Origin of the sequence: Pseudomonas sp. PARCl1, from assembly GCF_947311875.1 — a bacterium.
GTDB classification, from domain to species: domain Bacteria; phylum Pseudomonadota; class Gammaproteobacteria; order Pseudomonadales; family Pseudomonadaceae; genus Aquipseudomonas; species Aquipseudomonas juntendi.
On record NZ_CAMZMX010000025.1, the window covers coordinates 1 to 56,187 of the forward strand.

At 62.7% G+C, this 56,187-nt stretch carries 52 protein-coding genes and 1 tRNA gene (1 of these 53 only partly in view); 27 read left to right on the forward strand and 26 right to left on the reverse strand.

The features are described from left to right. Nucleotides 1-192 precede the first annotated feature (192 nt). The 3 genes from QME24_RS14635 to hslO form a co-directional block, all read right to left on the reverse strand. The gene (locus tag QME24_RS14635; protein ID WP_281690874.1) at nt 193-633 is read right to left on the reverse strand and encodes a thioesterase family protein; all 441 of its coding nucleotides are present in this window, start codon (nt 631-633) and stop codon (nt 193-195) included. Nucleotides 634-895: 262 nt separating this feature from the next. Next, the gene (locus QME24_RS14640) at nt 896-2,437 is read right to left on the reverse strand and encodes a phosphoenolpyruvate carboxykinase (protein WP_161893125.1); all 1,542 of its coding nucleotides are present in this window, start codon (nt 2,435-2,437) and stop codon (nt 896-898) included. Nucleotides 2,438-2,616: 179 nt separating this feature from the next. Then, a complete protein-coding gene (gene hslO, locus QME24_RS14645) occupies nt 2,617-3,516 on the reverse strand; it encodes an Hsp33 family molecular chaperone HslO (RefSeq protein WP_054905720.1) in 900 nt (299 codons plus the stop codon). A gap of 109 nt (nt 3,517-3,625) precedes the next feature. On the opposite strand from hslO, the gene QME24_RS14650 reads away from it, so the two are divergent. Beyond that, nucleotides 3,626-4,420 carry a phosphatase PAP2 family protein gene (locus tag QME24_RS14650; RefSeq protein WP_009681237.1) on the forward strand — a complete coding sequence of 265 codons (795 nt, stop codon included), beginning with the start codon at nt 3,626-3,628 and terminating at the stop codon, nt 4,418-4,420. An 83-nt stretch (nt 4,421-4,503) separates the two neighbouring features. Here the strand turns inward: QME24_RS14650 and QME24_RS14655 are convergent, their stop codons facing one another. Beyond that, the gene (locus tag QME24_RS14655; protein WP_054905722.1) at nt 4,504-4,905 is read right to left on the reverse strand and encodes a S4 domain-containing protein; all 402 of its coding nucleotides are present in this window, start codon (nt 4,903-4,905) and stop codon (nt 4,504-4,506) included. Nucleotides 4,906-5,014: 109 nt separating this feature from the next. Between QME24_RS14655 and QME24_RS14660 the strand changes: the two genes are divergently transcribed. Next, the gene (locus QME24_RS14660) at nt 5,015-5,497 is read left to right on the forward strand and encodes an ATP-dependent zinc protease (protein WP_009681235.1); all 483 of its coding nucleotides are present in this window, start codon (nt 5,015-5,017) and stop codon (nt 5,495-5,497) included. After that, nucleotides 5,494-6,399: a 30S ribosomal protein S6--L-glutamate ligase gene (rimK, locus tag QME24_RS14665; protein WP_009681234.1), complete on the forward strand. Its 906-nt coding sequence runs from the start codon at nt 5,494-5,496 to the stop codon at nt 6,397-6,399. The genes QME24_RS14660 and rimK overlap by 4 nt, the downstream gene beginning before the upstream one ends. 112 nt (nt 6,400-6,511) lie before the next feature. Here rimK and QME24_RS14670 read toward each other — a convergent pair whose 3' ends face one another. Next, nucleotides 6,512-7,825 (reverse strand): ATP-binding protein, encoded by a 1,314-nt coding sequence (locus QME24_RS14670; RefSeq protein ID WP_029887604.1) that lies wholly within the window; start codon nt 7,823-7,825, stop codon nt 6,512-6,514. Nucleotides 7,826-7,838: 13 nt separating this feature from the next. Further along, a complete protein-coding gene (gene ompR / locus QME24_RS14675; protein ID WP_009682249.1) occupies nt 7,839-8,579 on the reverse strand; it encodes a two-component system response regulator OmpR in 741 nt (246 codons plus the stop codon). Between the two features lie 216 nt (nt 8,580-8,795). Between ompR and QME24_RS14680 the strand changes: the two genes are divergently transcribed. From QME24_RS14680 to QME24_RS14695, 4 genes are all read left to right on the forward strand, one after another. After that, complete coding sequence (locus tag QME24_RS14680; RefSeq protein WP_280091844.1) at nt 8,796-11,120, forward strand: Tex family protein; 2,325 nt, start codon at nt 8,796-8,798, stop codon at nt 11,118-11,120. Next, on the forward strand, nt 11,120-11,503 hold the full coding sequence (locus QME24_RS14685) for a PaaI family thioesterase (RefSeq protein ID WP_009682247.1): 384 nt from the start codon (nt 11,120-11,122) through the stop codon (nt 11,501-11,503). Before QME24_RS14680 ends, QME24_RS14685 begins: the two co-directional genes overlap by 1 nt. Nucleotides 11,504-11,656: 153 nt before the next feature. Then, nucleotides 11,657-13,234, forward strand: coding sequence for a glutamate--cysteine ligase (gene gshA / locus QME24_RS14690; protein WP_280091845.1), 1,578 nt, complete (start codon nt 11,657-11,659; stop codon nt 13,232-13,234). Then, nucleotides 13,234-13,860, forward strand: a complete 627-nt coding sequence (locus tag QME24_RS14695) for a TetR/AcrR family transcriptional regulator (protein ID WP_009682245.1) — start codon at nt 13,234-13,236, stop codon at nt 13,858-13,860. Before gshA ends, QME24_RS14695 begins: the two co-directional genes overlap by 1 nt. Before the next feature lie 250 nt (nt 13,861-14,110). On the opposite strand, the gene QME24_RS14700 is transcribed toward QME24_RS14695, so the two are convergent. The 8 genes from QME24_RS14700 to QME24_RS14735 form a co-directional block, all read right to left on the reverse strand. Then, nucleotides 14,111-14,326, reverse strand: a complete 216-nt coding sequence (locus QME24_RS14700; protein ID WP_003255829.1) for a molybdopterin-binding protein — start codon at nt 14,324-14,326, stop codon at nt 14,111-14,113. Between the two features lie 27 nt (nt 14,327-14,353). Beyond that, the gene (gene ssuB / locus QME24_RS14705; RefSeq protein ID WP_029884763.1) at nt 14,354-15,166 is read right to left on the reverse strand and encodes an aliphatic sulfonates ABC transporter ATP-binding protein; all 813 of its coding nucleotides are present in this window, start codon (nt 15,164-15,166) and stop codon (nt 14,354-14,356) included. Beyond that, nucleotides 15,163-15,960: an aliphatic sulfonate ABC transporter permease SsuC gene (gene ssuC / locus QME24_RS14710; protein WP_232892292.1), complete on the reverse strand. Its 798-nt coding sequence runs from the start codon at nt 15,958-15,960 to the stop codon at nt 15,163-15,165. Before ssuC ends, ssuB begins: the two co-directional genes overlap by 4 nt. Nucleotides 15,961-15,970: 10 nt before the next feature. After that, nucleotides 15,971-17,119: an FMNH2-dependent alkanesulfonate monooxygenase gene (gene ssuD, locus QME24_RS14715; RefSeq protein ID WP_029884765.1), complete on the reverse strand. Its 1,149-nt coding sequence runs from the start codon at nt 17,117-17,119 to the stop codon at nt 15,971-15,973. A gap of 60 nt (nt 17,120-17,179) precedes the next feature. Further along, nucleotides 17,180-18,145: a sulfonate ABC transporter substrate-binding protein gene (locus tag QME24_RS14720; RefSeq protein ID WP_232892293.1), complete on the reverse strand. Its 966-nt coding sequence runs from the start codon at nt 18,143-18,145 to the stop codon at nt 17,180-17,182. A gap of 84 nt (nt 18,146-18,229) precedes the next feature. After that, entirely contained in the window at nt 18,230-18,823 is a 594-nt protein-coding gene (ssuE, locus tag QME24_RS14725; protein ID WP_029884767.1) for an NADPH-dependent FMN reductase, read from the reverse strand. 262 nt (nt 18,824-19,085) lie between these two features. Beyond that, nucleotides 19,086-19,724: a peroxiredoxin gene (locus QME24_RS14730; protein WP_009682239.1), complete on the reverse strand. Its 639-nt coding sequence runs from the start codon at nt 19,722-19,724 to the stop codon at nt 19,086-19,088. Between the two features lie 168 nt (nt 19,725-19,892). Beyond that, entirely contained in the window at nt 19,893-21,224 is a 1,332-nt protein-coding gene (locus QME24_RS14735; RefSeq protein ID WP_009682238.1) for an OprD family porin, read from the reverse strand. A gap of 604 nt (nt 21,225-21,828) precedes the next feature. On the opposite strand from QME24_RS14735, the gene tauA reads away from it, so the two are divergent. From tauA to tauD, 4 genes are read left to right on the forward strand one after another with little or no spacing between them, the layout of a single operon-like run. Then, nucleotides 21,829-22,800 (forward strand): taurine ABC transporter substrate-binding protein, encoded by a 972-nt coding sequence (gene tauA, locus QME24_RS14740; protein WP_280091860.1) that lies wholly within the window; start codon nt 21,829-21,831, stop codon nt 22,798-22,800. Between the two features lie 13 nt (nt 22,801-22,813). Continuing rightward, nucleotides 22,814-23,602, forward strand: coding sequence for a taurine ABC transporter ATP-binding subunit (gene tauB / locus QME24_RS14745; RefSeq protein WP_054905728.1), 789 nt, complete (start codon nt 22,814-22,816; stop codon nt 23,600-23,602). Then, nucleotides 23,599-24,438 (forward strand): taurine ABC transporter permease TauC, encoded by an 840-nt coding sequence (tauC, locus tag QME24_RS14750; protein WP_047150042.1) that lies wholly within the window; start codon nt 23,599-23,601, stop codon nt 24,436-24,438. The genes tauB and tauC overlap by 4 nt, the downstream gene beginning before the upstream one ends. A gap of 48 nt (nt 24,439-24,486) precedes the next feature. After that, nucleotides 24,487-25,320 (forward strand): taurine dioxygenase, encoded by an 834-nt coding sequence (gene tauD, locus QME24_RS14755; RefSeq protein WP_009682233.1) that lies wholly within the window; start codon nt 24,487-24,489, stop codon nt 25,318-25,320. Between the two features lie 125 nt (nt 25,321-25,445). On the opposite strand, the gene betT is transcribed toward tauD, so the two are convergent. Together betT and epsC are read right to left on the reverse strand one after the other, a co-directional pair. Continuing rightward, nucleotides 25,446-27,449, reverse strand: coding sequence for a choline transporter BetT (betT, locus tag QME24_RS14760; protein WP_054905731.1), 2,004 nt, complete (start codon nt 27,447-27,449; stop codon nt 25,446-25,448). Nucleotides 27,450-27,736: 287 nt separating this feature from the next. Next, the gene (epsC, locus tag QME24_RS14765) at nt 27,737-28,669 is read right to left on the reverse strand and encodes a serine O-acetyltransferase EpsC (RefSeq protein WP_235768319.1); all 933 of its coding nucleotides are present in this window, start codon (nt 28,667-28,669) and stop codon (nt 27,737-27,739) included. Nucleotides 28,670-28,976: 307 nt separating this feature from the next. Here epsC and tcyJ point away from each other — a divergent pair, with 307 nt between their 5' ends. From tcyJ to QME24_RS14810, 9 genes are all read left to right on the forward strand, one after another. Next, nucleotides 28,977-29,771: a cystine ABC transporter substrate-binding protein gene (gene tcyJ / locus QME24_RS14770; protein ID WP_029884773.1), complete on the forward strand. Its 795-nt coding sequence runs from the start codon at nt 28,977-28,979 to the stop codon at nt 29,769-29,771. Then, nucleotides 29,768-30,436: a cystine ABC transporter permease gene (gene tcyL / locus QME24_RS14775; RefSeq protein ID WP_009682229.1), complete on the forward strand. Its 669-nt coding sequence runs from the start codon at nt 29,768-29,770 to the stop codon at nt 30,434-30,436. The genes tcyJ and tcyL overlap by 4 nt, the downstream gene beginning before the upstream one ends. A gap of 2 nt (nt 30,437-30,438) precedes the next feature. Beyond that, a complete protein-coding gene (gene tcyN / locus QME24_RS14780) occupies nt 30,439-31,197 on the forward strand; it encodes an L-cystine ABC transporter ATP-binding protein TcyN (protein WP_029884774.1) in 759 nt (252 codons plus the stop codon). Between the two features lie 300 nt (nt 31,198-31,497). Then, the gene (locus QME24_RS14785; protein WP_054905732.1) at nt 31,498-32,739 is read left to right on the forward strand and encodes an SfnB family sulfur acquisition oxidoreductase; all 1,242 of its coding nucleotides are present in this window, start codon (nt 31,498-31,500) and stop codon (nt 32,737-32,739) included. Nucleotides 32,740-32,889: 150 nt separating this feature from the next. Continuing rightward, nucleotides 32,890-34,071 (forward strand): SfnB family sulfur acquisition oxidoreductase, encoded by a 1,182-nt coding sequence (locus QME24_RS14790; protein ID WP_054905583.1) that lies wholly within the window; start codon nt 32,890-32,892, stop codon nt 34,069-34,071. Then, nucleotides 34,071-35,468, forward strand: a complete 1,398-nt coding sequence (locus QME24_RS14795) for an LLM class flavin-dependent oxidoreductase (RefSeq protein ID WP_280091557.1) — start codon at nt 34,071-34,073, stop codon at nt 35,466-35,468. Before QME24_RS14790 ends, QME24_RS14795 begins: the two co-directional genes overlap by 1 nt. Continuing rightward, nucleotides 35,461-36,261 carry a MetQ/NlpA family ABC transporter substrate-binding protein gene (locus QME24_RS14800; RefSeq protein ID WP_029884778.1) on the forward strand — a complete coding sequence of 267 codons (801 nt, stop codon included), beginning with the start codon at nt 35,461-35,463 and terminating at the stop codon, nt 36,259-36,261. Before QME24_RS14795 ends, QME24_RS14800 begins: the two co-directional genes overlap by 8 nt. A 1-nt stretch (nt 36,262) precedes the next feature. Next, a complete protein-coding gene (locus tag QME24_RS14805; protein ID WP_232892833.1) occupies nt 36,263-37,372 on the forward strand; it encodes an ATP-binding cassette domain-containing protein in 1,110 nt (369 codons plus the stop codon). Further along, nucleotides 37,362-38,006: a methionine ABC transporter permease gene (locus QME24_RS14810; RefSeq protein ID WP_009682222.1), complete on the forward strand. Its 645-nt coding sequence runs from the start codon at nt 37,362-37,364 to the stop codon at nt 38,004-38,006. Before QME24_RS14805 ends, QME24_RS14810 begins: the two co-directional genes overlap by 11 nt. 31 nt (nt 38,007-38,037) lie before the next feature. Here the strand turns inward: QME24_RS14810 and dibA are convergent, their stop codons facing one another. Beyond that, the gene (dibA, locus tag QME24_RS14815; protein ID WP_280091558.1) at nt 38,038-39,933 is read right to left on the reverse strand and encodes a phosphodiesterase DibA; all 1,896 of its coding nucleotides are present in this window, start codon (nt 39,931-39,933) and stop codon (nt 38,038-38,040) included. A 146-nt stretch (nt 39,934-40,079) separates the two neighbouring features. Here dibA and desA point away from each other — a divergent pair, with 146 nt between their 5' ends. Both desA and QME24_RS14825 read left to right on the forward strand, forming a co-directional pair. Then, the gene (gene desA, locus QME24_RS14820; protein ID WP_054905587.1) at nt 40,080-41,264 is read left to right on the forward strand and encodes a delta-9 fatty acid desaturase DesA; all 1,185 of its coding nucleotides are present in this window, start codon (nt 40,080-40,082) and stop codon (nt 41,262-41,264) included. A 99-nt stretch (nt 41,265-41,363) separates the two neighbouring features. Next, nucleotides 41,364-42,392, forward strand: a complete 1,029-nt coding sequence (locus tag QME24_RS14825; protein ID WP_192441753.1) for a sensor domain-containing diguanylate cyclase — start codon at nt 41,364-41,366, stop codon at nt 42,390-42,392. A gap of 21 nt (nt 42,393-42,413) precedes the next feature. On the opposite strand, the gene QME24_RS14830 is transcribed toward QME24_RS14825, so the two are convergent. From QME24_RS14830 to gabD, 3 genes are all read right to left on the reverse strand, one after another. Beyond that, the gene (locus tag QME24_RS14830) at nt 42,414-43,676 is read right to left on the reverse strand and encodes a response regulator (protein WP_054905589.1); all 1,263 of its coding nucleotides are present in this window, start codon (nt 43,674-43,676) and stop codon (nt 42,414-42,416) included. Nucleotides 43,677-43,811: 135 nt separating this feature from the next. Continuing rightward, the gene (gene gabT / locus QME24_RS14835) at nt 43,812-45,089 is read right to left on the reverse strand and encodes a 4-aminobutyrate--2-oxoglutarate transaminase (RefSeq protein WP_029884784.1); all 1,278 of its coding nucleotides are present in this window, start codon (nt 45,087-45,089) and stop codon (nt 43,812-43,814) included. A gap of 182 nt (nt 45,090-45,271) precedes the next feature. After that, on the reverse strand, nt 45,272-46,714 hold the full coding sequence (gene gabD, locus QME24_RS14840; RefSeq protein WP_009682215.1) for an NADP-dependent succinate-semialdehyde dehydrogenase: 1,443 nt from the start codon (nt 46,712-46,714) through the stop codon (nt 45,272-45,274). Nucleotides 46,715-47,029: 315 nt separating this feature from the next. Here gabD and QME24_RS14845 point away from each other — a divergent pair. The 3 genes from QME24_RS14845 to QME24_RS14855 all read left to right on the forward strand — a co-directional run bounded on the left by QME24_RS14845 (nt 47,030) and on the right by QME24_RS14855 (nt 49,656). After that, nucleotides 47,030-47,106, forward strand: a tRNA-Arg gene (locus tag QME24_RS14845). A gap of 161 nt (nt 47,107-47,267) precedes the next feature. After that, entirely contained in the window at nt 47,268-48,998 is a 1,731-nt protein-coding gene (locus tag QME24_RS14850) for a dipeptidase (RefSeq protein WP_235768317.1), read from the forward strand. Between the two features lie 220 nt (nt 48,999-49,218). After that, nucleotides 49,219-49,656 carry a CBS domain-containing protein gene (locus QME24_RS14855; protein WP_009682213.1) on the forward strand — a complete coding sequence of 146 codons (438 nt, stop codon included), beginning with the start codon at nt 49,219-49,221 and terminating at the stop codon, nt 49,654-49,656. Between the two features lie 6 nt (nt 49,657-49,662). Here the strand turns inward: QME24_RS14855 and QME24_RS14860 are convergent, their stop codons facing one another. The 5 genes from QME24_RS14860 to QME24_RS14880 form a co-directional block, all read right to left on the reverse strand. Continuing rightward, a complete protein-coding gene (locus QME24_RS14860; RefSeq protein WP_235768316.1) occupies nt 49,663-50,301 on the reverse strand; it encodes an NADH:ubiquinone oxidoreductase subunit N in 639 nt (212 codons plus the stop codon). Between the two features lie 69 nt (nt 50,302-50,370). Next, nucleotides 50,371-50,613 carry a DUF2789 domain-containing protein gene (locus QME24_RS14865; protein WP_280091559.1) on the reverse strand — a complete coding sequence of 81 codons (243 nt, stop codon included), beginning with the start codon at nt 50,611-50,613 and terminating at the stop codon, nt 50,371-50,373. Nucleotides 50,614-50,793: 180 nt separating this feature from the next. Continuing rightward, on the reverse strand, nt 50,794-51,426 hold the full coding sequence (locus tag QME24_RS14870) for a LysE family transporter (RefSeq protein ID WP_192441406.1): 633 nt from the start codon (nt 51,424-51,426) through the stop codon (nt 50,794-50,796). 103 nt (nt 51,427-51,529) lie between these two features. Then, entirely contained in the window at nt 51,530-52,117 is a 588-nt protein-coding gene (locus tag QME24_RS14875) for a mechanosensitive ion channel family protein (RefSeq protein WP_009682209.1), read from the reverse strand. After that, nucleotides 52,117-54,027: an ATP-binding cassette domain-containing protein gene (locus tag QME24_RS14880; RefSeq protein ID WP_009682208.1), complete on the reverse strand. Its 1,911-nt coding sequence runs from the start codon at nt 54,025-54,027 to the stop codon at nt 52,117-52,119. The genes QME24_RS14875 and QME24_RS14880 overlap by 1 nt, the downstream gene beginning before the upstream one ends. A gap of 50 nt (nt 54,028-54,077) precedes the next feature. Between QME24_RS14880 and QME24_RS14885 the strand changes: the two genes are divergently transcribed. Beyond that, nucleotides 54,078-54,560, forward strand: coding sequence for a TIGR02444 family protein (locus QME24_RS14885; protein WP_009682207.1), 483 nt, complete (start codon nt 54,078-54,080; stop codon nt 54,558-54,560). Here the strand turns inward: QME24_RS14885 and QME24_RS14890 are convergent. Then, the gene (locus tag QME24_RS14890; RefSeq protein ID WP_281690875.1) at nt 54,536-55,453 is read right to left on the reverse strand and encodes an AlgP family protein; all 918 of its coding nucleotides are present in this window, start codon (nt 55,451-55,453) and stop codon (nt 54,536-54,538) included. The genes QME24_RS14885 and QME24_RS14890 overlap by 25 nt on opposite strands. Nucleotides 55,454-55,723: 270 nt before the next feature. Here QME24_RS14890 and QME24_RS14895 point away from each other — a divergent pair, with 270 nt between their 5' ends. Further along, nucleotides 55,724-56,187: the 5' portion of an FKBP-type peptidyl-prolyl cis-trans isomerase gene (locus QME24_RS14895; RefSeq protein ID WP_232892837.1), read on the forward strand. 175 nt of this gene lie beyond the right edge of the window; only the first 464 of its 639 coding nucleotides appear in the window; the start codon lies at nt 55,724-55,726; its stop codon lies off the right edge, out of view.

Here is a 56,187-nt window from a genome sequence, read left to right on the forward strand (position 1 = left end):
TTAAACTGTCTGGTGTACTTGCTCATATGAAACGCCCCTGAGGTTGGATTTTTGTCCAACGTCAGGGGCGCAGTTCAGGCGCTGAACTCAAGAAATGCGCGATCCCTGTGGGAGCGGGCGTGCCCGCGAAGGGTCGCAAAGCGGCCCCAAATTACTTAATTGACTGGCATTAGCCCCTCCCGGCGGGTTTTTTTATACGTGTTGTTCCAGCACCAAGCCGGAAAGAATCACCTGCAGCGCCTCTGGTAACGCCACAGGCCGGCCATTGACACGCTCGATGAAGACTTGCACCACCGTGCCGGCCGCGCAGGCCTCGGGCTCACCTGGGCGATACAACGCCAGGCGGTACTCCACCGTACTGCCCGCCAGGCGCGTTACGCCCAGCCCAACTTCCAGCACGTCCGGGAAGCCCGGCAATGCATAGAAATCTGCTGCCGAACTGACCACGAAAGCCGCCAGCTCGCCGTCACGCAGGTCCAGCTCGGCCTGCTCGACGAGAAACGCCTGGATCGCCGTTTCGAAGAAGCCGTGCACCGTGGCCCCGGCGATATGGCCATTGAGGTCGTTGTCCTGCGGGCGGGTGAGAATCGGGTGAAAGTGGGAGAAGGCAGTGCGCTGAGGGGATTCGGTCATCTGGCTGACTCTTGTCTTCGCAATGGATGCTGACAGTGAAACAGAAAAACCAGGTTCCCGCTGCCTGCACCTCACCCTGTAGGAGCGGCCTTGTGTCGCGATGGGCCGCAAAGCGGCCCCGACAATTTATGCAGTGACGCTAAAACCCCGGGGCCGCTATGCGGCCCATCGCGACACAAGGCCGCTCCTACAAGGCATTGCATCAGCCGGATAACAAAAAGCCGCCAATGCTGGCGGCTTTCTCATTGCGGCTGGTTGCAGCTTACAGCTGCGGACCAGCGGCCTTGATGGCGTCGGAAACTTCAAACTTCTTGAAGTTCTCGATGAACAGCTTGGCCAGGCCTTTGGCGGCCTCGTCGTAGGCAGCTTTGTCAGCCCAGTTGGTACGCGGGTTGAGCAGTTCGGTATCAACGCCTGGGACGGCCTTCGGTACGTCCAGGTTGATGATGTCCAGGTGCTCGGTTTCGGCACCGACCAGCGCGCCGCTCTGGATGGCAGCGATCACCGCGCGGGTGGTCGGAATGCTGAAGCGCTTGCCAACGCCGTAGCCACCACCGGTCCAGCCGGTGTTGACCAGGTAGACCTTGGAGTTGAAGCCGTTGATACGCTTGATCAGCAGCTCGGCGTACTCGCCAGCCGGGCGTGGGAAGAACGGTGCACCGAAGCAGGTCGAGAAGGTCGACTTGATGCCGCCGCCCGAGCCCATTTCGGTGGAACCGACCAGCGCGGTGTAACCGGACAGGAAGTGGTAGGCAGCCTGTTCGTTGTTCAGGATCGACACCGGAGGCAGAACACCGGTCAGGTCGCAGGTCAGGAAGATCACTGCGTTTGGCTCACCGCCCAGGTTCTTTTCCGAACGCTTGGCAACGTGCTCCAGCGGGTAGGCCGCGCGGCTGTTCTGGGTCAAGCTGACATCGGTGTAGTCAGCGTGCTTGTTGGCGTCGAGAACGACGTTTTCCAGCACAGCGCCGTGCTTGATGGCTTTCCAGATGACCGGCTCGTTCTTCTCGGACAGGTCGATGCACTTGGCATAGCAGCCGCCTTCGATGTTGAAGACAACGCCTTCGCCCCAACCGTGCTCGTCGTCACCGATCAGGTAACGGCTTTCGTCGGCCGACAGGGTGGTTTTGCCGGTGCCGGACAGGCCGAAGAACAGGGTTACATCGCCTGCTTCGCCGATGTTGGCGGCGCAGTGCATTGGCAGCACGTCGGCAGCCGGCAGCAGGAAGTTCTGCACCGAGAACATGGCTTTCTTCATTTCACCGGCGTAGCGCATGCCGGCGATCAGCACTTTCTTCTGCGCGAAGTTGATGATCACGCAACCGTCGGAGTTGGTGCCATCACGCTCAGGTACGCACTCGAAGTTGGCCACGTTGAGCACCTGCCACTCGTCGCGACCCGCCGGGTTGTACTGCTCAGGGTTGATGAACAGGCAACGGCCGAACAGGTTCTGCCAGGCAGTCTGGGTGGTCATTTTCACCGGCAGGTAGTGCTCGGCGGCAGCCCCTACGTGAACGTAGGAAACGAAGTGATCCTGGGCGTTGTTGAACGCCTCGACGCGGTCCCACAGGGCATCGAACTTGTCGGCCGGGAACTTGCGGTTGATCGGGCCCCAGGCGATGGCGTCCTGGGTGGAAGGCTCTTCGACGATGAAACGGTCAGCCGGCGAACGGCCAGTACGGTGACCGGTCTCCACGACCAGCGCGCCGGTATCGGCTAGTACACCTTCACCGCGTTGCAGCGCTTCTTTTACCAGCTCATCGACGCTCAGGTCGGTGTACACGGTGTTATTGGCTTGCGTCATGAGATACCCCATCCGGCCCGAGGCCGAGTGCTCCAAACGTTTTGTAGTTGTTCCGAAAAAACTACTACAGCGAAAAAAGTGGCCGGATTATGCCAGAAAAGCCCAAAAAAAGTAGGCCCCTCCTGTCAGAACTGCGTTTTTGCGCAATTCGACAGGAGATTTTCCTGAGCTTAAACGTTTCAGTGGCGAGTTTCTGAGGCTACGTCCGTGCCGCCGCCGGCAAACAGTTGCGCCACATCGCTGGCGTCGAAGAAATAGCGCTGGTTGCAGAACTGGCAATCGATCTCTACCTGCCCACCGCACTCTTGCACCAGTGCCTTGGCGTCATGCTCACCCAGGCTGACCAGGGCATTGCCGGAACGCTCGCGTGAGCAGCTGCATTTGAAGCGCAGCGGCTGTTCATCGAACAGGCGCACGGCATCTTCGTGGTACAGGCGGTGCAGCAGGGTTTCATTGGCTTCTGCCCACTCTTGCGGCTTGAGGGTCTGGGCCAGGGCAACCACGTGCTGCCAGCTGTCTTCGCGCTCTTCATCGTCCGGCTGGCGATCGCGTGGCAGTTGCTGAAGCAGCAGGCCGCGCGCCTTGCCAGCTTCGGCATTCAGCCAGAACCGCGTGTTCAACTGCTGGGACTGAACGAAGTAGTTGGTGAAGCACTCCGAGAGGTTGGCACCATCGAGGTCGACGGTCCCCTGATAACGCTGGCCCTTGACCGGGTCGATGGTCAGGGTCAGGTGGCCGTCGGGCATCAGCTGCGCCAGGCTGGCGTCGGCCGGGATCTGATCCGCCTCGTATCGGGCCATGCCGCGGATATCACGGTCACCGGAGCACTCGACCATCAGCAGCGGGATCGGCCCGGCGGAGCGCGCCTGGAGTATGAGCAGGCCGTCGAACTTCAAGGCACCGACCAGCAAAGCGGTGGCGGCCATCAGCTCGCCAAGCAGGGTTTGCACCGGCTGTGGGTATTCATGACGCGCCAGCACTGCAGCGTAGCTGTCATCGAGAGACACCCACTCGCCGCGCACATCGCGCTCGTCGAAGATGAAACGTTGGGTGAAATCTTTTTCTGGCAAGTCGCTCATGGTTGTCTGGCTATCTGAAAATGATGACAAAATAATGAAAGGGAATCAGTAATCCCATCGCAGAGCGCCTTCAGGCGCTCGTTTCCCTTATAGGAGATAGAGGTATCTTATGGATAATCGACCACTGTTCCAAGCAAGGTGGTCCTGGGGACCGCTGGCAGCCTGCACGCTGCTGCCGATCGCTCTACTGTGTTTCTGGTTATGGCCTTTTGGCCAGATCCTGTGCCTGACTTTCGACGAGTGGCTGTTCCACAGCCTCAATGCACCGTTGGCTGACAACACCACCTGGCGCTATATCTGGACCGTGGGCAGCATGCGCCCGTTCGACATCGTGGTCGGCCTGATCCTGCTGGCACTGCTGATCCGCGGTGATTGGGTATTCAAGGCAGCGCAGGTTCGACAGGCGTTTTTCGGCTTTCTGGTCACGCTGCTTCTCTTAGTGGTGATTCGCGCGCTGTTTTCCAAGTGGGTGGATGCCGCGGGCTGGCAACACAAGAGCCCCTCGATGATGTTCGACGACGTGGTGCACCTGAGCGACTACTACCCCCACCTGGAAGCCAAGTGGGAGCTGAAGGACCGCTCCAGCAAGAGTTTCCCCGGCGACCACGCCTCGGTGTTGTTGATCTGGGCATTGTTCATGAGCGTGTTCAGCCGCCGCCTGATGCAGTTCGTGGTGATCTGGGCGCTGGCGGTGCTGTTCATGCTGCCGCGCCTGGTGGCCGGCGCGCACTGGGGGCAAGATGACTACATCGGCGGGTTGCTGATGGCAGTGCTGGCGTTGGGCTGGAGCTATTACACGCCGTTAGCGGCCAAGGGTAGCGCGGCACTGATGCGCTGGACGGCGCCGTTGTTCTCGATTGCTGCGAAATTGCCGTTGGTCGGGCGGTTGGCGGTAGTCCGCTAGACCCCTGGGGGCTGCTGCGCAGCCCATCGCGACACGAGGCCGCTCCTACAGCACTGCCTGCACCCTTGTAGAAGCGGCCTCGGCTATTCGAAGTTCCCATGCAGCTGGTGAATCTGCCGCCGCTGCTTCTTGTTCGGCCGGCCATCGGTAGTTACCCCCGTCGCCCCTGCCTTGCGCATTTCGGCTGCCTGCTCCCTGCGCCGCACACTCTCTTCGGTTTCTTCGTACAGCGTCTGCGCCTCGGGCGCCCCACGCCGCACCACCGACAACGCCTTCACCACCACGGTGCGCTCATCGAAGCCGGTACGCAGCACGAATTCGTCGCCCACGCGCGGCTCCTTGCCCGGCTTGCAACGCTCGCCCCGGCAATGCACCTTGCCGCTCTCGATCGCGGCCTTGGCCAACGCCCGCGTCTTGTAGAAACGAGCCGCCCACAGCCATTTGTCCAGGCGCACCTTATCGTCGTCTTCGGCTTTTTGTGCCATTGCGTTACCTCGGATTCTGTCTTTCATCGAACTGTACTACCTTCACTTACGGATGCAAAAAGTCCCCGCCGTGCTTACAGTTCACCACCTCATTCGCAGGGTGTGCTTAGTGAAGACATTTGACCATTTGACTGTGATCGGCCTGCGTGAGTGGGTCGCCTTGCCCGACCTCGGTGTGGCCGGGCTGCGCGCCAAGATCGACACCGGCGCCAGTACCTCCAGCCTGCACGCCACCGATATCGAACCCTTCGAGCGTAATGGCCAACCCTGGGTGCGCTTCACCGCCCACCTGGGCACGGTAGTGCAGTTGCGCCATCGCCGCTGCGAAGCACCTTTGGTGAACAGAAAGATCATCCGCAGCTCTAACGGGCATGCCCAGACCCGTTATGTCATTCGCACGCCACTGGCGTTGGGTGACCGTGTGTGGGAGGTCGAATTCACCCTGGCCTGCCGCAAGAGCATGCGCTACCGCCTGCTGCTCGGCTCGAAGGCCCTGGTGCAGGGCCAGCTGGTGGTCAACCCAGGCGTAAAGTACGTGCAAGACAAACCGGCCTTCCCGGCCACCCTTTCCCCTGTCACAGGTGCTGCATGAAGATCGCTGTGCTGTCGCGCAATCCGCGTCTGTATTCCACCCGCCGCCTGGTCGAAGCCGGTACTCAGCGTGGCCACGAAATGGTGGTGATCGATACCTTGCGGGCCTACATGAACATTGCCAGCCACAAGCCGCAGATCCACTACCGCGGCAAGCCGCTGGAAGGTTTCGATGCCGTGATCCCGCGTATTGGCGCCTCGGTAACCTTCTACGGCTGTGCGGTGCTGCGCCAGTTCGAAATGATGGGCGTGTACCCGCTCAACGAGTCGGTGGCTATCGCCCGCTCGCGCGACAAGTTGCGCTCGCTGCAGCTGTTGTCACGGCGCGGTATTGGCCTGCCGATCACCGGTTTCGCCCACTCGCCCGACGATATTCCCGACCTGATCCGCATGGTCAACGGTGCCCCCCTGGTGATCAAGGTGCTGGAAGGCACGCAGGGTATCGGCGTGGTGCTGTGCGAAACCCCGCAGGCAGCCGAGTCGGTGATCGAGGCGTTCATGGGCCTGAAGCAGAACATCATGGTGCAGGAGTACATCAAGGAGGCCGGCGGTGCGGACATCCGCTGCTTCGTGGTGGGGGACAAGGTGATTGCCTCGATGAAGCGCCAGGCCAAGCCCGGTGAGTTTCGCTCCAATCTGCACCGTGGCGGGGTCGCCAGCCTGATCAAGATCACCCCCGAAGAGCGCATCACCGCGATTCGCGCAGCCAAGGTGATGGGTTTGAGTGTCGCGGGCGTGGATATCCTGCGCTCCAACCATGGGCCGTTGGTGATGGAGGTGAACTCATCGCCAGGCCTGGAAGGCATTGAAGTGACCACTGGCAAGAACGTGGCCGGGATGATCATCGAGCACCTGGAGAAGAATGGCGGGCCGAATCAGACCCGGACCAAAGGGAAAGGCTGATTCACCCGGCCCTAGCGCCGACAAGCCCACAGGTACTGCACAGTTTTCAGACCTTGTGCATGACCTGTAGGGGCTGGCTTGCCGGCGACAGGGCCGGCACAGCCAACCAAACTCAAACGGCGTTACGCGGCAACAACAGCCCCAACGGCAACCGCACCCGCGCCTCGATACCGCCCCCGGACCGGTTGCGTAGCTCGACATTGCCGCCATGCTGCGCCGCAATACGCTTGACGATGGCCAACCCCAACCCGGTCCCCTTGCCACCCCGCGCCCGGTCACCCCGGATGAACGGGTTGAAGATGGTTTCCAGCTCCGACTCGTCAATACCGGTACCGCGGTCCAGCACGCTCAGCACCACGTACGGCGCACTTTCGTCACCCGAGACATAGGCTGCCACCTCGACCCCTTTGCCTGCGTGGTGCAAGGCGTTGCCGATCAGGTTGCCCAACATGCGCTTGAGCGACACGCGGCGCAGCGGGAACGGCGGGATCGGCTCCAGGCACAGGCGCACACGTTCTTCCGGCTGGTTGTAGGGGGCGACCACCTCACGCACCAGGTCCGCCAGGTCGACCTCTTCGACCGGCTCGTCCCGGCCATCACGGATAAACGCCAGGAACTGGTCGAGAATCGCGTCCATGTCTTCGATATCACGGACCATATCGTCGCTCAGGTCGTTGTCGCTGTTGAGCAACGACAACGACAAACGCAGGCGCGTGAGCGGTGTACGCAAGTCATGCGAAACCCCGGCCAGCATCAGCTCGCGTTCACGCCCAGCCTGCTCGACGTCTTCGGCCATCTGGTTGAAGGCCCTGTACACCTCGGTCATCTCGCTGGGGGTGTCGCTGATCGGCAACCGCACGCTGCGCCCCTGGCCCAACTGGCGGGCGGCGAACACCAGACGCTTGAGCGGCTGGTTCAGCTGCCGCACGAAGATCCACGCCGAAGCGGTGGACAACAGGCCAATGGCCAGGAACCAGCCCAGCACGTTCCAGATTTTCTGCCCGCGTAGCGGGTGCGGGTACAACGGCACCTTCAACCAGCCCGGGCCCAGGCTCGGCGCATTTACCCACAGCGCCGGCGGCGCATGGATGCGCAGGCGTACTTCGGTGTCCTCGCCCAGCTCGGCCTGCATCTGGCGTTGGTAGATTTCGCTGTAGGGCCAATGCTGCTCGCCTTCGGGCACGCCCGAGCCGGTCACACGAATGAGGCCTGCCGCCTCGGCGATCTTGTCGCGGTTTTCTTCGTCGGCAGCCCAATACGCGCGCAAAGTCAGCGCCACACCGTGGCTGTACTGCCGGTCGACCAGTACGTCCTCGTTCATCAGCAGGTAGACCAGGGTCAGGGCCTTGGAGAACAGGACAACGATCAACACCAGCCACAGGGTGCGGGCGAAGAAGCTTTGCGGAAACCAGAGCGGTGTTTTCATCGACGGTCAGGCATCACTTTCCGGCGTTTCCGTCCGGCACGAACACGTAGCCCACGCCCCACACGGTCTGGATGTAGCGGGGCTTGGACGGGTCGGGCTCGATCATGCGCCGCAGGCGCGAAATCTGAACGTCGATGGAGCGCTCCAGGGCATCCCATTCACGGCCACGGGCCAGGTTCATCAGCTTGTCGCGGGTCAGCGGCTCGCGGGCATGCATGACCAGCGCCTTGAGCACGGCGAACTCACCGGTGGTGAGCATGTGCACTTCGTCGCCACGCTTGAGTTCGCGGGTGGCCAGCGACAACTCGTAGTCGCCGAAGGTGACCGACTCGTCTTCGCTACCCGGTGCCCCTGGCACGGTGGGTGCCTGGCGGCGCAGCACGGCCTTGACCCGGGCCATCAGCTCGTCCGGGTTGAACGGCTTGCCCAGGTAGTCATCGGCACCCAGCTCCAGGCCCTTGATGCGGCTGAGCTCGTCACCCTTGGCAGTGAGCATGATGATCGGGATCTGGTTGTTGTGCTGGCGCAGGCGCTTGCACGCCGACAGGCCGTCTTCGCCCGGCAGCATCAGGTCCAGCACCACCAGGTTGAACACCTCGCGGGACAGCAGGCGGTCCATCTGTTCGGTGTTGGGCACCGCGCGGGCTCGGTAGCCTTTGCTGGTGAAGAAACGTTCCAGCAGGCTGCTCAGCCCTGGATCGTCGTCGACGATGAGAATCTTTTCACCTTCTGCGGTGTTCGGCGTGCCGGTCATGAATAACTCCTCTGAGATCGCCGCGCATTATGGCGTAGCCATTGCAACGCGTGCCGTGAGCATTGTTAGCAGATTTTTCCCCGGGCGCCAGTTCCGACTGGCCGGGCGCCATCACCGCAAGCGGTTTGCGATGGGTATAATGCGCCGCTTTCATCCTGCGCCGCCGGGCGAAAGCCCATAGGCGACCCCCGTATTCACAAATGTCAGGTGGTTTACATGGACAGCATCAACAGCCGTATCGCCGAGGAACTGGGCGTACGCCCCCAGCAGGTCGAGGCGGCCGTGGGCCTGTTGGACGAAGGCTCGACCGTGCCTTTCATCGCCCGTTACCGCAAGGAAGTGACCGGTAGCCTGGACGACACCCAGCTGCGCCATCTGGAAGAGCGCCTGCGCTACCTGCGCGAACTCGACGAACGCCGCGCCAGCATCCTCTCCAGCATCGAGGAACAAGGCAAGCTGACCCCGGAACTGGCCCGCGAAATCAAGCTGGCCGACACCAAGACCCGCCTCGAAGACCTGTACCTGCCGTACAAGCAAAAGCGCCGCACCAAGGGCCAGATCGCCCTCGAAGCCGGCCTCGGCGAGCTGGCCGACGGCCTGTTCAACGACCCGTCACTGACCCCGGAAAGCGAAGCGGCACGCTTCGTCGATGCCGACAAGGGCGTGGCCGACGTGAAGGCCGCCCTGGAAGGCGCCAAATACATCCTCATGGAGCGCTTTGCCGAAGACGCCGCATTGCTCGACAAACTGCGCAGCTTCCTCAAGCAGGAAGCCGTGCTCAGTGCCCGCGTGGTGGCCGGCAAGGACGAGGAAGGCGCCAAGTTCCGGGACTACTTCGCCCATGACGAGCTGTTGCGCACCGCCCCTTCGCACCGCGCCCTGGCAATTTTCCGCGGGCGCAACGAGGGCGTGCTGAGCGCTTCGCTGAAAGTCGGCGAAGAACTGCCGGGTACCCTGCACCCGTGCGAACTGATGATCAGCAACCACGTCGGCATCGAGAACCGCAGCCGCCCGGCCGACAAATGGCTGGCTGAAGTGGTGCGCTGGACCTGGAAGGTCAAGCTCTACACCCACCTGGAAACCGACCTGTTCGGCGAACTGCGCGACAACGCCGAAGGCGAGGCGATCAACGTGTTCGCCCACAACCTGCACGACCTGCTGTTGGCGGCCCCGGCCGGCCCGCGCGCCACCCTGGGCTTCGACCCTGGCCTGCGCACTGGCTGCAAGATCGCCGTGGTCGACGCCACCGGCAAGCTGCTGGACCACACCACGGTCTACCCGCACGCCCCGAAAAACGACTGGGACCGGACCCTCGCCATCATGGCCGCGCTGTGCGCCAAGCACTCGGTGGAGCTGATTGCCATCGGCAACGGTACCGCCAGCCGCGAAAGCGACAAGCTGGTCGCCGAACTGGTCAAGAAATATCCAGCCCTGAAAATCACCAAGGTCATGGTTTCCGAAGCCGGCGCGTCGGTGTACTCGGCCTCGGAACTGGCCGCCCGCGAATTCCCGGACCTGGACGTATCGATCCGTGGCGCCGTATCGATTGCCCGCCGCCTGCAGGACCCGTTGGCCGAACTGGTGAAGATCGACCCGAAATCCATCGGCGTTGGCCAGTACCAGCACGACGTCTCGCAGTTGAAACTGGCCCGTGGCCTGGACGCCGTGGTCGAGGACTGCGTGAACGCCGTGGGCGTGGATGTGAATACCGCCTCGGTGGCGTTGCTGACGCGCATCTCCGGGCTTAACGCCACGCTGGCACAGAACATCGTCGCGCACCGCGACGCCAACGGCCCGTTCGCCACCCGCGCGGCGCTGAAAAAGGTCAGCCGCCTGGGCGAAAAAACCTTCGAGCAGGCTGCCGGCTTCCTGCGGGTGATGAACGGCGACAACCCGCTGGACGCCTCGGCGGTTCACCCCGAAGCCTACCCCCTGGTACAGCGCATCGCCGCCTATACCGACCGCGACATTCGCTCGCTGATCGGCGACAGCAGCTTCCTCAAGCGCCTGGACCCCAAGCGTTTCACCGACGAAACCTTCGGCCTGCCGACCGTGACCGACATCCTGCAGGAGCTGGACAAACCCGGCCGCGACCCCCGCCCGGAATTCAAGACCGCCACCTTCCAGGATGGCGTCGAAGACCTCAAGGACCTGGAGCCGGGTATGATCCTCGAAGGCGTGGTGACCAACGTCACCAACTTCGGTGCCTTCGTCGATATCGGCGTACACCAGGATGGCCTGGTGCATATCTCGGCGCTGTCGGAGAAGTTCGTCAAGGACCCGCGCGAGGCGGTCAAGGCCGGCGACGTGGTCAAGGTCAAGGTCATGGAAGTGGACATCCCGCGCAAGCGCGTGGGCTTGTCGATGCGCATGAGCGACACCCCGGGCGAAAAGGTCGAAGGCAACCGCGGCGGTAACCGTGGCCCGGCAGGCAACCGCCAGCCACAGGCGCCGCGCCAACGTGAAACCGCTACCGCGGCCCCGGCCAACAACGCCATGGCCGCGCTGTTCGCCAACGCCAAGCAGCTGAAGAAGAAGTGATGGACATACCACGCGAATATGTCGAAAGCGCCTTCAGCCAGCTCCTTGGCTGCCGCCTGCAACGCCTGGAGCCCGGCGTTGCCGAGGTCGCCCTGGCGCTGCAGCCGCAGTTGCGCAACCGTGGCCAGAAGCTGCACGGCGGGGCTATTTTCAGCCTGGTGGATATCGCCATGGGCCTGGCCTGTTCGGCCAACCATGGCTTTGACCAGCAAAGCGTCACCATCGAATGCAAGATCAACTACATGCGCGCCGTCAGTGACGGCGAGGTCCTGTGCACCGCCCGCGTGCTGCATGCCGGGCGGCGTACCCTGGTGGTCGACGCCGACGTAGTCCAGGGCGACAAACTGGTGGCCAAGGCGCAAGGAACCTTTGCGGTTCTCTAGCTCACCAAGCAGTATCTGCGGTATTTTCAGCAGTGCGCTGGCACTGCTGGATCCGCGTAAACCAGGCGACAACGCCAGTTCCTTTCTCCCTACCCTTGTAGACCGTTATCTCTACCCCCATATTGGGGCGACTGACGCGTGAAGGAATACATCTTGAGCGAACTCCTCAACCGCCGCCTGAGCCTGCTCGGCGCCAATCTTCCCCTGCTCAAGCAGTGCCTGCACGGTATTGAGCGCGAATGCCTGCGCGTGACCGACGAAGGTCGCCTGGCCCAGACCCCGCACCCGGATGCACTGGGGTCGGCGCTGACCAACGAGCAGATCACCACTGACTATTCCGAGTCGCTGCTGGAGTTCATCACCCCCGCGCTGGCCGACCCGGCTAAAGTGCTCGAAAGCCTCGAACAGACCCACTGTTTCGTCTACAGCAAGCTGGGCGACGAGTACCTGTGGAGCCCATCGATGCCATGCACGTTGCCGGCCGAAGAGGACATCCCGATCGCCGAGTACGGCAGCTCGAACATCGGCAAGCTCAAGCACGTCTACCGCAAAGGCCTGGCCTTGCGCTATGGCCGCACCATGCAGTGCATCGCCGGCATTCATTACAACTTCTCGCTGCCAGAGGCTCTGTGGCCTTTGCTGCGTGCTGCCGAAGGCAGCAGCGAGCCCGACCGCGACTATCAGTCTTCGGCCTACATTGCGCTGATCCGCAACTTCCGCCGCTACAGCTGGTTGTTGATGTACCTGTTTGGCGCCTCGCCGGCCCTGGACAAAGGCTTCATGCGTGGCCGCCCGCACCAGCTCGAAGAGCTGGACGCCGAAACCCTGTACCTGCCCTACGCCACCAGCCTGCGCATGAGCGACCTGGGCTACCAGAGCAACGCCCAGGCGGGTCTCACGCCTTGCTACAACAACCTGGCCAGCTACACCGACAGCCTGCGCAAGGCGGTGGGCACGCCCTACCCGCCCTATGTCGAGGTCGGCACGCACGTCGACGGTGAGTGGGTACAACTGAATACCAACATCCTGCAGATCGAAAACGAGTACTACTCGAACATACGCCCCAAGCGCGTCACCTATACCGGCGAGCGGCCGATCCAGGCCCTGACTTCGCGCGGCGTGCAGTATGTGGAAGTGCGCTGCCTGGACATCAACCCGTTCCTGCCAGTGGGCATCGACCTGACCGAGGCGCGCTTCCTCGATGCATTCCTGCTGTTCTGTGCCCTGGAAGAAAGCCCGCAACTGGGCAATGCCGAGTGTGGCCAGTGCACCAGCAACTTCCTGGCCGTGGTCAAGGAAGGTCGCCGCCCGGGCCTGGAATTGCAGCGCAACGGCCAGCCGGTCAGCCTGAAGGTGTGGGCCAGCGAGCTGATCGAGCGTATTCGGCAGTTGGCCGAGCTACTGGACCAGGCCGAAGATACCGACGCCCACAGCAAGGCGCTGGATGCGCAACAGGCCAAGGTCGATGACGCCTCGCTGACGCCTTCGGCCCAGGTGCTGGCGCGCATGACCGAGCATGACGAAAGCTTCGTGCAGTTTTCGCTGCGCCAGAGCCGTATTCACGCCGAGACCTTCCGTGAACAGCCGCTGAGCCAGGAGCAGCAACAAACCTACGAGACGCTGGCCCGCGAGTCGCTGGCCAGGCAGGCCGAGCTGGAGCAGGAAGAAGTCGGTGATTTCGACCTGTTCGTGGGTGCCTATCAAGCCAGCATCCTGGCGATCAGCAACTGATGACGCGTACCGCTACCCCGCGCAAACCGCGCGCCAGCAGCCAGGCCAGGATCGAAGCGATCCTGGCGGCTGCCCGCGAACTACTGGCCGAGGTGGGGGTGGCGGCAATGTCGATCTACAGCGTGGCCGAGCGTGCGCAGATTCCGCCGTCGTCGGTCTATCACTTCTTCGCCAGCGTGCCGGCGTTGCTCGAAGCGTTGACCGCCGACGTGCACCGGGCTTTCCGTGAGGCTCTGAGGGCACCGATCGACAGCCAGGCGTTCAGTACCTGGCATGAGCTGTCACGGCTGATCGAGCAGCGCATGCTGGATATCTACAACCAGGATGCAGCAGCGCGGCAGCTGATTCTTGCCCAGCACGGGCTGAGTGAAGTGGTGCAAGCCGATCGGCAGCACGACATGGAACTGGGCGACCTGATGTACAAGTTGTTCGACCAGCATTTCCACCTGCCGGTGATGCCGCTGGATGTGGATGTGTTTGCCCTGGCCATGGAGCTCAGCGACCGGGTGTATGCGCGCTCGGTGCAGCTGCATGAGGCGATCACCCCGCGTATGGCCGAGGAAGGCAAGCGGGTGTTCGAGGCGTATCTGGGGTTGTATCTGCCGCCGTTTCTAATCAAGCGTTGAATTTGGTGGCCTCACCGCCGGCAAGCCGGCGCCCACAGGGTGAGGCACAAGGCCGAAAACCTGTGCAGTACCTGTAGGAGCGGCCTTGTGTCGCGATCGGGCTGCAAAGCAGCCCCGCGAGTTAAGCGTTATTGGGGCTGCTTTGCAGCCCTTCGCGGGCACGCCCGCTCCCACACTCAAGAAATGCGCGATCCCTGCGGGAGCGGGCGTGCCCGCGAAGGGTCGCAAAGCGGCCCGCGGGCCACTTTCATCACAGCTTGGCAATAGACACTTCCGTCGACTTCACAAAGGCAATCACTTCACTGCCCACCTGCAGCTCCAGCTCACGCACGGAGCGGGTAGTGATCACCGAAGTGACGATGCCCGAAGCCGTCTGCACGTCGATTTCCGACAGTACCGGCCCTTCGAGGATTTCTTTCACAGTGCCTTTGAACTGGTTGCGCACGTTGATGGCTTTGATAGTCATGATTGGCTTCCTTTTGGCTTCTGGGGTTCAGTGCGCCCAACGCAGTTGCGTGGGCAGAGGGGCTACAGGATCCGGCTCGGGCGCAGCGCCCGGGGCCGACAGCACACGGTTGAGCACTTCGCTTTCCAGCGCAGCCAGGCGGTGCGAACCACGCGCCCGAGGCCGTGCCAGGTCGACAGTGAGGTCGAGCCCGACCTCGCCGTCTTCGATCAGGATCACCCGGTCAGCCACGGCAACCGCCTCGCTGACATCGTGGGTAACCAGCAGCACGGTAAAGCCGTGCTGACGCCACAGGCGTTCGATCAGTTGCTGCATCTCGATACGGGTCAGGGCATCCAGCGCGCCCAACGGCTCGTCCAGCAACAGCAGGCGCGGCTGGTGGATCAGTGCCCGGGCCAGCGCCACACGCTGCTTCTGGCCACCCGAAAGCGCTGCCGGCCACTCATTGGCACGGTCGGCCAGGCCAACCGCCTCCAGGGCATCCAGCGCTCGCGAGCGCCAGTCGCCAGACAGGCCCAGGCCCACGTTGTCGATCACCTTCTTCCAAGGCAGCAGGCGTGCGTCCTGGAACATCAGGCGGGTTTCTTCGCGCGCTTCGTCCAGCGGCGCGGCACCGGCCAGCAACTGCCCGGCAGTGGGCTGGTCGAGCCCGGCCAGCAAACGCAGCAAGGTGCTCTTGCCGCAGCCGCTGCGGCCGACAATGGCCACGAACTGGCCCGCCGGAATGTGCAGGTCGATACCCTTCAATACTTCGCGCTGGCCAAAGGCCTTGCGCAAGCCGTTGGCGGCCAGCGGTATGCCACGCAGCAGGCGTGGCGGCTGTTCCTTGAGCACGGTCATGCGCCCTCCTTCTTCGCCACTTGATAGGCTGGGTGCCAGCGCAACCACACACGCTCCAGGCCACGGGCGGCCAGGTCGGCGAGCTTGCCGAGCACGGCGTACAAAACGATGGCCAGCACCACCACGTCGGTCTGCAGGAATTCACGGGCGTTCATGGCCAGGTAGCCGATGCCCGCGTTGGCCGAGATGGTTTCGGCAACGATCAGGGTCAGCCACATGAAGCCCAGGGCAAAGCGCACGCCCACCAGGATCGACGGCAGCGCCCCCGGCAGGATCACCTGGCGGAACAGGCTGAAGCCGGACAACCCATAACTGCGGGCCATTTCCACCAGCGCCGGGTCCACATTGCGAATGCCGTGGTAGGTGTTCAGGTAGATCGGGAACAACGTGCCCAGCGCGACCAGGAAGATCTTCGCCGACTCATCGATGCCAAACCACATGATCACCAGCGGGATCAGCGCCAGGTGCGGCACGTTGCGTATCATCTGCACCGAGCTGTCGAGCAGGCGCTCGCCCCAGTTCGAAAGGCCCGTGATGAAGCCCAGCACCAGGCCGATGCTGCCGCCGATGACGAAGCCCAGCCCGGCACGCCAGCCACTGATGGCCAGGTGGGTCCAGATATCACCGCTACGCACCAGCTCGACGCCAGCACTGACCACGGCGCCAGGCGCCGGCAAGATGCGCGTCGACAGCCAGCCAGCACTGACCGCCAGCTGCCAGGCGGCCAGCAGCAGCACCGGCAGCGCCCATGGCGCCAGCCGCTGGGCAAGGTTGTTGGAAGTTGCACGACTCATGGCCTGGCCCTCAGCTCTGAGCGACGGACTTGGGCAGGATGTCGTTGGCTACCATCTCGCCGAACGGGCTCACGTAGCCACCCGCCTTGGGTTGTTCCGGGCGGTTCACGTCAATGTGCGGGAACAGCAGCTCGGCCACTCGGTACGACTCTTCCAGGTGCGGGTAGCCGGAGAAGATGAAGGTATCGATGCCCAGCTCGGCGTACTCTTTGACCCGCGCGGCCACGGTCGGGCCATCACCGACCAGCGCGGTACCCGCACCGCCACGCACCAGGCCAACACCCGCCCACAGGTTGGGGCTGACTTCCAGGTTGTCGCGGTTACCGCCGTGCAGGGCGGCCATGCGCTGCTGGCCCACCGAGTCGAAGCGCGCCAGCGAGGCCTGCGCACGGGCAATGGTGTCATCGTCCAAGTGCGAAATCAGGCGGTCGGCGGCGGCCCAGGCTTCTTCGTTGGTTTCGCGCACGATCACGTGCAGGCGGATACCGAAACGTACTTCGCGGCCTTGAGCAGCGGCCTTTTTGCGCACTTGGGCGATCTTCTCGGCCACGGCTGCCGGTGGCTCACCCCACGTCAGGTACAACTCGACCTGTTCAGCCGCCAGGTCTTGGGCAGCTTCTGAAGAACCGCCGAAATACAGCGGCGGGCGAGGCTGCTGAATCGGCGGATAGAGCAGCTTGGCGCCCTTCACCTGAATGTGCTTGCCGTCATAATCGACGTTTTCGCCTTCCAGCACCTTGCGCCAGATACGGGTGAACTCGACCGACGCCTCGTAGCGCTGCTGGTGGTTCAGGTGCAGGCCGTCACCGGCCAGCTCGTCCGGGTCGCCACCGGTGACCAGGTTGAACAGCGCCCGGCCGTTGGACAGGCGATCGAGGGTGGCTGCCTGCCGAGCAGCCACGGTTGGCGAGATGATGCCGGGGCGCAGGGCCACCAGAAACTTCAGGCGCTGGGTCACGGGGATCAGCGAGGCCGCGACCAGCCAGGAGTCCTCGCAGGAGCGCCCGGTCGGGATCAATACCCCACCAAAACCAAGCCGGTCGGCAGCTTGCGCGATCTGTTGCAGGTAGCCGTGGTCGACCGCGCGGGCGCCATCGGCAGTGCCCAGGTACTTGCCGTCACCGTGGGTGGGCAGGAACCAGAAAATGTTCAGACTCATTGGAGTTGTCTCCTCAAGGGGGGCACGAGCCGGGGCGGTGCCCCGGCATGGGCGCATCATTCAAGGCGCGCTAGCGACCTTGGCCGGGGGTGTCCAGATCACATCCTTGATGCTCAACGGCTTGGGTATCAGCTTGAGCGCCTGGAAGGTGTCGGCGATCTTCTGCTGCGCCGCCACTACCTGCGGGGTGAGGGGCGCAGCGCCGTAGCCTTGGCGTTTGACCGAGGTAAGTGTGATGTCGGCAGGCAAGCCCAGCAGCGGCGCCACCTGTTCGGTGACTTCCTGCGGGTTGGCCTGCGACCACTCGCCCACGGCGCGCACTTGCTCGATAACGGTGTTGATCACCGCTGGGTGCTCGGTCGCGTAGTTGCGGGTAGCGAGATAGAACTGATGGTTGTCGACCAGGCCCTTGCCGTCACGCAGGGTGCGCGCCTGCAGCTGTTGCTCGGCGGCGGCCTGGTACGGGTCCCAGATCACCCAGGCGTCGACACTGCCGCGCTCGAAGGCTGCTCGGGCGTCGGCCGGCGGCAGGTAAACCGGCTGGATGTCGCTGTACTGCAGGCCCGCGTCTTGGAGTGCACGCACCAGCAGGTAGTGCACATTGGAGCCTTTGTTGAGGGCGACTTTCTTGCCTTTGAGGTCCTTCACCGACTGTACCGGCGAACCCTTGGGCACGAGAATCGCTTCGCTGTGCGGCGCGGGCGGTTCGTAGGCCACATAGAGCAGGTCGGCGCCGGCGGCCTGGGCGAATACCGGTGGTGTTTCACCGGTGACGCCAAAATCGATCGAGCCGACGTTCAGCCCTTCAAGCAGCTGCGGGCCGCCGGGAAACTCGGTCCACTGCACCTGTACGCCCTGCTCGGCCAGGCGCTTCTCCAGCGTGCCCTTGGCCTTGAGCAGCACCAGGGTGCCGTATTTCTGATAACCGATCCGCAGGCTCTCGGCCTGGGCTTGGGTGATAGCGCCGAAGGACACAGCCGCCGCGAACAGGGCGACCAGACCGCGACGCAAGAAGACTGTGCGCATGGCGCTCTCCTGTGCGATAGGGTTCGGGTTGCACCTGCTTGCCTCGTTGGCGGGCGAGTAAGGTGGTGAAGCGGATAAAACCGGTCAGATGCTCCAGCGAGCACTGAGCAGGCGTTCGTTCAGTACACCGGGGGCCACGGGGCGCGGCCGACGGGCCAGGGCAACGTGGAAGGTTTCCAGCGAGTCCTGCAGGCGTTCTTCCAGCGCGGGTAGCAGTTGCGCGGGCTTGCTGCCCTCTGCGTAAGCGACTTGGCTGTCGTCAGCGAAGATCCCTTGCAGGGTCTCTTGCGCCTTGAGTGCAGATAGCACGGGCTTGAGTGCGTAATCCACCGCCAGCATGTGGGCGATGCTGCCGCCGGTGGCGATCGGCAACACGATCTTGTGTGCCAAAGCGCGCTCGGGCAGCAGGTCGAGCAAGGTTTTAAGAGCACCGGCAAACGATGCCTTGTACACCGGTGTGGCGACGATCAGGCCATCGGCCTGGGCCACCAGTTGCTGGAAGTGCTGTACCTGCGGGCTGTCGAAACGGGCATGCAGCAGGTCTTCGGCGGGGAAGTCACGTACCTGGAACGTCACCACTTCGACGCCGCGATGCTGCAGCCACTGGCGCGAACGCTCCAGCAGCACGCCGGAGCGTGAACGAGGACTTGGGCTACCACCGATTGAGACGACCAACATTGCAGCGCTTCCTTGTGTTCTGTTGGGGGTGACATTAGCAGTCGGTTTATATATCTAGAAATCATATTTTTTCATTTGTTTATTCCATATTGGTTTAAAGCTTCAAGCTTCAAGCTACAAGCCGCAAGCTGACCTGCTCTTGCTCTTGCTTTTGCTTTTGCTTTTGCTTCTGCTTGCAGCTTGCAGCTCGCAGCTAAAAAAAGGGCCGTCGAAACGGCCCGAAAATCCCTGTGAGGCTAAGAGCGATGCAACGAGGAATGCGTTAACGATTGGGCTGGGGGGTCAGGCGCAGATAGGGTTTGACGGCCCGGTACCCTTTGGGGAAGCGCTGCTTGATCTCTTCTTCGTCCTTGAGCGAAGGCACGATCACCACGTCGTCGCCGTCTTGCCAGTTACCTGGCGTGGCCACCTTGTGGTTGTCAGTGAGCTGCAGCGAGTCGATCACCCGCAGGATTTCATTGAAATTGCGCCCGGTACTGGCGGGGTAGGTGATGGTCAGCCGCACCTTCTTGTTCGGGTCGATCACGAACAGCGAGCGCACGGTCAGGGTGTCGCTGGCGTTCGGATGGATCAGGTCGTAAAGGTCTGAAACCTTACGGTCGGCGTCGGCGATGATCGGGAAATTGACCACGGTGTTCTGGGTTTCGTTGATGTCGGCGATCCATTTGTGGTGCGAATCGACCGGGTCGACCGACAAGGCAATGGCCTTGACTCCGCGTTTGGCGAATTCGTCCTTGAGCTTGGCAGTCAGGCCCAGCTCAGTGGTGCATACCGGGGTGAAGTCAGCCGGGTGGGAGAACAGCACCCCCCAGCTGTTACCCAGCCACTCGTGGAAACGGATCTTGCCTTCGCTGGAATCCTGTTCGAAATCGGGGGCGATATCGCCGAGTTTTAGGCTCATGGGCTGCGGCTCCTGGGCTGGGTTCTGGTCAGCGTGTGAATGAACTTTGCCTGCAATGATTTAAAAACAAAAAGAATAAATAACAATTTATTTATAACCATAAAGCATACAAAGTTTCTGACGTAAAAAAGCCTCGCACTAGGCGAGGCTCTTTGGTGTCGCTACGGCTTACAGGAAGCTGTAAGTGTAGTTCACGATGAAGCGAGTCTGGTCCTGGTCCGCGCTGGCTTCGTTGCTGCCACCGCGGTACACACCCTGGCGCAGGCTGAAGCCCAGGCCTTTGAGGGTACCTTGCTGAATGGTGTAGTCGACGCGGGCGTCACGTTCCCATTCGTTGTAGGTGCCGTGGCCGCTCTTGTAGCGAATGTCGTCACCGCGCAGGTAGGAAACCGAAGCCTTCAGGCCCGGAACGCCAAGCGAGGCGAAATCATACGAGTACTGGCCGAAGTTGGTGTTCTCACCGGCACGGGCGAACTGGTTGATCATGCTGTCGGTGAACAGGTAGAAGCTGGAACCGGCAGCGCCTTCAGGGCGACCGTTACCGTCAACCACGTTGCCCTGGTTCAGCCAGACGAAACCGCCGTCGTCGCTGACTTGCTGACGACCGAGCATCAGCGCGTGGCCACCCAGGGTGTAAGTGAACATGGCGGTCCAGGTCTTGTTGTCGACCTTGCCAGTGTTCTTGGCGTAGCCACCGTTGTTGCTGAAGTTGTAGCCACCGCCGTGACCGTTGTTGCCGTCACTGCTGCTGTCGAAGTAGCGCAGGTCGGTCTTGAACGACTGGTCGTCGGCGATCTTGAAGACGTGGGTGGCACCCAGGAAGTGCTGCTTGTAGAAGTCTTCCAGGTTCGAGTAGTAGTACTGCAGGGTCAGGTCTGGAGTGAGCTTGTAGTCCAGGCCGCCGTAGCGGAACTTGTTGCTGTCGGCAGTGGCGCCAGCGACCGACAGGCCGGTACGGTTGCTCGACGCACGACCCATGGCGTGGGTCAGCTGACCGGCGTTGATGGTCAGGTTGTCGATTTCCTTCGACTGGATGGTGCCACCCTCGAAGGTTTGCGGCAGCAGACGCCCGTCGTTGGAGACCAGGATCGGCAGGTTTGGCGCCAGGGCGCTACCGAAGTGCACTTCGGTCTTGGAGAAGCGAGCCTTGGCGTTGGCGCCAAAACGTGCCCACTGGCTAGCGGCCGAGCCGTCCGAGTCGCTTGGGAAGAAGCTGCTGTTGTCAGGGTGTTTGCCACGGCCACCGTCCAGGTGGATACCCCACAAGGCCTGGGCATCGACACCAAAACCAACGGTGCCTTCAGTGAAACCAGAGATGTAATCGAGCTTGAAGCCCTGACCCGACTCGCGGTTGTCAGCACCGCCATCGCGGTTGTCGTTGTTGAAATACATGGTGCGCGAGCTGAGGGACAGTTTGCTGTCTTCCACGAAACCGGCAGCGCCTGCTGTTTGGGCGAAAACCCCCAGTGCCACGGCCACGGCCAGGCTGGACTTGTACATGTTGTGCTCCTCTACGTTCTAATTTTTGTGTATCTCTGGCGGCAGGGTCTTGTGCCCCGCTCACCGTGGATTGGCGATTTAGTCCCAAAGTGTGACTAGTAAGTCAAACGTTTCTAAACGTTTCTCGACTTTGGTCTAAGGCGCCACCTGCGCTACAGGATAATGACAATCCTATAAATCCAAAATGACCGTTTTGTGAATTTCTAAGATTTTTAGGGAATATGTAACGAACCTTTGCAACCAATCGTTGTAGCTATACGGGTTCTAATAGCATTTAGCTATTTGCAAACGTTTGCTAATAACCTAATTCCTTAATGTTCTATAGGGACGGAGAAGCCTAGCAGGCTGATCTGATTTCGCTATTGACCCAGGTTATGACCCTTCGCAGGCTTTGTAGGAGCGGCCTTGTGTCGCGCTGGGGCGCGAAGCTGCCCTGAACGCTCAGCGTCGCAGCAGCCATCGTCAGGGCCGCTTCGCGCCCCATCGCGACACAAGGCCGCTCCTACAGCTTTACCTCCTAAGCTAATGCAAAAAAGTTATTTATTTTAAATTTTTTAGATCATTTAGCCTTCTCGCATACCCCAGTTTGCCTGAGAGGTTCACCATGATCCCGCATGCCCCGCTGCGCCTGTTCGGCGCCCTGACCCTCGCCAGCGCCAGCTGGCTGGCCCAGGCGGCCGACCTGACCGTCGCCTACCAGACCACCGTCGACCCCGCCAAGGTGGCGCAGGTAGATGGCGACTACGAAAAAGCCAGCAAGGCCAGCATTGACTGGCGCAAGTTCGATAACGGCGCCGATGTGATCACCGCAGTAGCCAGCGGTGACGTGCAGATCGGCTACCTGGGCTCCAGCCCACTGGCCGCCGCCGCCACCCGCAAGCTGCCGGTCGAGACGTTTCTGATCGCAACGCAGATTGGCGCAGGCGAGGCTCTGGTCGCCCGCGACAGCATCAAGACGCCACAAGACCTGGTCGGCAAGAAAGTCGCCGTGCCCTTCGTTTCAACTGGCCACTACAGCTTGCTGGCAGCCCTGAAGACCTGGAACATCGACCCCTCCAAGGTGCAGATACTCAACCTCGCGCCCCCTGCGATCATTGCCGCCTGGAAACGCGGCGACATCGACGCCACCTACGTCTGGGACCCGGCCCTGGGCGTGGCCAAGGAAAACGGCAAGGTGCTGATCACCTCGGGCGAGCTGGCCGCAAAAGGCGCCCCCACCTTCGATGCCTGGATCGTGCGCAAGGACTTCGCCGAGAAGCACCCCGACGTGGTCAAGGCTTTCGCCAAGGTCACCCTCGATGCCTACGCCGAATACCGCAAAGACCCGCAAGCCTGGCTGGCTGACACGGGCAACGTAGACAAACTGGTGAAGCTGTCCGGCGCCAAGGCCAGCGACATTCCCGTGCTGCTGCAGGGCAACGTCTACCCACTGGCCGCCGACCAGGCCAGCGCACTGGGCGCACCCACCACCCAGGCACTGACCGACACGGCCAACTTCCTCAAGCAGCAAGGCAAGGTTGACGCCGTACTGCCGGACTACTCGCCGTACGTCAGCGCCAAGTTCCTTCCAAACTGAACCGGAGCCCGCCATGGCCTTGCTCGAACTGGAGCGCATCAGCGCACAGTACCCCGGTGCCGCCACCCCGGTGCTGGCCGACATCAACCTGAGCCTGGGGCCGCGCCAACTGCTGGTGGCCCTGGGGCCATCCGGCAGCGGCAAAACCTCGCTGCTCAACCTGATCGCCGGCTTCGTTACCCCCAGTGGCGGCCGCATCACCCTCGACGGTGTACCGGTGCAAGGGCCTGGAGCCGAGCGCGGTGTGGTGTTCCAGGACGACGCGCTGCTGCCATGGCAGAACGTGCTGGGCAACATCGCATTCGGCCTGGAGCTGGCCGGCGTACCACGCGCCGAGCGTGAAGCCAAAGCCCGCGAGATGCTGGCCCTGGTCGACCTCGCCGGCTTCGGCGAGCGGCGCATCTGGCAGTTGTCCGGCGGCCAGAAGCAACGCGTGGGCCTGGCCCGGGCGCTGGCAGCCGACCCACGGGTGCTATTGATGGACGAACCGTTCGGCGCCCTCGATGCCTTCACCCGCGAGCAGATGCAGGCGTTGCTGCTGCAGGTATGGCAGCGCACCGCCAAGCCGGTGTTCCTGATTACCCACGACATCGAAGAAGCGGTATTCCTGGCCAGCGAACTGGTACTGCTGGCGCCCAACCCGGGGCGCGTGGTGGAACGCCTGCAACTGGACTTCGGCCAGCGTTATGCCGCTGGCGAATCGGCCCGGGCGATCAAGTGCGACCCGGCCTTCATCGAAACCCGCGAGCACGTACTGGCGCGGGTGTTTTCCCAACGCCAAAGCCTGCAGGAGCGCGCATGAGCAGCCTGGACCTGCCGGTTACCGGCAAACACGACGCCCAACCCCGGCCAGCCATCAAGCTGCGCCGCCCACGTTCCACCCGCTGGATCAGCACCCTGACCCTCGCCAGCCTGTTGCTGGCGTGGTGGCTGGTGACTGCCGCCGGCTGGGTCGAGCCGCTGTTCCTGCCCTCGCCCGGCGACATCCTGGCCAAGGGCTGGACCTTGCTGACCCAGGGTTACATGGATGCCAGCCTGTGGCAGCACCTGGGCGCCAGCCTGGGGCGTATCGGCGTGGCCCTGCTGGCCGCCACGCTGACCGCCATCCCGGTGGGCATCGCCATCGGCTACAACCGCGTGGCACGCGGCATCCTCGACCCGCTGATCGAGTTCTACCGGCCGATCCCGCCGCTGGCCTACCTGCCCCTGATTGTCATTTGGTGCGGCATCGGCGAGCTGTCGAAGGTGTTGCTGATCTTCCTGGCGATCTTTGCGCCGATCGCCATTGCCACCGCCACCGGCGTACGTACCGTCGACCCGGCCAAGTTGCGTGCAGCGCAGTCGCTGGGCGCAAGCAAGGCTCAGCTGATCCGGCACGTGATCCTGCCGAGCGCGCTACCCGACATCCTCACCGGGATCCGCATCGGCCTGGGGGTTGGCTGGTCGACGCTGGTCGCCGCCGAGCTGATTGCCGCCACCAGTGGCCTGGGCTTCATGGTGCAGTCGGCGGCGCAGTTTCTGGTTACCGACGTCGTAGTGCTGGGCATCCTGCTGATCGCCTTGATCGCCTTCGCACTGGAAATGAGCCTGCGCGCCCTGCAACGCAAGCTGGTGCCCTGGCACGGGCAAAGCCACTGAACCCCATTGTCCACGCCAGCACACTGGCGCCTGATTGAAGAGACTGACATGAGCCTGACCATCACTCCCCTCAGCCCGGCGCTCGGCGCCCAGATCAGCGGCGTGGACATCAGCCGCGACATCACCGCAGCACAACGCGACGCCATTGAACAGGCGCTGCTGCAGCACCAGGTGCTGTTTTTCCGCGACCAGCCGATCAACCCGGAACAACAGGCGCGCTTTGCCGCCCGCTTCGGCGACCTTCACATTCACCCGATCTACCCCAATGTGCCGGACACCCCGCAGGTGCTGGTGCTCGACACGGCGGTCACTGATGTGCGCGACAACGCCGTGTGGCACACCGACGTGACCTTCCTGCCAACCCCGGCACTGGGTGCGGTGCTCAGTGCCAAGCAGTTGCCGGCCTACGGTGGCGATACCTTGTGGGCCAGCGGCATCGCTGCCTTTGAAGCCTTGTCGGCGCCGCTGCGGGGCATGCTCGACGGGCTGACCGCCACTCACGACTTCACCAAGTCGTTCCCGCTGGAACGCTTTGGCACCACCGCTGAAGACCTGGCGCGCTGGGAAGCCACGCGGCGCAACAACCCGCCCCTGTCGCACCCAGTGGTGCGTACGCATCCGGTGAGCGGGCGCAAGGCGTTGTTCGTCAATGAGGGGTTTACCACGCGCATCAATGAGCTGAGCGAGCTGGAGAGCGAGGCGTTGCTGAAGCTGCTGTTCGCCCATGCCACACGGCCAGAGTTCAGCATTCGCTGGCGCTGGCAGGAGCATGACGTGGCGTTCTGGGACAACCGCGTGACCCAGCATTTTGCCGTGGATGACTACCGGCCTAATCGGCGGGTGATGCACCGCGCGACGATCCTCGGGGATGTGCCCTTTTAGTTGTTGCCTGTTCTGGCCTCTTCGCGGGCACGCCCGCTCCCACAGGTACATCACAGGTTTCGAAACCGGTGCCGGACCTGTGGGAGCGGGCGTGCCCGCGAAGAGGCCAGAACAGGAACGCCTGGTCAGCGGACCAGATGCAGGAACTGCATGTGCCGCTCGTACTGGTCGAGGATGTCGTTGATGATCTGCTCCTTGCTGTAGCCAACCAGGTCGTAGTTCTGGCTGCCTTCGCTCAGGTACACCTCCGCCCGGTAGTAGCGGCGGTTCTTCAACTCCTGCGTGCCCAGCCCACCCAGGGCGAACGATGGCGTGAAGTAGCCACGCATCTGCACCTGGTAAATGAACGGCTGTTCTTCACCATGCCCCACTTTCAGGCTGACGTTGTCGTGGCTTGGGTCATCCTGGGTAATCAGCACCAGGCCTTTTTGCTCGAACACCTCACGCACATCGGCAATCGCCGGGCGCACCACATCGTCCATGAAGCGGTACACCTCGTCACGCGACGGGAAGTGCACCGCCTGGCTCAAGCGCTGGCGCCAGCCGCCGCGGCCGCGGCGTGACTGGGCGAACGGTGCCAGCGAGTGCATTTGCGCGATCTGCCGTTGCGACTCCAGGTAGAACGCCTTGTGCAACCCCCACATCATGCACAGCAAGATCAACGAGAACGGCAGCGAGGTCAGTACCACCGCCGATTTCAGCGAATCGATGCTGCCCGCGAACAACAGCGCACTGGTGACCAGCGCGGTCATCGCGCCCCAGAAAATGCGCAGCCAGTTCGGCCCGTCCTCATCGGCATCCCCACCGGTGGCCGACAAGGTCGACAGCACCACGGTGCCAGAGTCGGCCGAGGTGACGAAGAACACGAAACTGATGAACACCGTGGTGGCGATCACCACCTTGCTCCAGGGGTAGGTTTCCAGCAGCAGGTACAGGCTCATGGACGGGTTGTCCAAGGCCGACTGGCCCAGCGCGGTCATGCCGTGGTTGATGACCTGGTCCAGGGCACTGTTGCCGAAGATCGACATCCACGCCAGGGTGAAGCCCAGCGGGATCAGCAGCACGCCAAAGACGAACTCGCGGATGGTACGGCCGCGGGAAATGCGCGCAATGAACAAGCCCACGAACGGCGCCCAGGCAATCCACCAGGCCCAGTAGAACACTGTCCAGCCACCCAGCCAGTCGCGGTTCTCACCGTAGGCATACACGTCGAAGCTCTTGCGCGGCAAGGCGCCCAGGTAATCGCCAAGGTTCTGGATGAGGGTGTTGAACAGGTGCTGGGTAGGCCCGGCGAACAGCACGAACAGCAGCAATGCGCAGGCCAGGAACAGGTTGATGTCGCTCATTACCCGCACGCCCTTCTCTACCCCGGCAACGGCTACGGCCACCGCCGCGCCCATCATCAGGGTGATGAGGATCACCTGCACCCACTGGCTGTGGCTGATGCCGAACAGGTAATCCAGGCCGGCATTCAGGTGCAGCACGCCAAAGCCCATGTCGGCGCCCAGGCCGAACACGGTGGCGATGATGCCGAAGCCGTCCACCGCATAACCGATCGGCCCGTTGATGCGCTTGCCGATCAGCGGGTACAGCGCCGAACGCAGCGCCAGCGGCAGGTTATGGCGGTAGGCGAAGTAGGCCAGCGCCATGCCGACGAAGGCGAACACGCCCCAGCCATGCAACCCCCAGTGCAGGAACAGGATCTGCATGGCCTGGCGCCCGGCCTCGGCAGTGCCCGCTTCGCCTTGGGGCGGCTGCAGCATATGGGTCAGCGGTTCGGACACACAGAAGAAGAACAACGTAATGCTGATGCCAGCCGCAAACAGCATGCCGGCCCATGACAGGTAACTGAACTCGGGCTCGTCGTGGTCGGCACCGAGCTTGATCTTGCCGTAGCCGGACAAGGCGGTGACCACCACGAAGACCAGGTACAGCGTCATTGCCAACATGTAGTACCAGCCGACCGTATTGGCCGCCCAGTTCTGCGCCGCCAGCAACCAGTCGCCTGCGGTTTGCGGGTTGGAGATGACCACCAGGCCGAAGATGAGGATGAAGCTTGCCGCAAAGTAGAACACCGGCGGGTTCATGCGGATCTTGCTGTTGGAAAGGGATGGGGTCGGTGCACTCATGGGGCAGGCACCTCGTCAAAAGACGTGAGGTTCGGAATGAACGGGTTCAGCAAAGGAATCCTCCTGTTGAACACCGGCAGCGGACCAGCGTTTTTCATTGAACAAGCGTTCAAGTTAAACATGGATCGGTGTTCAATGCGAATTGGGGCGCCGACTGGCGCGCTTCTGGCCCTGCCTTTTCGCGGGTGAACCCGCGCCTGGCGTGCACATCGGTCGCTCGCTGTGCGTTTCTTGTAAGAGCCCGTTTCACCTTGAAAAGTGCCGGTGCACGCCAGGCAAATTTCAGGTCAATGCTTGTCCTGGCAATCCAGCTGCAGGTTGGCCTGGGTGATGTTGCTGTCGGCTGGCACACTGCGGGTCAGCCACACGTTGCCGCCAATGGTCGAGCCTTTACCGATGGTGATGCGCCCCAGTACCGTGGCGCCGGCATAGATCACCACATCGTCTTCGACGATTGGGTGGCGGGGCAGGCCTTTGTGCAAGGTGCCCGACTCGTCGCTTGGGAAACGCTTGGCGCCAAGGGTCACAGCCTGGTAGATACGCACGCGCTCGCCGATGATCGCGGTTTCGCCAATGACCACCCCCGTACCATGGTCGATGAAGAAACCCGGCCCGATCTGCGCCCCAGGGTGAATGTCGATACCGGTGGCTGAATGCGCCAGTTCCGAACTGATGCGCGCCAGCAGTGGCAGGCCTGCCCGGTACAGATGGTGCGCCAGGCGGTGGTGGATGATCGCCAGAACGCCGGGGTAGCACAGCAGCACCTCATCGACGCTACGGGCCGCCGGGTCGCCGTGGTAGGCAGCCAGCACATCGGTGTCGAGCAACACCCGCAGCGCTGGCAAGGCTGCCGCGAAATCCTGTACCAGCCTCAGCGCGTGAGCATCCACACCGGCCAGCTCGGCCTGGCTTTGCCGGGCGGCGTAACGCAGCTCCAGTCGGGCCTGGGCCAGCAAGGCGGTCAGGGCGGCATCGAGGGTATGGCCCACGTAGAAATCTTCACTTTCTTCGCGCAGGTCGACCGGGCCCAGGCGCATAGGGAACAGCGCACCACAGAGTTGCTCGAGGATCTGCCGCATCGCCTCGCGCGACGGCAGCTCGCGGCCACCCTGCTCGCCGCTGCTGCGGCCATTGCGGGTGCGCCACTGCTCACGCGCGCCGCGCAGGCCGGTTACGATGCTCTGCAACTGCCAGCGCCCGGATAATGGTTGTTCGCTCACGGTTTTCTCCTGCCGTATAGGCCATCGGGTTGTTTCGCCATGCCCGCGAAAGGGCCGGGCGTGCCTGCGTGCAATCCACTCTACGGCAAATCCGCCTCTTGGAAAAAACTACGCTTTATTCCATCCTGCGCCATGTCGGGCACACCCTGCGGTGACGGCGCAGGCAACCTCGCCTACCCTCAAAGCAATCACGCTCTGATAACGAATAAAATGGAAGTAACAAAATATTTTTTTATTATTTCCAGGCCTAAAAAGCCAGCTCTATAGTCGCCACCCTCTCCCTACACAACACGCGCGGGGCTCTGCCATGTCGAAGTTCGTCAAACCGCTACTCAATGCCAGCCTGGCCCTTGTGCTGGGTGCTGGTCTGCTCGGCCAGGCCCTCGCCGGCGAAGAGCTGAAAACCATTCAGGAAAAAGGCGTGATCAACGTCGGCCTCGAAGGCACCTACCCGCCGTTCAGCTTTCAGGATGAAAACGGCAAGCTGACCGGTTTTGAAGTCGAGCTCTCCGAACTGCTGGCCAAAGAGCTGGGGGTCAAGGCCAAGATCCAGCCAACCAAGTGGGACGGTATTCTCGCCGCGCTGGAGTCCAAACGGCTGGACATCGTGGTCAACCAGGTGACCATTTCGGAAGAACGCAAGAAGAAGTATGACTTCTCCGAGCCTTACACCATCTCCGGCATCCAGGCGCTGATTCTCAAGAAGAAGGCCGAGCAGCTGAATATCAATGGTGCACAGGATCTGGCCGGCAAAAAAGTCGGCGTGGGTCTGGGCACCAACTACGAGCAGTGGGTGAAACAAGACGTACCGAAAGCCGAGGTGCGCACTTATGAAGACGACCCGAGCAAATTCGCCGACCTGCGCAACGGCCGCATCGACGCCATCCTGATCGACCGCCTGGCGGCGCTGGAATACGCGCAAAAAGCCAAGGACACCGAACTGGCCGGCCCTGCCTTCTCGCGCCTGGAAAGCGGCGTGGCTCTGCGCAAGGGCGAGCCTGAACTGTTGGCGGCCATCAACAAGGCCATCGACAAGCTCAAGGCTGACGGCACGCTGGCCAAGCTGTCGGAAAAATATTTCGGTGCCGATGTCACTAAATGATCGCTGAAAGCCTGCAACTCGTAGCCGACTCCGCGCCCTTCCTGCTCAAGGGCGCGGGTTACACCGTACTGCTCAGCGTGGGCGGCATGTTCTTCGGCTTGGTGCTGGGCTTTGCCCTGGCGCTGATGCGGCTGTCGAAGGTATTGCCGCTCAACTGGCTGGCGCGGATCTATGTGTCGTTCTTTCGCGGCACGCCGCTGCTGGTGCAACTGTTCGTGATCTATTTCGGCATGCCGCAGATCGGGATCGAACTCGACCCTATCCCGGCCTCGCTGATTGGCCTGTCGCTGAACATGGCGGCTTACATCTGCGAAATCCTGCGCGCGGCGATTTCATCGATTGACCGTGGCCAATGGGAAGCTGCGGCCAGCATCGGCATGACCCGGGTGCAGGCGATGCGCCGGGCGATCCTGCCCCAGGCCCTGCGCACCGCCCTGCCACCGCTGGGCAACAGCTTCATTTCGCTGGTCAAGGACACCGCCCTGGCAGCCACCATCCAGGTACCCGAGCTGTTCCGCCAGGCCCAGCTGATTACCGCACGCACCTTCGAAGTGTTCACCATGTACGTAGCGGTTGCGGTTATCTACTGGGTGCTGTGCAGCATCCTCGCGCACTTCCAGAACCGTATGGAAGCGCGGGTCAACCAGCATGACCAGGAGCATTGAGCATGATTGAAGTCAAAGGCCTGACCAAGCGGTTCAAGGGCCAGACCGTGCTCAACGGCATTGACCTGACCGTACAGCCTGGCGAGGTGGTGGCCATCATCGGCCCCAGCGGCTCGGGCAAGACCACCTTCCTGCGCTGCCTGAACCTGCTGGAAACGCCCGACGCCGGGCAGATAAAGATCGGCGCCATCAGCATCGATGCCAACCGCCCGCTGGGGGGGCAGCAAAGTGCAATCCGCCGGTTGCGCCAGCAGGCGGGGTTTGTGTTCCAGAACTTCAACCTGTTTCCGCACCGCACAGCCTTGGAAAACGTGATCGAAGGGCCGGTGATCGTCAAGAAGACCCCGCGCGAACAGGCTGTCGAACTGGGCCGCCGCTTGCTGGCCAAGGTTGGCCTAGCGGGCAAGGAAGATGCCTACCCGCGGCGTCTGTCCGGTGGCCAGCAGCAGCGGGTGGCCATTGCCCGTGCCTTGGCCATGGAGCCCGAGGTGATTCTGTTCGACGAGCCGACCTCGGCGCTGGACCCGGAACTGGTGGGTGAAGTGCTGGCGACTATTCGCGGCCTGGCCGAAGAAAGGCGCACCATGGTCATCGTCACCCACGAAATGAGCTTCGCCCGGGACGTGGCGAACCGGGTGATCTTCTTCGACAAAGGCGTGATCGTGGAGCAAGGCGAGGCCAAAGCGCTGTTTGCGGCGCCGAAGGAAGAGCGTACCCGGCAGTTCTTGCGCAAGTTCCTTGGGACTGCTGCTTCCGAGTAGGCCTGCTCTGGGCCCTTCGCGGGCTCGCCCGCTCCCACAGGGTTAACGCTGTGGGAGCGGGTTCGCCCGCGAAGAGGTCGGCGTAGCCGCGGAAATCTCTCCTTCTATATATATTCCAAAGAGTTAGTTCATTAAATTTTTATAAAGCATTAGAGTATATCAACCGGACCACCGGACCAGCACACGTTCGCCGCGACCAGCTGTAGCGGCTTTACTTTTCGCGAGGTCAGGAATGGTAAGCATCACAATTTCCCCAGTGCGTAACGCCAGGGCATTGAGTACAGCCAAGGAGCGGTACTGATGTCCAGCCAACCCAACAGCCTATTACACAGCGATCTCGACAGCGCTCCCCCGTTGCTGCCAGCCAAGGTGTTGCGCAACGACGCCGAAGCCTTGCAAGCGGCACGCGAACTGGCCGAGGTCGCCCGCGAGCATGCCGCCCGCCGCGACCAGCAACGCAAGCTGCCATGGGCGGAGGTCGAGCTGTTCACCCGCAGCGGGCTGGGTAGCATCAGCGTACCCAAGGCCCACGGTGGCCCCGATGTTTCGTTCTCCACCATCGCCGAAGTGTTCCGCCTGATAAGCGCCGCCGACCCGGCCCTGGGGCAGATCCCGCAGAACCAGTTCGGCATCCTGCAATTGCTGCGCCTGACGGCAAGCGAAGCGCAACAGGCGTTTGTTTTCCGCAGCGTGCTCGAAGGCTGGCGCATCGGCAATGCCGGGCCCGAGCGCGGCACCAAGGACACCCTCACGCTCACCGCGCGTATCACCCGCAACGGCGACGGTTATCGCATCAGTGGCGAGAAGTTCTATTCCACCGGCGCCCTGTTCGCCCATTGGGTGGCGGTCAAAGCCCTGGACGACGACGGCCGTCAGCGCCTGGCGTTCGTACGTAGAGGCAGCCCGGGGTTGCGCATCGTCGATGACTGGTCCGGGTTTGGCCAGCGCACCACTGCTAGCGGCACGGTACTGCTGGACCAGGTGCCGGTGGAGGCGGCGCTGGTGATCGACAACTGGCGCCAGCGCGATATACCCAATACCCAGGGCGCGGTCTCGCAGTTGATCCAGGCAGCAATCGATGCAGGTATCGCTGAAGCGGCCATCGAAGATGCGATCAAGTTCGTTCGCGAGAAGTCGCGGCCTTGGGTCGACGCCAATGTCGAGCGCGCCAGCGACGATCCTTACGTGATCGCTGACGTCGGGCGCCTGAAGCTTGAACTGCATGCGGCGCAAGCGTTGCTGCGCAAGGCCGCGCAGGTGCTTGACGAGGTCAGCGCCGCGCCCGTGGATGCCGCGAGCGCTGCGCGCGCGTCCATTGCGGTGGCCGAAGCCAAGGTGCTGACCACTGAAATTGCCCTGCAGGCCAGCGAAAAGCTGTTCGAGCTGGCTGGCAGCCGCGCCACCCTTGCCGAATTCAACCTCGACCGCCACTGGCGCAACGCCCGGGTGCACACGCTGCATGACCCGGTGCGCTGGAAGTACCACGCGGTTGGGGCTTACCACCTTAACGGGACCTTGCCCGCGCGGCATTCCTGGATCTGAATTCAATGGCCTTGGGGGCTGCTTTGCAGCCCATCGCGACACAAGGCCGCTCCTACCCGTGGCGCGGACCGGCATGGAACCGCGTATCCCTGCAGGAGCGGCCTTGTGTCGCGATGGGCCGCATCGCGCTCCCAAGGCCCGGAGAAACCCATGACCATCAGAATCATCACCAGCGACACCCAAGCCCTGCATGTCGCCGACGAAATCGCCCAACAACTGCGCCGCGACAGCGCCCTGCGCGACCGCGAACGCCGGCTGCCGCACAGCGAACTGGACCTGTTCACCCGCTCCGGCCTGTGGGCCATCAGTGTGCCCAAGGCCTTCGGCGGCGCCGGCGTGTCCAACGTCACCCTGGCCAAGGTCATCGCCCGCATCGCCCAGGCCGACGGCTCGCTGGGGCAGATCCCACAGAATCATTTCTACAGCCTGGAAGTACTGCGGGTAAACGGCAGCCCCGAACAACAGAAGCGGCTGTATGGCGAAGTACTGGCCGGCCGCCGTTTCGGCAATGCCCTGGCCGAGCTGGGTACCAAGACCGCCAACGAACGCACCACCCGCCTGAGCCGTGACGGTGACGGCTTTCGCATCAATGGCCGCAAGTTCTACGCGACTGGCGCCATCTACGCCCAGCGTATTCCCACGTCGGTGGTCGATGAACAGGGCGTGCAGCACCTGGTGTTCGTGCCGGCCGATAGCCAGGGCGTGCAGGTGATCGACGACTGGAGCGGCTTTGGTCAGCGCACCACCGGCAGTGGCTCGGTTCTGCTGGACAACGTTTACGTCAGCGCAGCGGACGTGGTGCCTTTCCAGAGCGCCTTCGAGCGCCCCACCCCGGTCGGCCCGCTGGCGCAGCTTCTTCACGCCGCCATCGACACCGGCATCGCCCGCGCCGCCTACGAGGATGCCCTGCACTTCGTGCGCACCCGCAGCCGACCATGGGTCGACGCAGGCCTGGACAAGGCAAGCGATGACCCACTGACGCTGAAAAGCTTCGGCCACCTGGCGATCCGCCTGCACGCGGCCGAAGCCCTGCTGGAACGCGCTGGCGAATACCTCGACCGCGCCCGCAACGACAGCACCGCCGACACCGTCGCCGCGGCGTCCATCGCCGTGGCCGAAGCGCGTGCCAGCAGCACGGAAATCGCGCTTGCCGCCGGCACTGCCCTGTTCGAACTGAGTGGGAGCCAAGCGACGCTGGCCGAGCACAACCTCGACCGCCATTGGCGCAACGCCCGCGTGCACACCTTGCACGACCCGGTCCGCTGGAAATACCACGCCATCGGCAATTACTACCTCAACGACGTCAACCCGCCACGCCGGGGGACGCTCTGATGGCCAAGCAAATCCTGCTCAATGCCTTCAACATGAACTGTGTCGGGCACATCAACCACGGCCTGTGGACCCACCCACGGGACACTTCGACCCAGTACACCAGCCTGGAGTACTGGACCCAGCTCGCACGCCTGCTGGAGCGGGGCCTGTTCGATGGGCTGTTCATCGCCGATATCGTCGGTACCTACGATATCTACGGGCAATCGCTGGACGTCACCCTCAAAGAGGCCATCCAGTTGCCGGTCAATGACCCCTTGCTGCTGGTTTCGGCCATGGCCGCCGTCACTCGCCACCTGGGTTTTGGCCTTACCGCCAACCTGACCTACGAGGCGCCGTACCTGTTCGCCCGACGCCTATCCACCCTGGACCACCTGAGCCAGGGCCGGGTTGGCTGGAACATCGTAACCGGTTACCTCGACAGTGCCGCCCGCGCCATGGGCCTGGCACAGCAACCCGAACATGACCGCCGCTACGACCAGGCCGACGAATACCTGCAGGTGCTGTACAAGCTGCTGGAGGGCAGCTGGGCCGACGACGCGGTGGTCGCTGATCGCGAGCAGCGCATCTATGCCCGCCCCGACAAGGTGCGCAAGGTGCAGCACCATGGCGAGTTCTACAAGGTCGAGGGCTACCACCTGTGCGAGCCCTCGCCGCAGCGCACCCCGGTACTGTTCCAGGCAGGCAGTTCGCAACGCGGCCTGGGCTTCGCCGGGCAACATGCCGAATGTGTGTTCATCAGCGCTCAGGACAAGACCGCGGCCCGCGCCCAGGTCGAGCAGGTACGCGCGGCTGCCTCGGCTGCCGGGCGCGACCCGCAGGCGGTCAAGGTCTTCATGGGCATCACGGTGATCGTCGCGGCGACCGAGCAACAGGCCCAGGCCAAGCATGCCGAGTATCTGCAGCATGCCAGCGCCGAGGCCGGCGTCGCACATTTTGCGGCCTCGACCGGCATTGACTTCGCGGCCTATGCACTGGACGAGCCGATCCCCTTCAGCCAGGGCAACGCCATTCAGTCAGCCACCCGCCAGTTGCAGGGCAACGCCTGGACCCGCCGGCGCCTGTTGCAACAGCACGCGCTGGGCGGGCGCTACGTGAAGGTCGTCGGCGACCCCGAGCAGGTCGCCGAACAGTTGATCGCCTGGCTCGACGAGACCGGCCTGGACGGCTTCAACCTGACCCGCACCGTCACCCCGGAGAGCTTTGAGGACTTCATCGACCTGGTCGTTCCTCAACTGCAACAACGCGGCCGCTACAAGACCGCGTACGCCGAGGGCACCCTGCGCCAGAAACTGTTCCAGGCCGACCACCCGCACTTGCCCGCCGACCACCCTGGTTCGGCTTACCGCTTTAACCGCACCCCTACCCCTGCACCGACTGGAGCCCTGCACCATGCTTGAAAAACTGTTCCGGCCCGTCGTGGCCATCGCCCTGTCCCTCGGCCTGTGCGCCACTGCCCAGGCCGCCGAACCCCTGAAGATCGGCACTACCTCGGCCTTTGCGATCCCGCTGGAAGCCGCCGTGGAAGAAGCCCACAAGCAAGGCCTGGAGGTGAAGCTGATCGAGTTCAGCGACTGGATCGCGCCCAATGTCAGCCTCAACAGCGGCGACATCGACGTGAACTACTTCCAGCACATCCCGTTCCTGGAGAATGCCAAGGCGGCTGCGGGCTTCGACCTGGTGCCCTATGCACCGGGCATTATCAACAACGTGGGCCTGTACGCGAAAAAGTACAAAAGCTTCGCCGACCTGCCTGAAGGGGCGAGCGTGGCCATCGCCAACGACCCGATCAACAGCGGCCGCGGCCTGCAACTGCTGGCCAAGGCCGGGTTGATCACGCTCAAGCCAGGGGTTGGCTACAAAGCCACCGAGGACGACATTGTCGCCAACCCGAAAAAGCTGAAGATCCTGCAAGTCGAAGCCGTGCAGCTGGTGCGTGCCTATGACGACGCCGACCTGGTGCAGGGGTACCCGGCATACATTCGCCTGGCCAACAGCTTCGATGCCAGTTCAGCGCTGCTGTTCGACGGTCTGGAAAACAAGGAGTACGTGATTCAATTCGTGATTCGCCCGCAGAGCAAAAACGACCCACGCCTGGCACAGTTCGTCGACATCTACCAACATTCGCCTGCCGTACGCGCAGCGTTGGACAAGGCTCACGGCAAGCTGTACCAGGCCGGTTGGGAAGGCTGACATGAGCCAGGCCAGCGCATTTAAGGCGCCCACCCCCCAACCGCGAGCGTCAACGGCCAGGGAGCACGCCCTGCACCCGGAAATCAATCAAGCCCATGTACGCTTCATCGGCCTGGGCAAGACCTACCCTGGGCAGGCGCAACCCGCTTTGCACGGCATTGACCTGAACATTCGCCAGGGCGAAGTGTTCGGCATCATCGGCCGCAGCGGCGCCGGCAAATCTTCGTTGCTACGCACCATCAACCGCCTGGAACGCCCCAGCCACGGCCGGGTACTGATCGACCAGGTGGACATCGCGGCGTTCGATGACGACCAGCTGGTGGCGCTGCGCCGGCGTATCGGCATGATCTTCCAGCATTTCAACCTGCTGTCGGCGAAGACGGTGTGGCAGAACGTCGAGCTGCCCTTGAAGGTGGCGGGCGTGGCCAAGGGCGAGCGACAACGCAAGGTCCGGGAGCTGCTGGCACTGGTCGGCCTGCAGGAGAAACACCACGTGTACCCCGCGCAATTGTCAGGCGGGCAGAAACAGCGCGTGGGCATTGCCCGGGCACTGGTGCATGACCCCGAGATCCTGCTGTGCGACGAAGCCACCTCCGCGCTGGACCCGGAGACCACGGCCTCGATCCTGGAACTGCTGCGCGATATCAACCGGCGCCTGGGCCTGACCATCGTGCTGATTACCCACGAGATGGCGGTCATCCGTGATATCTGCCACCGGGTGGTGGTGCTGGACCGCGGCGAGGTGGTCGAGCAGGGCGAAGTCTGGCGTGTCTTCGGCGCCCCTCACCACGAGGTCACCCGAACCCTGCTTGCGCCGCTGCAAGCGCGGCTGCCTGCGGCGCTGCAAGCCAGCCTGCAGGCCCACCCCACAAGCCGTGACTGCGCCGTGGTATTGCAACTGAGTGTACTTGGCGAGCCTGAACTGTCTGCCCTGCTCCACGACCTGGGCGGTCGCGTGCGCTTGCTGCAGGGCGGCGTGGCGACCATTGGCGAGCACGCCCTGGGCCAGTTGATCCTGTCGGTGCAGCACGCACCGCACGATACCCAACAATTGCTGCAACGCGCCCGCCGTTGGGCGGACAACGTGGAGGTGCTGGGCCATGTGGTTTGATCGTCTGCTGGAAGGCTTGCTCGATACCCTGCTGATGGTTGGCGTGTCGTCGCTTATCGCCTTGCTGCTGGGGGTACCCCTGGCACTGCTGCTGGTCACCAGCGGCAGGGGTGGCATATTCGAGGCAGCCTTGCTGAACCGGGTACTGGGCGCCTTCGTCAACCTGTTCCGCTCGATCCCGTTCCTGATCCTGATGGTCGCGCTGATCCCGTTCACCCGGCTGGTGGTGGGTACGACCTATGGTGTGTGGGCGGCGGTTGTCCCGCTGACCATCGCCGCCACGCCGTTCTTTGCCCGGATCGCCGAGGTCAGCCTGCGCGAAGTCGACCATGGCTTGGTGGAAGCCGCGCAGGCCATGGGTTGCCGGCGCTGGCACATTGTCTGGCATGTGTTGTTGCCCGAAGCGTTGCCGGGCATTGTCGGCGGTTTCACCATCACCTTGGTGACCCTGATCAACTCCTCGGCCATGGCCGGGGCGATCGGTGCCGGCGGGCTGGGCGACATCGCCTACCGGTATGGCTACCAGCGCTTCGACAGCCAGATCATGCTGACCGTGATCGCCATGCTGGTGGCGCTGGTGGCGTTGATCCAGCTGGGTGGCGACCGATTGGCAAAAGGCTTGAACAAGCGTTGAGTTCTTCGCGGGCAAACCCGCGAAGAGGCCCTCAATCCCAGTGCAAATCCGCAGCCGGCACCGGCCGCCCGAACCAGTACCCCTGCCCCAGCTGGCACTGCTGCTGCAGCAGGAAGGCGGCCTGCTCTGCCTGCTCGATACCCTCGGCATGCACCTGCATGCCCATGCTGCGGGCCAGGGCGATGATCACCCGCACGATCGCGATGTCATCCTCATCCAGCGGCAACCCGGCAACGAAGCCCTGGTCGATTTTCAGCTTCTGAACGGGCAAACGCTTGAGCCGCAGCAGCGAAGAGTAGCCGGTGCCGAAGTCATCAATGGCCAGGGTCACGCCAAGCTCACGTAAGCGGTGAAGTTGCTCCAGCGCCACCTCCGGGTCTTCCATCACAGCGCTTTCGGTCACTTCCAGCTCCAGCAAGGCGGGGGCCAGGCCGGTGTCGTGCAGGACGTCGGCCGCTTGCCGGTACAACTCATGTTGGCCAAACAGCCGGCTGGAGATGTTCACCGCCACGAACGCCAATTGCCGGCCTTGCGCCTGCCACTGCACCATTTGCCGGCAGGCCTGGCGCAGCACCCAGGCATCGATCTCGGCAATCAGGCCGGTACGCTCGGCGATCGGGATGAACTCGCCCGGCGGCACCAGGCCGCGCTGCGGATGCTGCCAGCGCACCAACGCTTCGACCCCGACCAGGCTGCCGGTCGCCAGGTCGTGTACCGGCTGGAAAAACACCCGCAGTTCGTCATGCTCCAGTGCGCGGCGCAACTCGCCCGCTGTTTCAACCCGGTGCTGGGCGTGGGCCGTCAGTTCTTCGGTGTACAGCGCATAGCAGGCTCGCCCATTGCCCTTGGCCTTGTACAACGCCGAATCGGCGTTGCGCAGCAACTGTTCGGCACACAAGGCATCGCTGGGGAACAGGCTGATACCGGCACTGACACTGATGAACAACCGATGGCCATCGAACAGGAACGGCTCGCGCATGCGCTCGATGATGCCCTGCGCCAGTTTGCCTGCCTGGCCGACTTGCTGGCAGCCTTCGGCCAGCACGCCGAACTCGTCACCGCCCAGCCGGGCCAAGGTCACACCATTGCCCAATATCTTGCCCAGGCGCTCCCCCACCAGCCTCAGCAACTGGTCACCGATGGTGTGGCCAAGGCCATCGTTGATGCTCTGGAAGTGGTCCAGGTCCAGCAGCAGCAGGGCGCACCCACGCTTGTTGGCCTGCGCCGCGGCCAGGGCCTGCTCGACGCGGTCGTTGAACAGCAAGCGGTTGGGCAGGCCGGTCAGCGGGTCGTGGTGGGCCAGGTAGGCCAGTTCCTGCTCCGAATGCTTGATCGCGCTGATGTCACTGAACACGGCCACGTAATGGCTCAGCTCACCCTCGTCATCGTGAATAGCGCAGATAGTCTGCCACTGCGGGTAGATTTCGCCGCTTTTGCGCCGGTTCCAGATTTCGCCGCTCCACTCGCCCTTTTCAGCCAGGGTGGCGTAGACCTGCTGGTAGAAGGCCTGGCCATGGCGGCCCGACTTGAACTTGCTCGGGCGCTGGCCGATCACCTCGTGCTGCTGGTAACCGGTAATGCGCATGAAGGCACGGTTGACGTGCACGATCAGGCCCTGGCGGTCGGTTACCAGCACCCCTTCCAGGGTACTGTCGAACACCGCGGCGGCCATGCGCAGGCGTTCCCGGTCTTCGCAGCGCAACCGCGCGCCATGGCCGATGAAATGCAGCAGCCGCACCCAGGACAGATAAATCAGCAAGGCACTGCACAGCACCCACACCACCACGTTGATCTGCCGCCCCACGGTCAATGCCAGGGGGTCGTCGGTCATGCTCTGCAGCATCACCTCGGCCAGCACCAGCCAGAGGATCGAGAGCACCACATAGAGCGCGGCCATGCGCAAGGCGTCGCGAACGGAAACAGACATGTCGGGTGGGATAGCCCATTGAAAAGAAAGGGGCATTATAAAGGCTGAAACATGTCGTGACCTCCTGTCTGAACAGTTGACTGGTTTTATTTCCCCACCAAGGGATAATCGACCCTTCCCCCCGCATTTCGAGGGCATTTACATCTATGTGGTACAACGGCCTGCTCGACTTGTCGGCCTGGCAACTGGTCGGCATCACCCTGTTGATGACCCACGTGACCATTGTCAGCGTCACGGTCTACCTGCATCGCTACTCTGCGCACCGAGCCCTTGAGCTCAACGGCGCGCTCAAGCATTTCTTCCGCTTCTGGCTGTGGCTGACCACGGCGCAGAACACCCGCGAGTGGACGGCGGTCCACCGTAAGCACCACGCCAAGTGCGAAACACCCGACGACCCGCACAGCCCCGTGCACAAAGGCCTGAGCACGGTGTTGCGCAAAGGCGCCGAGCTGTATCGCGAAGAGGCCCGCAACCCAGACACCCTGCGCATCTACGGCAAGAACTGCCCTGATGACTGGATCGAGCGCAACCTTTACTCGCGCTACAAACTGGGCGGCATCGCGTTGATGGCCGTGATCGACCTGCTGCTGTTCGGCACCCTCGGTATCACCATCTGGGCGGTCCAGATGATGTGGATCCCGTTCTGGGCTGCCGGTGTCGTCAACGGCCTGGGCCACGCGTTCGGCTACCGCAACTTCGAATGCCGTGACGCGGCCACCAACCTGGTGCCGTGGGGCATCGTGATCGGCGGTGAAGAGCTGCACAACAATCACCACACCTACCCCAATTCGGCCAAGCTGTCGGTCAAGCGCTGGGAGTTCGACATGGGCTGGGCGTGGATCCGCCTGTTCTGCCTGCTGCGCCTGGCCAAGGTGCAGCGTGTGGCGCCGATTGCCCATCGGGTGGAAGGCAAAGGTAGCCTGGACATGGACACCGCCATGGCGATCCTCAACAACCGCTTCCAGATCATGGCCCAGTACCGCAAATTGGTGATCGCCCCACTGGTCAAGCTGGAACTGGCGCGTGTCGACGCCTCGGTGCGCCACCACTTCCGCCGTGCCAAGCGCCTGCTATCCCGTGAAACCAGCCTGCTCGAAGACCGCCACCATGTGCGCATCGAATCGATGCTTGCGCACAGCCAGGCCTTGAAAACCATCTACGAAAAGCGCCTGGCCTTGCAGCAGATCTGGGCCCGCACCAGCGCCAACGGCCATGACATGCTGGCCGCCATCAAGGACTGGGTACACGAAGCCGAAACCAGTGGCATTCAAGCCCTGCGCGACTTCGCGGCACAGCTGAAAACCTATTCCCTGCGCCCGGTCGGCGCCTGATCGCCGTTGATCGGCACGCCCCAGCATGGGGCGTGCCAGCTGGAACTTAACCACCTCGCCCCCACTCAAACCCCGCACATCGCCCGCGTGGCGGGCAGGATGCTGGCCGCACGCTTTCACGTCGAGACTCGCTACGTGCACATGGCCAAGAATATTCCAATCACATCGCCGGGCCCGGTACCACCGGGAGCCGCCCGCACTTTACTGGCGCTCCTTCATGCGCAAGGTGAAGTCGCCCGCCTGAGCGAACGCGAACAGCTGTTCAGCTCGTTGCTCGAGAGTGTCAACGCGGTGCTCTGGGCTTTCGATTGGGAAACACGCGAAGTGCTGTACGTAAGCCCCGCCTACGAGCGCATCTTCGGCCGCCCGGCCAGCCTGGTACTGGCCGACTTCAACGAGTGGCGCGACAGCATCTACCCCGACGACCTGGAATACGCCGAGCGCAGCCTGGCCCAGGTGCTGCTCAAAAGCGCGGTCGAGGACCGCGAGTACCGTATCATCAATGCTGACGGGCAAGTGCGCTGGTTGAGCGACAAGTGCTACATCAACCAGCAGCATGACGGCGACCGCGTGATCATCGTCGGCATTGCCGAAGACATCACCGAGAAAAAGCAGCTGGAAGGCGAGTTGCAGCGCCTGGCCACCATTGACGTGCTGACCCAAAGCAGCAACCGCCGGCACTTCTTCGAATGCGCCCAAGCGGCGTTTGACAGCGCCCGGGAAAACGGCACGCCGTTGGCCTTCCTGTTACTGGACATCGACGACTTCAAACAGATAAACGACAGCTATGGCCACCAGGAAGGCGACCAGGTGCTGCAGCACATCGCCGACAGCGGCAAGGCCGTGTTGCGCCGTGGCGACCTGTTCGGGCGTATTGGCGGCGAAGAGTTCGCGGCAGTCTTCCCAGGGTGCAGTGCCGAGCTGGCCGGGCAGATAGCCGAGCGGCTACAGCGGCAGATTCAGCGTTTGAGCTTCAGCCATGGGGCGCACACCTACGGGGTAACAGTGAGCCAGGGGCTTACCGGGTTGACCGGTGAAGATGTGGCGCTGGACAGCCTGTATGCCCGCGCCGATGCGGCGATGTACCAGGCCAAGCGGCAGGGCAAGAACCAGATCGTGCGCGGTTGAACCCCCTTACGCCTGCCCGGCTCAAGGAACATCGTCGGCTTGTATCGGGCCTTCAGCCGCGGGCTGCGAACTGGTTTCGGGGTTCTCCACCTTGCGCAACCGGGTCAGCTCCGGCAAGCCCATCTTCAGCAAACGCGCTGTCTTGCCACTGGCAATCTTCGCCAGCCCCTGCTCAGCCGGTAGCCGCGCCAACTGCCCGGCCAGGTTCATGGCCAGAATATCGCGCGAGTACACCCCGCCACCGAGTTGATAGATCGCCGCGATCAGCTCGCGTAAAGCCAACGGCAAGCGCCAGCGGGTGCGCAGCGCCGAGCCGAAAGCGGCACCGAACTCGTTGAGCGACAACTGGACCTTGTCTTCGTCCAGCTCGCCACCCGCCAGGCGCCATTCCTGCAGGCAGCGCAGCACCGCCAGGTCACCCAGGCAATGCAGCAACCCCGCGCAATAGCAAAGCCCTTCGTCCAGCGCCAGCAGGCGCGCCAGCGTACGGCCATATTCGGCGGTGTGCAGGGACAAGTCCCAGTACTGCGCCGCATGCTGCGCCAGCAAGGGGTCGCTGAGGCGGGCGCTGCGCTTGAGGGTCATGCCCAGAATCAGGTTCATGCTTTGTGTGCTGCCCAGCTTGTTCAGGGCTTGCAGCAGGGTTTGCACCGGTGCTTCACGGTGCAGGGCTGCGCTGTTGGCAGCCGCTATCAGCACCGCGGTCACTTGCGGGTCACGGCAGACTTCTTCTTCCAGCACCTTCAGGTTCAGGCCTTCAGGGTTCAGGGCTCGCTTGATCGCCACCTGCAAGTCGGCCAGCAGCGGCCCGCCATCGGCAGTAGCCCGGCGCTGTTCGAGGTAAGCGCGCAGGCTGGCACCGGGCTGCAAGGGCGGCACCGGGCAGGCGATTTCTTCGCCCACGCCCAGCAGCAACTGTTCCAGGCGCTTGCGCAGGTTACCCAGGTTCAGGGGCTTGCTCAGGTACGCCGTGGGGTGCAGCGGCAGGGCTTCGCGCACACTTGCACTGTCGCTGCGGTTGCTCATGAGGATGAACGGCAACCCCGACCCTTTGGCGCGGACTTTGCGCAGCAGGTCGAGGCCGTCGATGCCAGCCAGCTCACGTGCAGCAATGATCAGGTCCGGCTTGGCGGCCAGGGCGCTGAGCGCCTGCGAGCCGTCGGCGCAGACCTGAAGGCGGGCATCGCAGCGAACGCTCAGCAGCATCTCGCTGAGCATGTCGCGTACCCACGGGTCGCCTTCGACGATCAGTACGCTCGGTGGGGTGGGCTCTGCAGCGTTCATCGCCAACTACTCCTGTAAATCCTTGCCTCAGCCTTTTACAACGTGCTGGGCGCATCATCCAACAACCATAGCCTCCGACGCATCACCGGGCATAAAAAAACCCGCCGAGGCGGGTTTTTTCTGAAGCGCATCACATCAGGCAAGTTCAGCGAAGCACTCTTCGATGATGGCCAGGCCTTTGTCCAGCAGCGCGTCTTCGGCGGTCAGCGGAACCAGAATCCGCAGAACGTTGCCGTAGGTGCCGCAAGACAGCAGGATCAGGCCTTTTTCGCGGGCTTTGGCCACAACCTGGCCAACAGCAGCAGCGTCAGGGGTGTGGGTGCCTTTCTGGAAGACCTCGACGGCAATCATCGAACCCAGGCCACGAACGTCGCCGATGATCGGATGCTTCTTCTGGATTTCACGCAGGCCGGTGGTCAGGCGCTCACCTACTGCCTTGCTGCGGTCCAGCAGTTTCTCTTCTTCGAACACTTCGATCACGGCCAGGGCTGCGGCGCAAGCGATCGGCGAGCCGGCGTAGGTGCCGCCCAGGCCGCCCGGAGCGATAGCGTCCATGTACTCGGCCTTGCCGCATACACCGGCCAGCGGGAAGCCGCCGGCGATGGACTTGGCAAAGGTGGTCAGGTCAGGCGCAACGCCCATCTGCTCCATGGCGAAGAAGGTGCCGGTGCGGCCAGCGCCGGTCTGCACTTCGTCGGCGATCAGCAGGATGCCGTGCTGGTCGCACAGGGCGCGCAGGCGCTTCATCAGCTCTTTAGGCGCTGGCAGGAAGCCGCCTTCGCCTTGTACAGGCTCCAGGATGATTGCAGCGATGTCGCGTGGCTCTGCGTCGTTCTTGAAGATGCGCTCGACCGAGGCGATGGCGTCGTCAACGCTGACACCGTGCAGCTCGCTCGGGAACAGGGCGCGGAAGATGCCGCCTGGCATCAGGCCCATGCCTGCGGAGTACGGCACGACCTTGCCGGTCAGGCCCAGAGTCATCATGGTGCGGCCGTGGTAGCCGCCGGTGAAGGCGATAACGCCGGCACGGCCAGTGGCGGCACGGGCGATTTTCACGGCGTTTTCAACGGCTTCGGAGCCGGTGGTGACCAGCAGGGTCTTCTTGTCGAAGTCGCCTGGAACCAGCTTGTTGATCTTTTCGCACAGCTCGACGTAAGGCTCGTAGGCCAACACCTGGAAGCAGGTGTGGCTGACCTTGGTCAGCTGCTCTTGCACGGCTGCAACCACTTTCGGGTGCAGGTGGCCGGTGTTCAGCACTGCGATGCCGCCGGCGAAGTCGATCAGTTCGCGGCCTTCAACGTCGATCACGGTCGAGTTCTTCGCGCTGTCGACGAAGATCGGGTGAATCTGGCCAACGCCACGCGGGACGGCAGCTACACGACGTTGCATCAAGGATTCGTTGGTCTTGCTCATAATGCCCTCATTGCGCCGACAGTAATGGCGCTTTTATTCGGGGGTGGCTGGGAGTGCTCGCGAACAGTATTCGTTGATCGACTGCCACAAGCGCCCTGGCCACCAGGTACTGCAATGTAAAAAAGGCCAGCGAGACGTCGCTCTCGCGCCCCGCTGGCAGAGGTAAAGCCGTTACCGTGCGATCAAACGCTGATGCACAGGTATTTGATTTCGAGGTAGTCCTCGATACCGTACTTGGAACCTTCGCGGCCCAGGCCAGAAGCCTTGATGCCACCGAATGGCGCCACTTCGTTGGAAATCAGGCCGGTGTTGATACCCACCATGCCGTACTCCAGGGCTTCGGCAACACGGAACACACGGCTCATGTCGCGGGCGTAGAAGTACGAAGCCAGGCCGAATTCGGTGTCGTTGGACATGGCGATGACTTCGGCTTCGTCCTGGAAGCGGAACAGCGGCGCCAGTGGGCCGAAGGTCTCTTCCTTGGCGACAGCAGCAGTTTTCGGTACATCAACCAGGATGGTCGGCTCGAAGAAGTTGCCTTCGATCAGCTTGCCGCCGGACAGCACCTTGGCGCCTTTGGAAACGGCGTCTTCGATGTGCTCCTGAACCTTGGCGACAGCCTTGCCGTCGATCAGCGGGCCAGTGGTGGTGCCATCTTCCAGGCCGTTACCGATCTTCAGCTTGGCCACCGCAGCCGCCAGCTTCTCGGCGAACGCGTCGTAGACGCCGTCCTGCACGTAGATACGGTTGGCGCAGACACAGGTCTGGCCGTTGTTACGGTACTTGGAGATGATCGCGCCCTCGACCGCCTTGTCCAGGTCGGCGTCGTCGAACACGATGAACGGGGCGTTGCCGCCCAGCTCCAGGGAAACCTTCTTGATGTCCTTGGCGCATTCTTCCATCAGCTGGCGACCGATTTCGGTCGAGCCGGTGAAGGAGAGCTTGCGTACCAGGGAGTTGCCGGTCAGTTCACCGCCCACTTCACCAGCGCTGCCGGTAACCACGCTCAGCACGCCAGCCGGGATACCGGCACGGTGGGCCAGTTCGACCAGGGCCAGGGCGGAGTACGGGGTTTGCGAAGCAGGCTTGAGCACCATGGTGCAGCCAGCGGCCAGGGCCGGGCCGGCTTTACGGGTGATCATGGCAGCCGGGAAGTTCCACGGGGTGATGGCCGCGGTTACGCCGATTGGCTGCTTGATGACGATCAGGCGCTTGTCTGGCTGGTGGCCCGGAATGGTGTCGCCATAGACACGCTTGGCTTCTTCGGCGAACCACTCGATGAACGAGGCGGCGTAGGCGATTTCGCCCTTGGCTTCGGCCAGTGGCTTGCCTTGTTCGGTGGTCATCAGGCGAGCCAGGTCGTCCTGGTTCTCGATCATCAGTTCGAACCAGCGACGCAGCTTGGTCGAGCGCTCTTTGGCGGTCAGGGCACGCCAGGCCGGCAGGGCCTTGTCGGCAGCTTCGATGGCGCGGCGGGTTTCCGCGGTGCCCATCTTAGGCACGGTACCGATGACTTCACCGGTGGCCGGGTTGGTCACCTTGATGGTCTGGCCATTGTCCGCATCCAGCCACTCACCGTTGATGTAGGCTTGCTGGCGGAACAACTGAGCGTCTTTGAGCTGCATGTCGGCTTCCCGAATTGTTGATTGTTGAAAAGCGCCCAAGGCAGGGCATCGAGCGTTTGAAATCTCAAACGAATGCTAAGCGGCTGCTGGGGTGTTGGACAATAGGCTGTTCGAAAAAAAGAACGAATGGTTGAACAGCCTGGCGGAAAAGTCATCATCTGCGTACTGGCAACCGGCCCTTTCGCGGGCACGCCCGCTCCCACTGGGCGGAAGCGGCTTCAGCCGCGAACCGGCCGGCACAGGCAACCGGGAAAAAAGGCTACAGATCAAGGCGATGGACGCGACCGGCGCAGATGGGTATCATGCGTGCGCGTTGCACTCGTAGCTCAGCTGGATAGAGTACTGCCCTCCGAAGGCAGGGGTCGTGGGTTCGAATCCCGCCGAGTGCGCCATATCAAAAAGCCCTGGGCCTGTGCCCGGGGCTTTTTCATTTGTGCGACATGTCGCGTTTCTGGCACTCCCGTGCCACTGGCCATTGATGTTAGCGTGGGCGTCCTCCCGTTGCTCCAACGGGTACCCCATAACAATCCATGGCGAAGGAATGCGCGCAACCATGCACCTGAAAAAACTCACCGCCACCACCCTGTTGCTGGCCAGCATCGGCCTGTTCACCCAACCGGCCCAGGCCAACCTCACTCAGCAACAGGCCGCGGCAATCGTCAAAACCTTCGACGGCAGCGACCCGCGTGACTTCAAGCAGTTCCTCGGCAAGCTCAAAGGCAGTGACCTGGCCAAGGCCGATAACCTTGAGGCGACACTGCAGGCCTACCTGAACGGCAAACCGCTGGCCGCCGGGCAACAGGACGAGATCAACCGCCTGCTTGGTCTGTATACCCGCATCAAGTACGGCAAGGCTGCCACTGAAACCCTGCGCGAACTGGTGGCTATTCCAACCTACAACGTCGAGGGTACGCCGCAGTACGAAAACCCGGCGTTCCTGAAAATCGCCGACAAGATCAAAGCACTGGCCGACAGTTTCGGCCTGGCGTTCCGCAACATCGATAACCGGGTTTACGAAATTTCGCTCGGCAGCGGCAAGGAAGTGATCGGCATCCATGCCCACGCCGATGTGGTGCCGGTCAATCCGGACAACTGGAAGCTGGCCGACGGCACCCGCCTGGACCCGTTCAAGGTCACCCTGGTTGGCGACCGCATGTATGGCCGCGGCACCGAAGACGACAAGAACGGCATCGTTGTCGCGATGTATGCGTTGAAAGTGGCCAAGGACGAGAACCTGCCACTGGCCCGGCAATTCAAGCTGCTGATCGACACGACGGAAGAAACCAGTGGGGATGCGATCCCCTATTACTTCGAGCGCAACCCTACGCCTGATTACAACCTGGCGCTGGATGGCGGCTACCCGGTGGTCATTGCCGAAAAGGGCTACGGTACGATCATGGCCAGCTTCAGCAAACGCCCGGCCACGGGTGAAGGTGCTGAAATCATCAACCTGACAGGCGGGCTGGCCACCAACCAGATCCCCACCACCTCGGTCGCAACCCTGGCCACCGACAACCCGGCAGCACTCGCCAACCAACTGCAGCGAGCCGGCGCCGGGTATGTAAAGCAGCACGGTGGTGACTTCAGCATCGACGCCAAGGCCGACGGCAAGCAGGTGGTGCTGACAGTAACCGGGGTTTCCGCGCATTCCTCGGAGCCGGAGTCCGGGGTAAACCCGGTTGCACGCATGCTCGACTTCCTTGCTGGCCTGGGCCAGCAGGTACCGCTCAAGCACAACCAATTCACCGACGCCGCCCGCTACGCTGCCGACAACTGGGGCCTGGACTACTTGGGCAACAAGCTGGGCGTGGCCTTCAAAGACCCGTTCATGGGCCCGCTGACCGCGTCGTTGACCTATGTAGGGGTGGACGAAAAAGGCTTGAAACTGGCGGTGAACCTGCGCATTCCCAAGGGCAAGCCGCTTGCCACGATCAAGGACGAACTGGCCACCAGACTGGACAAATGGACCCGGCAGAGCCGCACCTCGGTAGCCTTCGACTACAGCCTGGACGAACCGATGTATCGCAACCCCGAGGGCGAGTGGGTGAAGGCTCTGCTGGCGGTGGCCAGCGAGAACCTGGGCATGAAGCATGAGTTCGGCACCTCGGCGGGTGCCACGTCGGTCCACGACCTGCCTAACGGCGTGCAGTTCGGCCTGGCCATGCCAGACGTGAAGTACACCGGGCACAACGACAACGAGTTCAAGACGGTAGAGCAGTTCATGCTGGACCTGCAGGTCGTCAGCGAAATGGTCGCGCGGATCGGGCAAATGCCGAAGCTCTGATCGGCTGCACCGGTAAAGCCGCTCCCATAGGGTGCATCACAGGCTCTGAGGCCAATGACACACCTGTGGGAGCGGCTTTAGCCGCGAAGAGGCCCGCATAGGCGAACACCGATGACGTTTTTCAATCGACTCCATGCCGTTTCCTGCATTGCCGTGCAGAGCGCCGTACCGGATGCTTTAGTTACACCGAGACAGCGCTTTTCCACCCGCAGAGGCCCGTATGAAGACCGTCGAACAAATCCTCAAGACCAAGTCCCAGCACCAGACCGTGTACACCATCGGCCCGGATGACTCGGTGCTCGACGCCCTGAAAATGCTGGCGGAGAAAAACATCGGCGCACTGCCGGTAGTCGAGGGCAAGCAGGTGGTGGGTATCGTCAGTGAGCGCGACTATGCACGCAAGCTGGTGCTCAAGGGCCGCTCTTCTGCCGCCACCCCGGTACGGGAAATCATGAGTGCACCAGTGGTCACGGTCGAGCCCAGGCAGAACCTCGAGTACTGCATGAACCTGATGACCGACCGTCACCTGCGCCACTTGCCGGTCGTGAGCAATGGCGAGCTGCTAGGGCTGTTGTCGATCGGCGACCTGGTGAAGGAAACCATTGCCGAGCAAGCCAGCCTGATCAAGCAGCTGGAGCAATACATACGCGGCGAATAAGCGCTTTCAGTGATAGCCGCGCTCCAGTTCGTCCAGTTGGTGGTCAAAACTGCGCAGGCGCGCCGACCAGGTGTAGACCAGCACTTCGAGGTCGCGATTGAGCACAGCGGTATTGCCATGCCCGCTTTTCGTGGGTTCGCCCAGGTCCAGCTGGTAGCGCTCGCGGGCCATGGCCTGGGCCACGCTGGACAGGTCGCGGGCGTTGGCCAGCCAATGATGATGGTGGTCGTGGATCTCGCGGTCGAGCACCCGGCACTGGCGCTTCAGCGCATCAAGGCTTTGCTCCAGCGGGGTGCCCTTGAGTTCGCCCATGACCTCTTCGAAAGTGCGCCCCGAATGCCAGTAGCTGCCCCAGAAATAACGATCGAAGACCGTTTCCACGCGGCGTAGCGCAACTTTGGTGTTCCAGATGGTCAGCAACGTGCGCCCCTGGATCACTTCGCGCTTGTTCAGGTGCAACTGCTGCCAGGCGACCCAAGCCAGCGCCACCACGGCGACAGCCACGGTGACGGCGGCGGCGGCGTAGAGGAACTGCACCGCCTGGTTCAGTTGATGCGCCTGCCTGATGCCGTAGAAGTAGCTGGCCGTCAGAATGCCCAGGATGGAAACGGAGCACCAGAAACCTGATACGTAGGGATCTTTCATCGCGCTATCCCCCGATTGTTTTCCTGAGCATAGCAACGGCCATTCACACGTCAGGTGCCGCTCGGCGCTTTATTTTTTCTGGGGGTGAAGCGCCTTGTTGAGTTGGTCGATCATCGGGATCCAGTCGTCATCGGCGATGTATTTTTCTTTCAGGAACGCGCGCTGCGAATCGCTCCAGAAAGGCGCATCGACCAGTTTGACATCGTCCTCGAGCGGTGAGTGTGTCGTGATAAAGCGGTCGATTTCGACCGGGTCATCAGACAGCCCCAACTGTTTGAAGATTTCCGACAAAGGATGAATCGGCTTGTCCATGTTTCCTCCTCGGTGCCGGGGCGTGCATCGAAGCTGCCGGCCCGGCATGGGTTGAGAGCACCAGTTGCAGGTTCGGCTCCATGCTCATGTGAAACGGATGATCGTGATCATCCGCCCCCTGATAGACAGCACCCCGACAGACAAGACTCGATCGAACCTGCATTTATCGCAGCGCGCCTGTCAGACGGGTGCGCGGCGCAAGGTCGCCAGGAACGCCGCTGCACCAATGAACAACCCGGCAAACGTGCGGTTCAAGCGCTTCTGCTGCCTGGGAGTACGCAGCAGGCGCAATACCCGCGCGGCCAAACCGGTGTAGCCCGCCATTACCAGCAGGTCGACACTGACCATCGTCAGGGTGATTGCTACATACTGCGGCAGCAGCGGTGCATGCGGGTTGATGAACTGCGGCAGCACCGCAAGCATGAACACCAGCGCCTTGGGGTTGCTGACATTGACCAGGAAACCGCGGAAGATCAGGCTCAACGGCCTGCCGATGGGGCGCACGCCCGACTCATCGGTCATGTCCATTGGCAGCGCACGCCATTGCTTGTACGCCAGGTAAACGAGGTAAGCGACGCCAAACCACTTGATGAACTGGAACGCCGTGGCCGAGGCGGCCAACACGGCGCCCACGCCGGCGGCGATGATGGCGATTTGCAAAATCAGGCCCAGTTGCAGGCCCAGGGCATTCCAGTAACCGCGCCAGAAGCCGTATTGCAGGCCACTGGACATCGAGGCAATCGCCCCGGCGCCAGGGGAAAGGCTGATCACCCAGCAGGCGGCAAAAAAGCCCAACCATACTTCCATCGACATCACACACCTCGCTCGCACTAATGTTGCAAAAGATTAAGCTAAGGTGTTGGTGAAAATATGACCAGCAAATTTTGCAGAATTCAGCGTGCTTATGCGGGCCATGTCAGTCCGCCTCGAGCAACACGTCCTTGTGCATGGCCTGCACTTCGGCCCCGCGCCAGCGCCGCACCGACTTCTGGAAGAACTGGCTGTTCGGCACCTGCACCAATGCCCCGCCCGCCTCGGGCACTTCCAGGAGGGTAGTGAACAGCAGGTTGATGGCGATTACCCGGCCCTTTACGCCCGGCTTGTCGAGGGTGTCGACCAGCTCGACCACATCACCAATACGAAACGGCCCGACCGTGAAGATCAGCACCGCGCACAGCAGGTTGGACAGTACGCTCCACATGGCGAAGAACGCCACCGCCGCCACCGCCACGAAACCGGACAGGGCCGTCCACAGCACCGTTGCCGAAACCCCCAGGCGCTCCAGCACGAACAGCAGCGCGCTGCCCATGATCAACCAGCGCAGGCCACCGCGCACGGGCACCAGCAACTCCGGTGGCAAGGGGTAGCGCTGGCCCAGGCGGCTGAGGCCACGGGCCACGATGCGCTGCAGGACAAAAGCCACCGCCAGGATAAGGAGGATCTGCAAGCCCAGCCATAAGGTGTCCATCCACTGCCCAGGCAGCAACCCACGCAGCTCCTCCATCAGGACAGCGCCTCAAGCTCGGCTTGCATGCTTTCGAGGGTTTCCAGTGCTTCCATCCAGCCCTCTTCCAGCTCCCCTTCACGTTGCTTGAGCTTGGTCTGGCGCGCCAGCAGGTCACGCAATTGGTCCTTGCGCGCCGCGTCGTAAAGCCCAGCGTCGCCCAGCGCCGTCTCGATTTCGGCCAACTGCGCGTGCACCTGATTGAGCTCGGCTTCCAACTTGTCAGCGGCCTTCTTGTGCGGGGCCAATTGCTGGCGCAAGGCCGCGGCGGCCTGGCGCTGGGCTTTCTTGTCGGTCTTGTCCGGGTTGACCGGTGCAGTACTGGCCGGCGCGCTGCGCTGGCGATACTCGACCAGCCAACGGCTGTAGTCGTCCAGGTCACCGTCGAAGGTGTCGACCTTGCCGTCAGCGACCAGCAGGAAGTCGTCGGTGGTGCTCTTGAGCAGGTGACGGTCGTGGGATACCACTACCACGGCGCCGGCGAACTCCTGCAAGGCCATGGTCAGCGCCAGGCGCATTTCCAGGTCGAGGTGGTTGGTGGGTTCGTCGAGCAGCAGCAGGTTCGGCCGTTCCCAGGCGATCAGCGCCAGCGCCAGCCGTGCCTTCTCGCCACCGGAGAAGTTCACCACCGGCTCGTCGCAACGGGCGCCATGGAAATCGAAGCCTCCCAGGAAGTCGCGCAGGGTCTGCTCGCGCTCGGCGGGGGCAATGCGCTGCAAGTGCAGCAGCGGGCTGGCCTTGTCGTCCAGCGAGTCCAGCTGGTGCTGGGCAAAATAACCCACGGCCAGGTTCTCGCCGCGGACCAGCCGGCCGGACAACGGCGCCAGCTCACCGGCAAGGTTCTTGATCAGCGTCGACTTGCCTGCGCCATTCGGGCCGAGCAGGCCAATACGCGCGCCCGGGGTGAGTTGCAGCTTGACCTTGTCGAGGATGGCTTTGTCGCCATACCCCAGCCGGCCTTCGGACATGCTCAACAGCGGGCTGGAGATTTTCTGCGACTCGCGGAAGACGAAGTCAAATGGCGAATCGACGTGCGCCGCCGACAGCTCCTCCATGCGCTCCAGGGCCTTGATCCGGCTCTGCGCCTGGCGCGCCTTGGTGGCCTGGGCCTTGAAGCGGGCGATGTACTTTTCCATGTGCGCGCGCTGCGCCTGCTGCTTCTCGTAGGCCTGTTGCTGTTGCGCCAGGCGTTCGGCACGGGTGCGCTCGAAGGCGGTATAGCCGCCCTTGTAGAGGTTCAGCTTGCGCTGCTCTACATGCAGCACATGGTCGACCACCGCATCGAGGAAGTCACGATCGTGGGAAATCAGCAGCAGCGTGCCAGGGTAGCCCTTGAGCCAGTCTTCCAGCCACAGAATGGCGTCGAGGTCCAGGTGGTTGGTGGGCTCGTCGAGCAGCAGCAGGTCGGACGGGCACATCAGCGCCTGGGCCAGGTTGAGGCGCATACGCCAGCCGCCAGAGAAGTCACCGACTCGGCGGTCCATCTGCTCGTTGGTAAAGCCCAGGCCGGCCAGCAGCTTGCGGGCGCGAGCGTCGGCGGTGTAGCCGTCAGCGCTTTCCAGCTCACTGTGCAGGCGCGCCAGGGCGGTGCCGTCGTGCGCTTGCTCGGCAGCCGCCAATTCGGCCTGGACCTTGCGCAGGCGCACGTCACCGTCGAGCACATAGTCCACGGCCAGGCGATCGAGGGTATCAACCTCCTGGCGCATGTGGGCGATGCGCCAGTCGCCGGGCAGCTGGCAGTCGCCGGCATCGGGCGACAGCTCACCGCGCAGCAAGGCGAACAGGCTGGATTTGCCGGCACCGTTGGCGCCAATAAGACCGGCCTTGTGACCGGCGTGCAGGGTCATCTCGGCGCCTTCTAGCAAGCGCTGCGGACCACGCTGTAAAGTGAGGTTGGATAGTCTGATCATGATGGTCGCGGAGTCTACCAGCTTCCTCGGCCCATAGCGCGAGTGGAACCATGCACACCGACCTGTGGAATCACGCCCTGGCCTTGTACGCCAGGCCTGGCGTAGAAGCCGCCTGCCTTGAACTGCAAACACTGGGTGGCGATGTCTGCCTGCTGCTGTGCGCCACGTGGTTGCAGGCGCGTGGGGTTGCCGTGACGGACCAGCGCGCGCAGGCATTGCACGGCATTGCCGACCCCTGGCAACGGACAGTGGTCACCCCGCTACGCGACCTGCGCCAGCAATGGCGCGCGGCAGCACAGCTGGATAGCCGGCTGGCACTTGTGCGCGAGCAAGTGAAAGGGTTGGAATTACAGGCAGAAAGAGCGTTGCTGGAACGCTTGCAAGAACGTGCCCAGCAGTGGCCCGCGGACTCTGCTGAGCCCACGGGCGACTGGCTGGCCCGGCTGGTGCCGGACCAGGGCCGACAACATGACGCGTTGCTGCAGCTACGCGCCGCGGCTGCAGCGCTTCAGGACGCCGAAGACGGTGCCTGAGCAGGCGTGCTGGCCGGCGCCGATGGCGCTACCGAAGTGGCCGAGTTGGCATCAGCGGCCGGAGTGCTGGGGGCAGGTGTAGCCGGTTTGGCAGCGGCTGGCTTGCTGGCGGCAGGCTTGGCAGCCGGTTTCGCTGCGGTACGTGCTGGCGCCTTGGCTGCAGCTGGCTTGGCCGCAGGTTTAGCGGCGGCTGTTGCTTTGGCGGCTGGCTTGGCTGCAGGTTTTGCGGCGGCAGTGGCCTTGGCGGCCGGCTTGGCCGCAGGTTTAGCGGCGGCAGTGGCCTTGGCGGCCGGCTTGGCCGCAGGTTTAGCGGCGGCAGTGGCCTTGGCGGCTGGCTTGGCCACAGGTTTCGCGGCAGCAGTGGCCTTGGCGGCTGGCTTGGGCGCAGGTTTTGCGGCAGCGGTGGCTTTAGCTGCTGGCTTGGCTGCGGTAGTGGCTCGACCGGCTGGCTTGGTCGCCGGCTTGGCAACAGCTGGCTTGGCCGTTTTGGCTGCACGCTGGTCAAGGGCCTTGGTCGCGGCTTCACGCACTTTGCCTACACCTTGGGCCAACTTGATGCTGTCTTGGGCATCGCGCTTGAGTTGCTGAATGTAGGCGCGCGTCTGGGTTTGACGCTCCTTGAGGGAGTCCAGCAGTTCTTCTAGTTCAGCGCTGGCTTTTTGCGCTTTGGTCTGTGCCTTGGCTTTACCGGCCTTGGCTGCACCTTGCAGTTTCAAGCGAGCGTTGTGCAGTTTTTCCTGCGCTTTGCCACGCTGCTTTTCCAACTTTGCCAGCAGTTTTTCCGCATCAGCCAGCGCTTGCGAGCAGGCTTCTTCCAAATGTTCGAGCAAGCTACCCGAAAGTTGCTGGAGCAGGTGTAACGGCGTACTTACTGGCTTCTTTTTGGCCGACATGGTTTACCTCCTGGCTGACGAGAGTGCGGCTCATACTATGCTTCTGCTGCTACCGCCGCTAGGGCATGTTGACCGTAATAGTTACGCCGCGTTGCATGCCTGGGCAACGTTGTAAGCTTGCAGCTGCGGGTAAGTGTAGATGCTGGACAAAGCCTCGCCGCGCCGCTGCCCTGTTGCGACTCAAAGCCGCGCCCACGCAAAGCCGCGAAAAAGCCAATACACATATTCAACACTGGCATACTTCCACGCTCATTGGCGCAGGAACTGACCATGCCTCGATTTCTTGTTTTAGGTTTATGCCTGCTGGCGCCCCTCGCCCTGGCCGACAGTGATGAACGCGATCTCGCCTACAGCCTTGGGGCCAGCCTGGGCGAGCGGCTGCGCCAGGACATGCCGGGCCTGCAACTGGATGCCTTGGTCGATGGCTTGCGCCAGGCCTACCAAAGGCAGCCGCTGAAGCTCGACAAGGCACGCATGCAGGCCGTGCTGCAGCAGCATGATGCACAGGAAAGCGATGACCAGGCGCAAAAGCAGCAAGCGGCGGAAAAACGCTTTATGGCTAATGAGCGGGGGCGTTTTGGCGTGCATGAGTTGCCAGAGGGCGTGCTTTACAACGAACTGCAGGCAGGAAGTGGCGCGCAGCCGAAAGCCGGTGGCAAAGTGCAGGTGCGCTACGTAGGCAGGTTGCCGGACGGCTCGGTATTCGACCAGAACCAGACGCCACAGTGGTTCAG

Coding starts and splice junctions, on each gene's coding strand:
- QME24_RS14635 (WP_281690874.1), bottom strand. CDS start 633: ATGACCGAATCCCCTCAGCGCACTGCCTTCTCCCACTTTCACCCGATT.
- QME24_RS14640 (WP_161893125.1), bottom strand. CDS start 2,437: ATGACGCAAGCCAATAACACCGTGTACACCGACCTGAGCGTCGATGAG.
- hslO (WP_054905720.1), bottom strand. CDS start 3,516: ATGAGCGACTTGCCAGAAAAAGATTTCACCCAACGTTTCATCTTCGAC.
- QME24_RS14650 (WP_009681237.1), top strand. CDS start 3,626: ATGGATAATCGACCACTGTTCCAAGCAAGGTGGTCCTGGGGACCGCTG.
- QME24_RS14655 (WP_054905722.1), bottom strand. CDS start 4,905: ATGGCACAAAAAGCCGAAGACGACGATAAGGTGCGCCTGGACAAATGG.
- rimK (WP_009681234.1), top strand. CDS start 5,494: ATGAAGATCGCTGTGCTGTCGCGCAATCCGCGTCTGTATTCCACCCGC.
- QME24_RS14670 (WP_029887604.1), bottom strand. CDS start 7,825: ATGAAAACACCGCTCTGGTTTCCGCAAAGCTTCTTCGCCCGCACCCTG.
- ompR (WP_009682249.1), bottom strand. CDS start 8,579: ATGACCGGCACGCCGAACACCGCAGAAGGTGAAAAGATTCTCATCGTC.
- QME24_RS14680 (WP_280091844.1), top strand. CDS start 8,796: ATGGACAGCATCAACAGCCGTATCGCCGAGGAACTGGGCGTACGCCCC.
- QME24_RS14685 (WP_009682247.1), top strand. CDS start 11,120: ATGGACATACCACGCGAATATGTCGAAAGCGCCTTCAGCCAGCTCCTT.
- QME24_RS14695 (WP_009682245.1), top strand. CDS start 13,234: ATGACGCGTACCGCTACCCCGCGCAAACCGCGCGCCAGCAGCCAGGCC.
- QME24_RS14700 (WP_003255829.1), bottom strand. CDS start 14,326: ATGACTATCAAAGCCATCAACGTGCGCAACCAGTTCAAAGGCACTGTG.
- ssuB (WP_029884763.1), bottom strand. CDS start 15,166: ATGACCGTGCTCAAGGAACAGCCGCCACGCCTGCTGCGTGGCATACCG.
- ssuC (WP_232892292.1), bottom strand. CDS start 15,960: ATGAGTCGTGCAACTTCCAACAACCTTGCCCAGCGGCTGGCGCCATGG.
- ssuD (WP_029884765.1), bottom strand. CDS start 17,119: ATGAGTCTGAACATTTTCTGGTTCCTGCCCACCCACGGTGACGGCAAG.
- QME24_RS14720 (WP_232892293.1), bottom strand. CDS start 18,145: ATGCGCACAGTCTTCTTGCGTCGCGGTCTGGTCGCCCTGTTCGCGGCG.
- ssuE (WP_029884767.1), bottom strand. CDS start 18,823: ATGTTGGTCGTCTCAATCGGTGGTAGCCCAAGTCCTCGTTCACGCTCC.
- QME24_RS14730 (WP_009682239.1), bottom strand. CDS start 19,724: ATGAGCCTAAAACTCGGCGATATCGCCCCCGATTTCGAACAGGATTCC.
- QME24_RS14735 (WP_009682238.1), bottom strand. CDS start 21,224: ATGTACAAGTCCAGCCTGGCCGTGGCCGTGGCACTGGGGGTTTTCGCC.
- tauA (WP_280091860.1), top strand. CDS start 21,829: ATGATCCCGCATGCCCCGCTGCGCCTGTTCGGCGCCCTGACCCTCGCC.
- tauB (WP_054905728.1), top strand. CDS start 22,814: ATGGCCTTGCTCGAACTGGAGCGCATCAGCGCACAGTACCCCGGTGCC.
- tauC (WP_047150042.1), top strand. CDS start 23,599: ATGAGCAGCCTGGACCTGCCGGTTACCGGCAAACACGACGCCCAACCC.
- tauD (WP_009682233.1), top strand. CDS start 24,487: ATGAGCCTGACCATCACTCCCCTCAGCCCGGCGCTCGGCGCCCAGATC.
- betT (WP_054905731.1), bottom strand. CDS start 27,449: ATGAGTGCACCGACCCCATCCCTTTCCAACAGCAAGATCCGCATGAAC.
- tcyJ (WP_029884773.1), top strand. CDS start 28,977: ATGTCGAAGTTCGTCAAACCGCTACTCAATGCCAGCCTGGCCCTTGTG.
- tcyL (WP_009682229.1), top strand. CDS start 29,768: ATGATCGCTGAAAGCCTGCAACTCGTAGCCGACTCCGCGCCCTTCCTG.
- tcyN (WP_029884774.1), top strand. CDS start 30,439: ATGATTGAAGTCAAAGGCCTGACCAAGCGGTTCAAGGGCCAGACCGTG.
- QME24_RS14785 (WP_054905732.1), top strand. CDS start 31,498: ATGTCCAGCCAACCCAACAGCCTATTACACAGCGATCTCGACAGCGCT.
- QME24_RS14790 (WP_054905583.1), top strand. CDS start 32,890: ATGACCATCAGAATCATCACCAGCGACACCCAAGCCCTGCATGTCGCC.
- QME24_RS14795 (WP_280091557.1), top strand. CDS start 34,071: ATGGCCAAGCAAATCCTGCTCAATGCCTTCAACATGAACTGTGTCGGG.
- QME24_RS14800 (WP_029884778.1), top strand. CDS start 35,461: ATGCTTGAAAAACTGTTCCGGCCCGTCGTGGCCATCGCCCTGTCCCTC.
- QME24_RS14805 (WP_232892833.1), top strand. CDS start 36,263: ATGAGCCAGGCCAGCGCATTTAAGGCGCCCACCCCCCAACCGCGAGCG.
- QME24_RS14810 (WP_009682222.1), top strand. CDS start 37,362: ATGTGGTTTGATCGTCTGCTGGAAGGCTTGCTCGATACCCTGCTGATG.
- dibA (WP_280091558.1), bottom strand. CDS start 39,933: ATGTCTGTTTCCGTTCGCGACGCCTTGCGCATGGCCGCGCTCTATGTG.
- desA (WP_054905587.1), top strand. CDS start 40,080: ATGTGGTACAACGGCCTGCTCGACTTGTCGGCCTGGCAACTGGTCGGC.
- QME24_RS14825 (WP_192441753.1), top strand. CDS start 41,364: ATGCTGGCCGCACGCTTTCACGTCGAGACTCGCTACGTGCACATGGCC.
- QME24_RS14830 (WP_054905589.1), bottom strand. CDS start 43,676: ATGAACGCTGCAGAGCCCACCCCACCGAGCGTACTGATCGTCGAAGGC.
- gabT (WP_029884784.1), bottom strand. CDS start 45,089: ATGAGCAAGACCAACGAATCCTTGATGCAACGTCGTGTAGCTGCCGTC.
- gabD (WP_009682215.1), bottom strand. CDS start 46,714: ATGCAGCTCAAAGACGCTCAGTTGTTCCGCCAGCAAGCCTACATCAAC.
- QME24_RS14850 (WP_235768317.1), top strand. CDS start 47,268: ATGCACCTGAAAAAACTCACCGCCACCACCCTGTTGCTGGCCAGCATC.
- QME24_RS14855 (WP_009682213.1), top strand. CDS start 49,219: ATGAAGACCGTCGAACAAATCCTCAAGACCAAGTCCCAGCACCAGACC.
- QME24_RS14860 (WP_235768316.1), bottom strand. CDS start 50,301: ATGAAAGATCCCTACGTATCAGGTTTCTGGTGCTCCGTTTCCATCCTG.
- QME24_RS14865 (WP_280091559.1), bottom strand. CDS start 50,613: ATGGACAAGCCGATTCATCCTTTGTCGGAAATCTTCAAACAGTTGGGG.
- QME24_RS14870 (WP_192441406.1), bottom strand. CDS start 51,426: ATGTCGATGGAAGTATGGTTGGGCTTTTTTGCCGCCTGCTGGGTGATC.
- QME24_RS14875 (WP_009682209.1), bottom strand. CDS start 52,117: ATGGAGGAGCTGCGTGGGTTGCTGCCTGGGCAGTGGATGGACACCTTA.
- QME24_RS14880 (WP_009682208.1), bottom strand. CDS start 54,027: ATGATCAGACTATCCAACCTCACTTTACAGCGTGGTCCGCAGCGCTTG.
- QME24_RS14885 (WP_009682207.1), top strand. CDS start 54,078: ATGCACACCGACCTGTGGAATCACGCCCTGGCCTTGTACGCCAGGCCT.
- QME24_RS14890 (WP_281690875.1), bottom strand. CDS start 55,453: ATGTCGGCCAAAAAGAAGCCAGTAAGTACGCCGTTACACCTGCTCCAG.